Annotated in this window: 56 protein-coding genes, 2 tRNA genes, 1 pseudogene and 1 riboswitch (2 of these 60 only partly in view); of the genes and pseudogenes, 35 read left to right on the forward strand and 24 right to left on the reverse strand. The window is 67.3% G+C overall.

Features of this window, described 5'->3' with window-relative positions; translation table 11 throughout:
* Window positions 1-1,247, reverse strand: partial view of a fatty acid--CoA ligase gene (locus WFQ67_RS14685; RefSeq protein ID WP_337057307.1) — the 5' portion only. Its footprint begins 436 nt before the window's first position; 1,247 of the gene's 1,683 nt are visible here — the first part of the coding sequence; its start codon is at window positions 1,245-1,247; its stop codon lies beyond the left edge, outside the window.
* 180 nt (window positions 1,248-1,427) lie between these two features.
* Here WFQ67_RS14685 and WFQ67_RS14690 point away from each other — a divergent pair, with 180 nt between their 5' ends.
* Entirely contained in the window at window positions 1,428-2,603 is a 1,176-nt protein-coding gene (locus WFQ67_RS14690) for an acetyl-CoA C-acyltransferase (RefSeq protein ID WP_337057308.1), read from the forward strand.
* Between the two features lie 76 nt (window positions 2,604-2,679).
* On the opposite strand, the gene WFQ67_RS14695 is transcribed toward WFQ67_RS14690, so the two are convergent.
* Complete coding sequence (locus WFQ67_RS14695) at window positions 2,680-3,864, reverse strand: MFS transporter (RefSeq protein WP_337057309.1); 1,185 nt, start codon at window positions 3,862-3,864, stop codon at window positions 2,680-2,682.
* 89 nt (window positions 3,865-3,953) lie between these two features.
* On the opposite strand from WFQ67_RS14695, the gene WFQ67_RS14700 reads away from it, so the two are divergent.
* Window positions 3,954-4,736: an AraC family transcriptional regulator gene (locus WFQ67_RS14700; protein WP_337057310.1), complete on the forward strand. Its 783-nt coding sequence runs from the start codon at window positions 3,954-3,956 to the stop codon at window positions 4,734-4,736.
* Window positions 4,737-4,845: 109 nt separating this feature from the next.
* On the opposite strand, the gene WFQ67_RS14705 is transcribed toward WFQ67_RS14700, so the two are convergent.
* Window positions 4,846-5,475 (reverse strand): LysE family translocator, encoded by a 630-nt coding sequence (locus WFQ67_RS14705; protein WP_337057311.1) that lies wholly within the window; start codon window positions 5,473-5,475, stop codon window positions 4,846-4,848.
* Window positions 5,476-5,552: 77 nt separating this feature from the next.
* Between WFQ67_RS14705 and WFQ67_RS14710 the strand changes: the two genes are divergently transcribed.
* From WFQ67_RS14710 to WFQ67_RS14730, 5 genes are all read left to right on the forward strand, one after another.
* Complete coding sequence (locus WFQ67_RS14710; RefSeq protein WP_337057312.1) at window positions 5,553-6,518, forward strand: 2-hydroxyacid dehydrogenase; 966 nt, start codon at window positions 5,553-5,555, stop codon at window positions 6,516-6,518.
* A gap of 49 nt (window positions 6,519-6,567) precedes the next feature.
* A complete protein-coding gene (locus WFQ67_RS14715) occupies window positions 6,568-7,563 on the forward strand; it encodes a class I SAM-dependent methyltransferase (protein ID WP_337057313.1) in 996 nt (331 codons plus the stop codon).
* Window positions 7,564-7,651: 88 nt separating this feature from the next.
* Window positions 7,652-9,124, forward strand: coding sequence for an amino acid permease (locus WFQ67_RS14720; protein ID WP_337057315.1), 1,473 nt, complete (start codon window positions 7,652-7,654; stop codon window positions 9,122-9,124).
* A gap of 50 nt (window positions 9,125-9,174) precedes the next feature.
* Window positions 9,175-9,294: riboswitch (yybP-ykoY riboswitch) on the forward strand.
* Between the two features lie 94 nt (window positions 9,295-9,388).
* Window positions 9,389-9,967 (forward strand): TMEM165/GDT1 family protein, encoded by a 579-nt coding sequence (locus tag WFQ67_RS14725; protein ID WP_213630680.1) that lies wholly within the window; start codon window positions 9,389-9,391, stop codon window positions 9,965-9,967.
* Between the two features lie 113 nt (window positions 9,968-10,080).
* Window positions 10,081-10,527, forward strand: coding sequence for a ketosteroid isomerase-related protein (locus WFQ67_RS14730; protein WP_111260954.1), 447 nt, complete (start codon window positions 10,081-10,083; stop codon window positions 10,525-10,527).
* Between the two features lie 41 nt (window positions 10,528-10,568).
* Here WFQ67_RS14730 and WFQ67_RS14735 read toward each other — a convergent pair whose 3' ends face one another.
* Window positions 10,569-11,552: an NAD-dependent epimerase/dehydratase family protein gene (locus tag WFQ67_RS14735; protein ID WP_337057317.1), complete on the reverse strand. Its 984-nt coding sequence runs from the start codon at window positions 11,550-11,552 to the stop codon at window positions 10,569-10,571.
* Window positions 11,553-11,634: 82 nt separating this feature from the next.
* A complete protein-coding gene (locus WFQ67_RS14740) occupies window positions 11,635-12,450 on the reverse strand; it encodes a M48 family metallopeptidase (RefSeq protein ID WP_213626237.1) in 816 nt (271 codons plus the stop codon).
* Window positions 12,451-13,700: 1,250 nt separating this feature from the next.
* Between WFQ67_RS14740 and WFQ67_RS30390 the strand changes: the two are divergent.
* Together WFQ67_RS30390 and WFQ67_RS30395 are read left to right on the forward strand one after the other, a co-directional pair.
* Window positions 13,701-13,901 (forward strand): annotated as a pseudogene (locus tag WFQ67_RS30390) (HAMP domain-containing protein); the annotation flags it as partial.
* A gap of 15 nt (window positions 13,902-13,916) precedes the next feature.
* Window positions 13,917-14,759 (forward strand): methyl-accepting chemotaxis protein, encoded by an 843-nt coding sequence (locus tag WFQ67_RS30395; protein WP_371877108.1) that lies wholly within the window; start codon window positions 13,917-13,919, stop codon window positions 14,757-14,759.
* Between the two features lie 233 nt (window positions 14,760-14,992).
* Here WFQ67_RS30395 and WFQ67_RS14750 read toward each other — a convergent pair whose 3' ends face one another.
* From WFQ67_RS14750 to WFQ67_RS14760, 3 genes are read right to left on the reverse strand one after another with little or no spacing between them, the layout of a single operon-like run.
* Window positions 14,993-15,607, reverse strand: a complete 615-nt coding sequence (locus tag WFQ67_RS14750; RefSeq protein WP_213626239.1) for an SOS response-associated peptidase — start codon at window positions 15,605-15,607, stop codon at window positions 14,993-14,995.
* A gap of 22 nt (window positions 15,608-15,629) precedes the next feature.
* Window positions 15,630-15,890 (reverse strand): putative signal transducing protein, encoded by a 261-nt coding sequence (locus WFQ67_RS14755; protein ID WP_213626240.1) that lies wholly within the window; start codon window positions 15,888-15,890, stop codon window positions 15,630-15,632.
* Window positions 15,890-16,072, reverse strand: a complete 183-nt coding sequence (locus WFQ67_RS14760; RefSeq protein ID WP_184487390.1) for a CPXCG motif-containing cysteine-rich protein — start codon at window positions 16,070-16,072, stop codon at window positions 15,890-15,892. Before WFQ67_RS14760 ends, WFQ67_RS14755 begins: the two co-directional genes overlap by 1 nt.
* 104 nt (window positions 16,073-16,176) lie before the next feature.
* Here WFQ67_RS14760 and WFQ67_RS14765 point away from each other — a divergent pair, with 104 nt between their 5' ends.
* On the forward strand, window positions 16,177-17,340 hold the full coding sequence (locus WFQ67_RS14765; RefSeq protein WP_337057320.1) for a 1-acyl-sn-glycerol-3-phosphate acyltransferase: 1,164 nt from the start codon (window positions 16,177-16,179) through the stop codon (window positions 17,338-17,340).
* A 75-nt stretch (window positions 17,341-17,415) separates the two neighbouring features.
* Here the strand turns inward: WFQ67_RS14765 and WFQ67_RS14770 are convergent, their stop codons facing one another.
* Window positions 17,416-17,703, reverse strand: coding sequence for a hypothetical protein (locus tag WFQ67_RS14770; RefSeq protein ID WP_173172593.1), 288 nt, complete (start codon window positions 17,701-17,703; stop codon window positions 17,416-17,418).
* Window positions 17,704-17,882: 179 nt separating this feature from the next.
* Window positions 17,883-18,467 carry a YajG family lipoprotein gene (locus WFQ67_RS14775; protein WP_021222263.1) on the reverse strand — a complete coding sequence of 195 codons (585 nt, stop codon included), beginning with the start codon at window positions 18,465-18,467 and terminating at the stop codon, window positions 17,883-17,885.
* A 170-nt stretch (window positions 18,468-18,637) separates the two neighbouring features.
* On the opposite strand from WFQ67_RS14775, the gene WFQ67_RS14780 reads away from it, so the two are divergent.
* Together WFQ67_RS14780 and mqo are read left to right on the forward strand one after the other, a co-directional pair.
* On the forward strand, window positions 18,638-18,874 hold the full coding sequence (locus tag WFQ67_RS14780) for a hypothetical protein (RefSeq protein WP_337057322.1): 237 nt from the start codon (window positions 18,638-18,640) through the stop codon (window positions 18,872-18,874).
* Window positions 18,875-19,215: 341 nt separating this feature from the next.
* Complete coding sequence (gene mqo, locus WFQ67_RS14785; RefSeq protein WP_213626243.1) at window positions 19,216-20,739, forward strand: malate dehydrogenase (quinone); 1,524 nt, start codon at window positions 19,216-19,218, stop codon at window positions 20,737-20,739.
* Between the two features lie 140 nt (window positions 20,740-20,879).
* Here the strand turns inward: mqo and WFQ67_RS14790 are convergent, their stop codons facing one another.
* From WFQ67_RS14790 to WFQ67_RS14800, 3 genes are all read right to left on the reverse strand, one after another.
* Window positions 20,880-22,187, reverse strand: coding sequence for a WD40 repeat domain-containing protein (locus tag WFQ67_RS14790; protein ID WP_337057323.1), 1,308 nt, complete (start codon window positions 22,185-22,187; stop codon window positions 20,880-20,882).
* Window positions 22,188-22,287: 100 nt separating this feature from the next.
* Window positions 22,288-22,575, reverse strand: a complete 288-nt coding sequence (locus WFQ67_RS14795) for a PA4642 family protein (protein WP_111260964.1) — start codon at window positions 22,573-22,575, stop codon at window positions 22,288-22,290.
* 63 nt (window positions 22,576-22,638) lie between these two features.
* The gene (locus WFQ67_RS14800; RefSeq protein ID WP_213626245.1) at window positions 22,639-23,160 is read right to left on the reverse strand and encodes a hypothetical protein; all 522 of its coding nucleotides are present in this window, start codon (window positions 23,158-23,160) and stop codon (window positions 22,639-22,641) included.
* Between the two features lie 129 nt (window positions 23,161-23,289).
* Between WFQ67_RS14800 and dauA the strand changes: the two genes are divergently transcribed.
* On the forward strand, window positions 23,290-25,014 hold the full coding sequence (dauA, locus tag WFQ67_RS14805; RefSeq protein ID WP_213626246.1) for a C4-dicarboxylic acid transporter DauA: 1,725 nt from the start codon (window positions 23,290-23,292) through the stop codon (window positions 25,012-25,014).
* Here the strand turns inward: dauA and WFQ67_RS14810 are convergent.
* Both WFQ67_RS14810 and WFQ67_RS14815 read right to left on the reverse strand, forming a co-directional pair.
* Window positions 25,002-25,472 carry a WbuC family cupin fold metalloprotein gene (locus tag WFQ67_RS14810; RefSeq protein WP_213626247.1) on the reverse strand — a complete coding sequence of 157 codons (471 nt, stop codon included), beginning with the start codon at window positions 25,470-25,472 and terminating at the stop codon, window positions 25,002-25,004. The genes dauA and WFQ67_RS14810 overlap by 13 nt on opposite strands.
* Before the next feature lie 4 nt (window positions 25,473-25,476).
* Window positions 25,477-26,034 carry a hypoxanthine-guanine phosphoribosyltransferase gene (locus WFQ67_RS14815; protein WP_213626248.1) on the reverse strand — a complete coding sequence of 186 codons (558 nt, stop codon included), beginning with the start codon at window positions 26,032-26,034 and terminating at the stop codon, window positions 25,477-25,479.
* A gap of 268 nt (window positions 26,035-26,302) precedes the next feature.
* Between WFQ67_RS14815 and upp the strand changes: the two genes are divergently transcribed.
* Both upp and WFQ67_RS14825 read left to right on the forward strand, forming a co-directional pair.
* Complete coding sequence (gene upp / locus WFQ67_RS14820) at window positions 26,303-26,941, forward strand: uracil phosphoribosyltransferase (protein WP_213626249.1); 639 nt, start codon at window positions 26,303-26,305, stop codon at window positions 26,939-26,941.
* Window positions 26,942-26,944: 3 nt separating this feature from the next.
* Window positions 26,945-28,222 (forward strand): uracil-xanthine permease family protein, encoded by a 1,278-nt coding sequence (locus WFQ67_RS14825; RefSeq protein ID WP_337057327.1) that lies wholly within the window; start codon window positions 26,945-26,947, stop codon window positions 28,220-28,222.
* A gap of 53 nt (window positions 28,223-28,275) precedes the next feature.
* On the opposite strand, the gene WFQ67_RS14830 is transcribed toward WFQ67_RS14825, so the two are convergent.
* The 3 genes from WFQ67_RS14830 to WFQ67_RS14840 form a co-directional block, all read right to left on the reverse strand.
* Window positions 28,276-29,634 (reverse strand): spinster family MFS transporter, encoded by a 1,359-nt coding sequence (locus tag WFQ67_RS14830; protein ID WP_213626251.1) that lies wholly within the window; start codon window positions 29,632-29,634, stop codon window positions 28,276-28,278.
* Window positions 29,635-29,759: 125 nt separating this feature from the next.
* A complete protein-coding gene (hemH, locus tag WFQ67_RS14835) occupies window positions 29,760-30,785 on the reverse strand; it encodes a ferrochelatase (protein ID WP_337057328.1) in 1,026 nt (341 codons plus the stop codon).
* Entirely contained in the window at window positions 30,782-31,693 is a 912-nt protein-coding gene (locus tag WFQ67_RS14840; RefSeq protein ID WP_337057329.1) for a TIGR01777 family oxidoreductase, read from the reverse strand. The genes hemH and WFQ67_RS14840 overlap by 4 nt, the downstream gene beginning before the upstream one ends.
* Window positions 31,694-31,893: 200 nt before the next feature.
* On the opposite strand from WFQ67_RS14840, the gene WFQ67_RS14845 reads away from it, so the two are divergent.
* From WFQ67_RS14845 to WFQ67_RS14895, 11 genes are all read left to right on the forward strand, one after another.
* Complete coding sequence (locus WFQ67_RS14845) at window positions 31,894-32,883, forward strand: NAD(P)/FAD-dependent oxidoreductase (RefSeq protein ID WP_213626254.1); 990 nt, start codon at window positions 31,894-31,896, stop codon at window positions 32,881-32,883.
* A 194-nt stretch (window positions 32,884-33,077) separates the two neighbouring features.
* Window positions 33,078-34,043, forward strand: coding sequence for a YbgA family protein (locus tag WFQ67_RS14850; protein ID WP_337057330.1), 966 nt, complete (start codon window positions 33,078-33,080; stop codon window positions 34,041-34,043).
* Window positions 34,044-34,045: 2 nt separating this feature from the next.
* Window positions 34,046-35,005, forward strand: a complete 960-nt coding sequence (locus WFQ67_RS14855; RefSeq protein WP_337057331.1) for a MerR family transcriptional regulator — start codon at window positions 34,046-34,048, stop codon at window positions 35,003-35,005.
* The gene (phrB, locus tag WFQ67_RS14860) at window positions 34,993-36,423 is read left to right on the forward strand and encodes a deoxyribodipyrimidine photo-lyase (RefSeq protein ID WP_337057332.1); all 1,431 of its coding nucleotides are present in this window, start codon (window positions 34,993-34,995) and stop codon (window positions 36,421-36,423) included. The genes WFQ67_RS14855 and phrB overlap by 13 nt, the downstream gene beginning before the upstream one ends.
* Window positions 36,420-36,842, forward strand: coding sequence for a nuclear transport factor 2 family protein (locus WFQ67_RS14865; protein WP_213626258.1), 423 nt, complete (start codon window positions 36,420-36,422; stop codon window positions 36,840-36,842). The genes phrB and WFQ67_RS14865 overlap by 4 nt, the downstream gene beginning before the upstream one ends.
* The gene (locus WFQ67_RS14870; RefSeq protein WP_213626259.1) at window positions 36,839-37,603 is read left to right on the forward strand and encodes an SDR family NAD(P)-dependent oxidoreductase; all 765 of its coding nucleotides are present in this window, start codon (window positions 36,839-36,841) and stop codon (window positions 37,601-37,603) included. The genes WFQ67_RS14865 and WFQ67_RS14870 overlap by 4 nt, the downstream gene beginning before the upstream one ends.
* Window positions 37,600-38,847, forward strand: a complete 1,248-nt coding sequence (locus WFQ67_RS14875) for an NAD(P)/FAD-dependent oxidoreductase (RefSeq protein ID WP_337057333.1) — start codon at window positions 37,600-37,602, stop codon at window positions 38,845-38,847. The genes WFQ67_RS14870 and WFQ67_RS14875 overlap by 4 nt, the downstream gene beginning before the upstream one ends.
* Window positions 38,844-39,644, forward strand: a complete 801-nt coding sequence (locus WFQ67_RS14880) for a DUF1365 domain-containing protein (RefSeq protein WP_213626261.1) — start codon at window positions 38,844-38,846, stop codon at window positions 39,642-39,644. The genes WFQ67_RS14875 and WFQ67_RS14880 overlap by 4 nt, the downstream gene beginning before the upstream one ends.
* Complete coding sequence (locus WFQ67_RS14885; RefSeq protein ID WP_213626262.1) at window positions 39,631-40,902, forward strand: SAM-dependent methyltransferase; 1,272 nt, start codon at window positions 39,631-39,633, stop codon at window positions 40,900-40,902. Before WFQ67_RS14880 ends, WFQ67_RS14885 begins: the two co-directional genes overlap by 14 nt.
* Window positions 40,895-41,404: a DUF2878 domain-containing protein gene (locus WFQ67_RS14890; RefSeq protein WP_213626263.1), complete on the forward strand. Its 510-nt coding sequence runs from the start codon at window positions 40,895-40,897 to the stop codon at window positions 41,402-41,404. The genes WFQ67_RS14885 and WFQ67_RS14890 overlap by 8 nt, the downstream gene beginning before the upstream one ends.
* A 47-nt stretch (window positions 41,405-41,451) precedes the next feature.
* Complete coding sequence (locus WFQ67_RS14895) at window positions 41,452-41,775, forward strand: YkgJ family cysteine cluster protein (RefSeq protein WP_337057334.1); 324 nt, start codon at window positions 41,452-41,454, stop codon at window positions 41,773-41,775.
* A gap of 224 nt (window positions 41,776-41,999) precedes the next feature.
* On the opposite strand, the gene WFQ67_RS14900 is transcribed toward WFQ67_RS14895, so the two are convergent.
* The 6 genes from WFQ67_RS14900 to hemA all read right to left on the reverse strand — a co-directional run bounded on the left by WFQ67_RS14900 (window position 42,000) and on the right by hemA (window position 47,351).
* Window positions 42,000-42,515 (reverse strand): acyloxyacyl hydrolase, encoded by a 516-nt coding sequence (locus WFQ67_RS14900; protein ID WP_213626264.1) that lies wholly within the window; start codon window positions 42,513-42,515, stop codon window positions 42,000-42,002.
* A gap of 111 nt (window positions 42,516-42,626) precedes the next feature.
* Entirely contained in the window at window positions 42,627-43,424 is a 798-nt protein-coding gene (murI, locus tag WFQ67_RS14905; RefSeq protein WP_213626265.1) for a glutamate racemase, read from the reverse strand.
* Entirely contained in the window at window positions 43,417-44,172 is a 756-nt protein-coding gene (locus WFQ67_RS14910; protein ID WP_213626266.1) for a molybdopterin-synthase adenylyltransferase MoeB, read from the reverse strand. The genes murI and WFQ67_RS14910 overlap by 8 nt, the downstream gene beginning before the upstream one ends.
* Window positions 44,166-44,996 (reverse strand): peptide chain release factor N(5)-glutamine methyltransferase, encoded by an 831-nt coding sequence (prmC, locus tag WFQ67_RS14915; RefSeq protein WP_337057335.1) that lies wholly within the window; start codon window positions 44,994-44,996, stop codon window positions 44,166-44,168. Before prmC ends, WFQ67_RS14910 begins: the two co-directional genes overlap by 7 nt.
* A gap of 1 nt (window position 44,997) precedes the next feature.
* On the reverse strand, window positions 44,998-46,080 hold the full coding sequence (gene prfA, locus WFQ67_RS14920) for a peptide chain release factor 1 (protein ID WP_173172545.1): 1,083 nt from the start codon (window positions 46,078-46,080) through the stop codon (window positions 44,998-45,000).
* Window positions 46,077-47,351: a glutamyl-tRNA reductase gene (gene hemA, locus WFQ67_RS14925; protein ID WP_111260988.1), complete on the reverse strand. Its 1,275-nt coding sequence runs from the start codon at window positions 47,349-47,351 to the stop codon at window positions 46,077-46,079. Before hemA ends, prfA begins: the two co-directional genes overlap by 4 nt.
* Before the next feature lie 185 nt (window positions 47,352-47,536).
* On the opposite strand from hemA, the gene WFQ67_RS14930 reads away from it, so the two are divergent.
* The 9 genes from WFQ67_RS14930 to ychF all read left to right on the forward strand — a co-directional run.
* A complete protein-coding gene (locus tag WFQ67_RS14930) occupies window positions 47,537-49,264 on the forward strand; it encodes a tetratricopeptide repeat protein (protein WP_173172543.1) in 1,728 nt (575 codons plus the stop codon).
* Between the two features lie 3 nt (window positions 49,265-49,267).
* Window positions 49,268-49,885, forward strand: a complete 618-nt coding sequence (gene lolB / locus WFQ67_RS14935) for a lipoprotein insertase outer membrane protein LolB (protein ID WP_213626268.1) — start codon at window positions 49,268-49,270, stop codon at window positions 49,883-49,885.
* Between the two features lie 7 nt (window positions 49,886-49,892).
* Window positions 49,893-50,744, forward strand: a complete 852-nt coding sequence (ispE, locus tag WFQ67_RS14940) for a 4-(cytidine 5'-diphospho)-2-C-methyl-D-erythritol kinase (protein ID WP_337057336.1) — start codon at window positions 49,893-49,895, stop codon at window positions 50,742-50,744.
* Between the two features lie 35 nt (window positions 50,745-50,779).
* Window positions 50,780-50,854: transfer RNA gene (locus WFQ67_RS14945), tRNA-Gln, on the forward strand.
* 54 nt (window positions 50,855-50,908) lie between these two features.
* Window positions 50,909-50,983 (forward strand) — tRNA-Gln (locus tag WFQ67_RS14950).
* Between the two features lie 87 nt (window positions 50,984-51,070).
* Window positions 51,071-52,012, forward strand: a complete 942-nt coding sequence (locus tag WFQ67_RS14955) for a ribose-phosphate pyrophosphokinase (protein WP_021220434.1) — start codon at window positions 51,071-51,073, stop codon at window positions 52,010-52,012.
* 107 nt (window positions 52,013-52,119) lie between these two features.
* On the forward strand, window positions 52,120-52,728 hold the full coding sequence (locus WFQ67_RS14960; RefSeq protein WP_213626269.1) for a 50S ribosomal protein L25/general stress protein Ctc: 609 nt from the start codon (window positions 52,120-52,122) through the stop codon (window positions 52,726-52,728).
* A 34-nt stretch (window positions 52,729-52,762) separates the two neighbouring features.
* Window positions 52,763-53,347: an aminoacyl-tRNA hydrolase gene (pth, locus tag WFQ67_RS14965; protein WP_111260993.1), complete on the forward strand. Its 585-nt coding sequence runs from the start codon at window positions 52,763-52,765 to the stop codon at window positions 53,345-53,347.
* Between the two features lie 40 nt (window positions 53,348-53,387).
* Window positions 53,388-54,195 carry the 5' portion of a redox-regulated ATPase YchF gene (ychF, locus tag WFQ67_RS14970; protein WP_111260994.1) on the forward strand. The gene runs 293 nt beyond the window's last position, so 808 of the gene's 1,101 nt are visible here — the first part of the coding sequence; its start codon is at window positions 53,388-53,390; the stop codon falls past the right edge of the window.

Raw genomic sequence — 54,195 nt, forward strand, 5'->3', positions numbered from 1 at the left:
CATAGTTCCAGGCTCTTCTCCGGCTCGCGGAAATAGCCCTGGGTCAGCCAGGGCGCACGCAGCACCAGCTCGCCCTGGGATTCGCCGTCGGCGGGCAGGAAGGCGCCCTCGGCGTCGATGATCGCGGCGTCCACCAGCGGTACCGGTACGCCGGCCTTGATGCGGTAGGTGGTGCGCTCATCCTCGCTGCCGGCCAGCAACTCGTCGTTCATGTGCGCGCAGGAGATCATCGGGCAGGTCTCGGACATGCCGTAGGCGGCCGTCAGGTGGATGCCGCGTGCCTTGGCCGCGTCGTACAGCGAGCGGTTCAGCGAACTGCCGCCGATGATCAGTTTCCAGCCACCGAAGTCCACGCCCTGCGCGGCCTTGGCGTTCATCACCATCTGCAGGATGGTCGGCACGCAGTGGGAGAAGGTGACCTTCTCGCGACGCCACAACTCCACCAGCAGCTCGGGGTCGTAGCGGCCGGGGTAGACCTGCTTCACCCCCAGCATGGTCGCCACGTAGGGCACGCCCCAGGCGTGCACGTGGAACATCGGGGTGATGGGCATGTAGACGTCATCGTTGGCCATCAGACGCGGGCTGTGCACCGAGCCCATCATGCTGGCCATGGCCATGGTGTGCAGCACCAGTTGGCGGTGGGTGAAATACACGCCCTTCGGGTTGCCGGTGGTGCCGGTGGTGTAGAAGGTGGTGGCCAGGGAGTTCTCGTCGAAATCGGGGAAGTCGTAACGGGTGGAGGCCCCGGCCATCAGCGTCTCGTACTCGCCCACCAGGTTCGGCAGGTCGGCGCTCTTGTCGGCCGCGTCGGTCAGCAGGAGGGTCTTCTCGACCGTGGTCAGCTGGCCCTCAATGGCCTTGTAGATCGGCACGAACTCGCTGTTGACCAGCACGAAGCGGTCCTCGGCGTGGTTCATGGTGTAGAGGATCTGGTCCGGCGAGAGGCGGATGTTGATGGTGTGCAGCACCGCGCCGATCATCGGGATGGCGAACATGCACTCCAGGTAGCGGTGGCTGTCCCAGTCCATCACCGCCACCGTGTCACCCGCCTTCACACCCGCCTCGGTGAGCAGGTTGGCGAGCCGCGCGACGCGCTCGTTGAAGGTCGCGTAGCTGTAGCGGACCAGGTCGCGGTAGACGATTTCCCGGGTCTTCTCGTAGCGGCTGCCGGAAAGCAGCAGGCCTTTGATCAGCAAGGGGTATTGGTAGGCGTTGTCGGCCGGTTTGATGACTCGGGTCTGCACCATGGAAATGCACCTGCGCGCGAGGATGTAGTTATTGATTTCCCCGCACTCTAGGGCGCTGCGTCCAGGCATAAATCAGTCAAAAGAATGATTTGTACGTGACCCTTTGGCCACTTTCGGTCACGAGATAGAATCAGACCCATCGGCCAGTCTCGGCCCATCACCCGAAGAGGTAGGAACAAGATGTCTGAGATCGTAATCGTCAGCGGCGCCCGCACTCCGATGGGCGGCTTCCAGGGCAGCCTCGCCGGCGTATCCGCCGTCGACCTGGGCGCCCTGGCGATCCGTGAAGCCATGGCCCGCGCCGGTATCGACGCCGCCGACGTGCAGGAAGTGATCATGGGTTGCGTGCTGCCCGCCGGCCTCAAGCAGGGCCCGGCCCGCCAGGCCTCGCTGAACGCCGGCCTGCCCGCCGCCACCGGATGCACCACCATCAACAAGCTCTGCGGCTCCGGCATGAAGGCCGTGATGCTGGCCCACGACCTGCTCAAGGCCGGCACCAACAGCGTCATGGTCGCCGGCGGCATGGAGAGCATGTCCAACGCCCCCTACGTGCTGGAGAAGGCCCGCACCGGCCTGCGCATGGGCCACGGCGAGATCAAGGACCACATGTTCCTCGACGGCCTGGAAGACGCCCGCACCGGTCGCCTGATGGGCTCCTTCGCCCAGGAGACCGCCGACACGTACAACATCACCCGCGAGGAGATGGACGCCTACGCCATCGAGTCCCTCAAGCGCGCCCAGGCCGCCATCGCCGAAGGTGCCCTCGCCGCCGAGATCGTCCCGGTCACCGTCACCACCCGCAAGGGCGAGACCCTGGTGAAGGACGACGAGCAGCCGCTGACCGCCAACCTCGACAAGATCCCGACCCTGCGCCCGGCCTTCCGCAAGGACGGCACCATCACCGCCGCCAACGCCAGCTCCATCTCCGACGGCGCCAGCGCCCTGGTGCTGATGACCGCTGAACAAGCCCAGCGCCGCGGCCTCAAGCCGCTGGCGAAGATCGTCGGCCACGCCACCCAGAGCCAGGACCCGAGTGAATTCACCCTCGCCCCCATCGGCGCCATGACCAACCTGTTCAGGAAGACCGGCTGGAGCAAGGACGACGTGGACCTGTTCGAGATCAACGAAGCCTTCGCCATGGTCACCATGCTCGCCATGCGCGAACACGGCCTCGACCACGCCAAAGTCAACGTCTACGGCGGCGCCTGCGCCCAGGGCCACCCGGTGGGCTCCACCGGCTCGCGCATCATCCTCACCCTGATCAACGCCCTGCGTAACAAGGGCGGCAAGCGCGGCGTCGCCTCGCTGTGCATCGGCGGCGGCGAAGCCACTGCCGTGGCGGTGGAACTGCTGTAACCCGCCCGCGCGGCCAATGAAAAGGGGCTCCCGGACCAACGTCCGGGAGCCCCTTTTCATTCCACCCGGGCGCGCCTCAGGCGGGCACCGCCTTGGGCGCGTGGGCCGGCGTCCTCGGGAAGGCCAGCGCCGCCGCGAAGGTCAGCGCACCGAACACCGCCAGCACCAGGTACAGCCCCACCAGCCCATGGCGCGGTTCGATGAAGGCGATCATCGGGATGGCCGCCGCACTGGCGCCGAAGGACAGGAAGTAGCGCAGCGCGAAGACCCGCGCCTGCCACTGCGGCGCGACGAAGTTGGCCACCATCGCATCGTTCACCGTCACCTGGCCGAACACCGCGAACATGAAGGCGGCGCCCAGGGCGATCACCGCCCAGCCATCGGCATAGGCCATGGCCACCAGCAATGGCCCCTGGCAGAGGGTCATCACCACGAACGGCAGCTTCAGGCTGTAGCGATCCAGCACGCGGCCCATCAGCAACTGCGCCACAGCACCGAAGGCATAGGCGATGCTGACGATGATGCCGAGGCTTTCCGGCGAGGCGAACAGGTCCACCAGGCGCTCCTGGAACAGCTTCGGGTAGGTCATGGTCGAGGCATTGAAGATCACCCCGCCGGTGGCCGTCACCAGCGCCAGCACACCGAACACCAGGCGCATCGACACCTGCCCCGCCCCGCCAGCCCGATGGGTGCCGGCCGCTGCGACGGGAGACGCCTCGTCCCGCACGCAGAGGGCGAACCACACGCCAATGGCCACCGACAAAGCGCCCGGCAGGATGAACGCTGCGCGCCAGCCGAAATGAGCGGTGAGAAAGCCCGTGACCAGCGCCGAGAACGCCACGCCCAGGTTGCCCCACATGCCGTTGATGCCGATCTCGCGACCACGGTTCTGCGCATGGGCCACCAGCATCGCCGTGCCCACCGGGTGGTAGATGGCGGCGAACACGCCCATCAGCGTCAGCCCCAGCACCAGCATCGGCGTGCTGCGGCTCAGCCCGGTGAAGATCGCCGCGCCGCCGATGCCGAGGAAGAACGCCAGCATCATGTGCCGGCGGCTCCATTTATCCCCCAGCCAGCCAGCCGGTAGCGAGCAGGCCCCGAAGGCGATGAAGCCGCCGAGGGACAGGCCGATCAGTTCGGCGTAGGACAGCTCGAAGGTGGCGGTCATGCCCAGCACGGCGGCGGGGAAGATGAGCATGAACATGTGGTCGATGATGTGGGCGGCGTTGATGAAGCGGATGACGGTACGCGGTCGGTTCATGGCAGTTTCGCTGCTGTTTGGTTGTTGTGGACCGCCATGCTAGGTTGGCCGCCCAGCAACGTTCTGCCAAAAAGATCATCGGATCGGCCATGTTCATCGACCATCTCCCCCAGGGCCGGATCGGCGCCGTCGCCCTCGACTACCCCGACGGCGCCCATGTCGACCTGCACCTGCACAGCCAGGCGCAATTCCTCTACGCGGCGCAGGGGCTGATGCGCCTGGTCACCGAGGCCGGCGCCTGGGTCATCCCGCCGACCCGTGCGGTGTGGATCCCACCGGGTATCGAGCACCAGATCTTCATGTCCGGGCATGTGCAGATGCGCACCCTGTTCATCGCCGCCGAAGCCGCACCGCCGAGCCTCGATGCCTGCTGCGTGCTGGCGGTACCGCCGCTGCTGCGCGAGCTGATCCTGCGCCTGGTGGCGCTGGAGGCCGGCGATACCGATGACGAACACCGCAGCCTGGTGCAGCGCCTGATCCTCCACGAGATCGCCGCCCTGGAGCGCATGCCCCTGCACCTGCCGATGCCTCAGGATCGTCGCCTGCAAGCCATCTGCCTGGCCCTGCTGGAAGCCCCGGAGAGCACCCGCACCCTCGACGACTGGAGCCTGGAGGTGGGCGCCAGCACCCGCACCCTGAGCCGGCTGTTCGCCCAGGAGCTGGGCATGAGCTTCAACGACTGGCGCCAGCAACTGCGCCTCACCGAAGCCCTGCCACGCCTGCTCGCCGGGCATGGCGTGCAACAGGTCGCCCACGACCTGGGCTACGGCAGCGGCCGCGCCTTCAGCGCCATGTTCCGCCGCCTGCTGGGGGAAAACCCGAGGGAATACGTGGCCAGCCTGGGGTTGCTGGCCACGCTGGAGAAGGAGTGAGAAGAGTCCGGATTGAAGTCCGGGCTACGGGGTTGGACGTAGAACGGTGAAGGGCTTCGCGAGCAAAGCTCGCTCCTACGGGGAGCACCCTGCGTTGCGGTGCAGCCCGTTACTTCATCGAGGTGAATGCCAGCTTGACGCCGAGCCCCACCAGCACCGCGCCCATCAGGCGGTCGAACCAGTGGCCCAGCCGGGCGAAACCGCTACGCACACGTTCCTGGCTGAACAGCATCGCCACCAGGCAAAACCACACGGCGGTGGCACAGGCCAGGTAGAGGCCGTAACCGGCCTGGATGGCCAGCGGGGTGTGGGGGTTGATGACCACGGTGAACAACGAGAGGAAAAACAGCGTCGCCTTGGGGTTCAGCCCGTTGGTGATGAAACCGGTGACGAAGGCCCCGCGCGGGCTGCGCTCGGGGGCGGTCAGCTCGGCCTCGGTGGCGATCGGGTCGGCCGGCTTGGCCCGCAGCGCCTTGATGCCGATGTACAGCAGGTAGGCCGCTGCCAGCCATTTCAGGGCATTGAACGCCACGATGGACTGGGAAACGATCAGCCCGATCCCCAGCAGCGAATAGGCCACATGGACGAAAATGCCGGTGCCCACGCCGATCGCCGTCCAGGTGCCGGCGCGGCGGCCATGGGCGACGCTCTCGCGCACCACGATGGCGAAATCCGGGCCGGGGCTGGCCACGGCCAGCAGGTGGATCAAGGCAACGGTGAGGAATTCCGCCCAGTACATGCGACCTCCTGAGAATGGGTTGAGCTGATAGGCTGGCAACCTTACGCCTACATCTGCCTCGGAAAAAGGTACAGCTGATGACCAACAGCCTCCGCGCGGTCTTCCTCGACCACGCCTCCCTCGATCTCGGCGATCTCGACCTCACGCCGTTGCGCCAGCAGTTCGCCGAACTGGAGCTGCACGACCAGACCGGCCACCGCGATGTCGTCGAGCGCCTGCGCGGCGCCCAGGTCGCCATCAGCAACAAGGTGACCATCGATGCCGCCGCCATCGCCGAGCTGCCGGATCTGAAGCTGATCCTGGTCAGCGCCACCGGCACCAACAACATCGACCTCGCCGCCGCCCGCGCCCGTGGCATCACCGTGTGCAACTGCCAGGGCTACGGCACCCCGTCCGTGGCCCAGCACACCCTGATGCTGCTGCTCAACCTGGCCACCCGCTTCGTCGACTACCGCGAAGCCGTGCGCCATGACCACTGGCAGAAGGCGACCCAGTTCTGCCTGCTGGACTTCCCCATCGTCGAACTGGAGGGCAAGACCCTCGGCCTGCTCGGCCACGGCGAACTGGGCAGCGCCGTGGCGCGCCTGGCCGAAGCCTTCGGCATGCGTGTGCTGCTCGGCGCCCTGCCCGGCCGTCCGCCTCGCGCCGACCGCCTGCCCCTGGCGGACCTGCTGCCCCAGGTGGACGCCCTGACCCTGCACTGCCCGCTCAACGAGCACACCCGCAACCTGATCGACGCCGAGCAACTGGCGTTGATGAAGCCCGGTGCGTTCCTGGTCAACACCGCACGTGGCGGCCTGGTCAACGAACACGCCCTGGCCGACGCCCTGCGCAGCGGCCACCTGGGCGGTGCCGCCACCGACGTGCTGACCCAGGAGCCACCGAAGGACGGCAACCCACTGCTGGCCGTGGACATCCCGCGCCTGATCGTCACCCCGCACAACGCCTGGGGCAGCCGTGAGGCGCGCCAGCGCATCGTCGTACAGATGGCGGAGAACCTCGAGGCCTGGCTGAAGGGAACGCCTCGCCGCACGGTCAGCTAAGACCCACAAGATTCTGATAAAATTCGTGGCTTTTATCAGGATCTACCCCATGGACCCGCGCAGCGAAGTACTGCTTCGACAGGCCGACCTGTTCCTTGGCCCGCTGCTCCTGGCGGGCCTTCCTGCCGACGACCTGCTGGGCGAACTGCCCCAGGCCAACGGCTGGACCTGGCACGCCGGTGAGCAGACAGCCCTTGAGGCCCGCTTTCCCGGGCGTTGCGAATTCACCGTCAACGCCCCCAGCGCCCCCTTCGAAGCAGCCGTGCTGTTCCTGCCCAAATCCCGCGAGCTGACCGACTACCTACTCAGAACCCTGGCCGCGCGCCTGCCCGGCAAGCCGCTGTACCTGGTGGGCGAGAAGCGCGCCGGCATCGAGCGCGCCGCCCGCCAGCTGGAATCCTTCGGCAAGCCGCGCAAGCTCGACAGCGCCCGCCACTGCCAGCTGTGGCAGGTGCAGGTGGAGCAGGCACCGGCGACCCCGGACCTGGAGGCCCTGGCCCAGCGCTACAGCCTCGAGCTGGCCGACGGCCCGTTGCAGGTGGTGAGCCTGCCCGGCGTGTTCAGCCACGGCCGCCTGGATCGCGGCAGCGCACTGCTGCTGGACAACCTGGCCAAGCTGCCTACCGGCAAGGTGCTGGATTTCGGCTGTGGTGCCGGGGTGCTCGGCGCCGCGCTCAAGCGACGTTATCCACAGAGCCAGCTGGTGCTGCTGGATGTCGACGCGTTCGCCGTTGCCGCCAGCCGCCTGACCCTGGCCGCCAATGGCCTGGAAGCCGAAGTGATCGCCGGCGACGGCATCCACGCGGCGCCCAAGCTGCTCTCGGCCATCGTCAGCAACCCGCCCTTCCACCAGGGCGTGCACACCGACTACCAGGCGAGTGAGACGCTGCTGCGCGAAGCCGGCCGCCACCTGCTGATCGGCGGCGAACTGCGCCTGGTGGCCAACAGCTTCCTCAAGTACCAACCCCTGATCGAACAGGCGTTCGGCGGCTGCCGCATCCTGGCCGAAGGGGGTGGTTTCCGCATCTACAGCGCCCGCCGCTGAAAGGCGGATACCCGCGCACCTTCCATACTCGCGCTGCACCCGATAGCCGCAACACGCCTGGCGAAGAACCGGGCATCTGGAGTTTTTCTTGACTGACCTCGACACTGCCGCCCCCACCGCCAGCAGCGGCCTGCACCGTTCGCTGAAGCCCCGCCACCTGAACATGATCGCCATCGGCGGCTCCATCGGCACCGGCCTGTTCGTCGCCTCGGGCGCCACCGTGGCCAACGCCGGCCCGGGCGGTGCCCTGCTCGCCTACGCGTTGATCGGAGTGATGGTGTACTTCCTCATGACCAGCCTCGGCGAGATGGCCGCGCACATGCCGGTTTCCGGCTCGTTCAGTACCTATGGCAGCCGGTTCGTCGACGATGGCTTCGGTTTCGCCCTGGGCTGGAACTACTGGTACAACTGGGCGGTGACCATCGCCGCCGAGCTGGTGGCCGCGCAGCTGATCATGAGCTTCTGGTTCCCAGACACCCCGGGCATCTATTGGAGCGCGCTGTTCCTGGCGCTGATGTTCCTGCTCAACGTCATCTCGGTGAAGGGGTTCGGCGAAAGCGAGTTCTGGTTCGCGCTGATCAAGGTGGTCACGGTGGTGATCTTCATCGTCATCGGCCTGGCCACCATCTTCGGCGTGATGAGTGGTATGGAATCCCCCGGCTTCAGCAACTTCACCCAGGGCGAGGCGCCCTTCGTCGGCGGCCTGCAGGCCATGGTCGGGGTGGCGATGATCGCCGGCTTCTCGTTCCAGGGCACCGAGCTGATCGGCATCGCCGCCGGCGAGTCGGAGAACCCGCGCAAGAACATCCCCATCGCCATCCGCCAGGTGTTCTGGCGCATCCTGATGTTCTACATCCTGGCGATCTTCGTGATCGGCATGCTGATCCCCTACACCGACCCGAGCCTGCTGCAGAACGACGCCAGCGACATCAGCGTCTCGCCCTTCACCCTGCTGTTCGAGCGCGCCGGCTTCGCCGCGGCCGCCGGGGTGATGAACGCGGTGATCCTCACGGCCATCCTCTCGGCCGGCAACTCCGGGATGTACGCCTCGACGCGGATGCTCTACACCCTGGCCATGCAGGGCAAGGCACCGCGCCTGTTCGCCCGCGTCTCCGCCAGCGGCGTGCCGCGCAATGCGCTCTACGCCACCACCCTGGTCGGCGCGCTGTGCTTCTTCACCGCCGCTTTCGGCGAGTCGACCCTCTACACCTGGCTGCTCAACACCTCGGGCATGTGCGGCTTCATCGCCTGGCTGGGCATCGCCATCTCCCACTACCGCTTCCGCAAGGGCTACCTCTTGCAGGGCGGCCGCCTGGAAGACCTGCCCTACCGCGCCAAGCTGTTCCCCTTCGGCCCGCTGTTCGCCTTCGCCCTGTGCCTGGTGATCACCCTCGGGCAGAACTACGAGGCCCTGGTGGGCGAGCGCATCGACTGGGCCGGGCTGACCGCCACCTACATCAGCCTGCCGCTGTTCCTCGCCATCTGGTTCGGCTATCGCCTGAAGAACGGCAGCCGTACCGTGCGCTACGCCGAGATGGACGTGCGCGCCACGGACAGCTGACCAATAGCGCAACGGCGGGCTTGCCGGGCACGCCCGCCTTGTGCAAAATGCGCCCCGTCCTAGGGGAGTAGTCTCCCGCGAGCGCCCTGCTCGCCAGGCACGCGTCAACATACTTGGTCCACAGACCATGGCGCGTGCGACCCAAGCCTGCCTAGACAGGCCAGCGGTTTGACAAGACCTATGACACATACAACCTGACCCGGGGCGGGCAGATTGCGTGTGTCATGGTGATTAGTCGACCCGCCCCCCGTAGGAACCCTGATGCTGGAATCCCTGTTCGTCCCCACACTGATCGTCGCCCTGGCGGAAATCGGCGACAAGACGCAGCTGCTCGCCCTGCTGCTGGCCGCGCGCTTCCGCAAGCCCTGGCCGATCATCTGGGGCATCGTCGCCGCCACCCTCGCCAACCATTTCGCCGCCGGCGCCGTGGGCAACTGGGTCGCGAGCTTCTTCTCCACCGCCACCCTGAGCTGGATCCTCGCCGCCTCCTTCGTTGCCGTGGCCCTGTGGACGCTGGTTCCAGACAAGCTGGACGACGACGAAGAATCCGGCCTGAAGAAATACGGCCCCTTCCTCACCACCCTGATCGCCTTCTTCCTCGCCGAGATGGGCGACAAGACGCAGGTCGCCACGGTGATGCTGGCCGCCCAGTACCCGCACTTCATCCTCGTGGTAGCGGGCACCACCCTGGGCATGCTGCTGGCCAACGTGCCGGTGGTGCTGGCCGGCAATTTCGCCGCCGACAAGTTGCCGCTGACCCTGATCCGGCGCCTGGCGGCCGCCGCCTTCGGCGCCCTGGCCATCTACGCCGTGTACAAGGCGCTGACCCTCGGCGCGGCCTGACTCGCGTCACCGGCCTGACGCCAGTTCGCTGGCGTTTCGGCCAATGGCAGCGCCGCGCCAACTGGTAGATTTCTCCCCCTACTGCCGGCCCGGCCAGGGAGAAGGAAAAGCAGATGACGTCGACCGACGATCGCAAGCGCGTGGCGCGCCAACATATCGACCTATCGTGGAACAAGGGTCGCGTGGCACTGGCCGAGCAACTGCAGAGCAAGGATTTCCTCTACAAGAGCTCGTTCATGCCCGGCCCCCTGGACGGCGAAGGCTACCGCGAGATGGTGCTGAAGATCCGCGACGCCATGCCGGACCTGGAGGTGGTGGTAGAAGAGTGCATCGCCGAGGACAGCCACGTCTTCACCTGGTGCACCCTCATCGGCAGCATCCACAAGCCGGCCCTCGGCTACCCGCCCAGCGACCGCATCCTCAGCATTTCCGCCATGGCGTTCTGGACCTTCAACAGCCGGGGCGAGGTGCAGGAGATCTGCACCATGTTCGACATGGAAAGCTTCCGCGCCCAGCTCGGCCTGAGCAATCGCGCCTACGCGGAGAAGGCACTGCCCTGATCCGACTTCCCCCGTAGCCCGGGGCGCTCCGCCCGACACGCTCAGAGATACCCGTTCTCACCGAACCAGCGAATGGTCCGGCGCAGGGTATCGTCCAGCGCCACCTCGGCCCTGAAGCCCAGCTCCGCCTCGGCCTTGGAGCCATCGAGGAACTGCCCGCCGGCCATGACGGCGATGCTGGCCGGGTCGATTTTCGCAACCTCGCCACTCATGCGCTGACGCAGGCGCAGCAGGGCCGCCATGCCCCGTGCGACCGCCAACGGCATGGGCGTGGGTGCCGGCACTTCCAGCAGGCGTGCGATGTGCGCAGTCAGCTCGGCCATCTCGATGTCGTGGCCGGTGATCAGGTAGCGCTCGCCGGCCCTTCCCTTCTCCAGGGCCAGCAACAGTCCGCGCCCCGCCTCGGCGGCATCGACGACATTGCGCCGCCCCACCACGTAGCGGCTCATGGCGCCGCTGGCGATGGCGGTGACGATGCGCCCCGGGCCGGGGCCGGCGTCGAACTCGCCCAGCGCCATGCCGGGGATGCCGATCACCACCGGCAACCCGGCGCGGGCCTGCTCGCGGGCCTGTCGGTCCAGGGCCCACTGGCTCAGCAGGTAGGGGTTCTTCCAGCGCGGCATCTCGTCGTAGAACAACCCTTCGTGGCCCGGCGCACCATCGGGATTGCGCGGCAGCACGACCGAGGCACCGACGAGCAGGATGCGCGGCACATGGGCCGCGAGGCAGGCGGCATAGAAGTGGTTGGTTTCCTCGAGCGCGCCGGCCACGACGTCCTGCCAGCGTCGAGGCCGGGCGGGGGCATCCTGGCGGCAGAAGACCACGCCATCCACATCGGCCAGGGCCCGGGTGAGCTGTGGATGGTCGAGGGGCTCGGCCGAACGAAGCTGGGGGTGGAGATAACCCAGGCGCTCGATGCGCGACGCGGGGCGATGGATCAGCACCAGCTCGTGGCCCGCCGCGCGGATGGCGCGGGCCGTGTGGTGGCCCAGCAGGCCGGTGGCGCCAAGGACTGCGATCTTCACGGGAAACCCTCGATCCAAAGCACGCCGCCTGCATCATGCAGGCGGCGAGCAGTCTAGGACGGCCTTTGCGGGCCCGCCAGCGTCACTTGCCCCGGGCTTGCTGGTAGAACGGCATGACCTTGGGAATGGCCGCCTGGAGGGAAGCGATACGCGAGCTGGAGGACGGGTGGGTGCTCATGAACTCCGGCGGTGCGCCTTCGCTGGCCTTGCTCATCTTCTGCCACAGGCTGATGGCGGCGTTGGGGTTGTAGCCGGCGCGGGCGGACAGTTCCAGGCCGATCAGGTCCGCCTCGTTCTCGTTGGCGCGGCTGTTGGGCAGGGTCATCAGGTACTCGACGCCCTGGTTGGCCACCTGCAGGCTCTGGTCGCCGGCGCCGAGCAAGGAACCGAGCTGGGTCGCCATCTGCACGCCATAGGCCTTGGACATCGCCTCGCGGCCGTGCTCGCGCAGGGCGTGGGCGATCTCGTGGCCCATCACCGCCGCCAGTTCGTCGTCGGTGAGCTTGAGCTGATCGATCAGGCCGCTGTAGACGATGATCTTGCCGCCCGGGCCGCAGTTGGCGTTGAGCTCTTCGCTGTCGATCACGTTGGCTTCCCAGGCCCAGCTGCCGGCATCGGGACGGAACACCGTGGTCTGGGCGATCAGCCGCTTGGCGATGGCCGAGACGCGCTTGGCGTCCGCGCTGTTCTTGTCCAGCACGCCCTGCTGCGAGGCCTCGGAAAGGGTCTGCTGGTAGGACTGCGCGTACATCTGGTTGACCTGCTGCTCGGACAGCATGCTGAACATGTACTGCTTGCGCTCGACGCCGACCGCACCGCCGCTGGTGGTGTTGACCGCCTGGCATCCCGCCAGCAGCAGGGGCAGTGCAAGGCTGCCGATGATGTGAGACTTCGCCACTGTGACTCTCCTTTGAAAACTGCGCCGTACTCTATGCCTGCGCCACGACCCGGAGCAACCGCATCCCTTGCCATCCAGCGACTTGCGTTCTTTTCTTGTGAAGCAGGCTCATGCTTCGGCGACTGTCGGCCGATATGCCATGGACACAGGCTGTACCTGAGACTCCGGGAGTTCCCATGAAATTCAGATCGATCCAGTTTTCGGTCGCGACGCTGGCCGGTGCCAGCGTGCTCGCCGTGGTTGTGGCCCTCGTGCTCTATGCGCTGTTCGCCGGTGCACGGACCCAGGAGCTGGTACAGACACGCACCCAGGCACTGCTGGAGCAGATCATCAGCGAGCGCCTGCTGAGCCTGGCCGCCTCCCAGGTCGCGGACATCCAGCGCGAGCTGGCCTACCCGATGACCGTGGCCAGCAGCCTGGCGCAGACCAACGCCCTGGCCGGCGAGACCGACGAGAGCGGTGCCGTGGCGATGGACAACAGCCGCCCGGAAATGATCAACCTGCTGCACCACATCCTCGCCAACAACCCCAAGCTGCTGGACGCCTATATCGGCTGGGAACCCAACGCCTTCGGCGAGGACGCCAACTTCCTCGGGCAGACCGGGCACAACGCTGCCGGGCGCTTCATCCCGTGGTGGTACCGCGACGCCAGCGGCAAGCTGGTGATGGACGTGCTGGGCGAGACCCTGGAAAGCGTCAAGCCGCTGCCCACCGGCGTGCGTGAAGGCGAGTACTACCTATGCCCGCGGGATACCAAGCGCCCCTGCGTGATCGACCCGGCACCCTACGACATGGGCGGCAAGATGGTGATGCTGGCCTCCTTCAACGCGCCGATCATGGTCAAGGGCCAGTTCCGCGGCATCGCCGGCGCCGACCTCTCCCTCGACTTCATCCAGCAACTGCTCACCAGCGCCAACCAGAAGCTCTACGGTGGCGTCGGCGAGATGGCCCTGCTCTCCAGCAACAAGCGCCTGGTGGCCTATACGGCCGATGCCAGCAAGAACGGCGAGCCGGCCGACCGCGTGCTGGGCAGTGCGGTGGCGGAAAATCTCAGATCCCTGCAGGGCGACCAGCCGGTATACCGGATCGACCGTGACAGCGGCCGCATCCTCCTGTTGTCGCCGTTCAAGGTGGCGGGCACCGATGCCACCTGGTTCCTCAGCCTGAACATGCCGCTGGAAACCGTGATGGCCGACCTGCACAAGCTGGAGCAGGACCTGTCCGCCCAGCGTGACGAGGACATCTTCGGCATGACCCTGGTCGGCCTGCTGATCGCCGCCCTCGGCCTGGTGGTGATCTGGTTCGTCGGCTTCGGCATCGCCAGCCCGCTGCGGCAGATGGTGGCCATGCTCGACGACATCGCCCAGGGCGAAGGCGACCTCACCCGCCGCCTGCACTCCGATCGCGCAGACGAACTGGGCTCGATCGCCAGCGGCTTCAACACCTTCCTGGCCAAGCTGCAGTCGATGATCAGCCAGGTAGTGAGCTCGGTGCAGAAGGTCAGCGACTCCTCGGAACACACCGCCGACATCGCCATCCGCACCAACCAGGGCGTGCAGAAGCAACTGGCGGAGATCGAACTGGTGGCCACGGCCGTCCACGAGATGACCGCCACTGCACAGGACGTGGCGCGCAACGCCACCCTCGCCGCCGAGGCCGCCAGCCATGCCGACCAGGCCGCCAACCATGGCAAGCGCATCGTGCAGAGCACCACCGAGGCCATCACCGCCCTGGCCGGCGAGATCAGCCGCGCCGTGGGCGTGGTGCAGAACCTGGCCAAGGACAGCGAGAACATCAACGCCATCCTGGTCGCCATCAGGGGCATCGCCGAGCAGACCAACCTGCTGGCGCTCAATGCCGCGATCGAGGCCGCCCGCGCCGGCGAGCAGGGCCGCGGCTTCGCCGTGGTGGCAGACGAGGTGCGCAACCTGGCGCAGAAGACCCAGCAGGCCACCGAAGAGATCCAGACCATGATCCAGCAGCTGCAGCAGGGCACGCGGGACGTGGTCAAGGTGATGCAGGACAGCCAGGACAAGACCGACACCAGCGTGCAGTCCGCCAGCGAGGCGGCCCATGCGCTGGAATCCATCACCCAGGCGGTGTCGGTGATCAACGACATGAACACCCAGATCGCCAGCGCCGCCGAGGAACAGAGCGCGGTGGCCGAGGACATCAACCGCAACGTCACCAACATCGGCCAGGTGGCCAACGAAGTGGCCGGCGGCGCCGACGAGGCCTCCCAGGCCAGCGCCGAGCTGACCAAGCTGGCCGAGCAGCAGCGCCGGTTGATCAATCAGTTCAGGGTGTAGCGCTTCAAGCCGTGCATGGGGCGGGTTCATTCGCGAATGAATTCGCTCCCACCGGCTCTTCCCCGCCACCACGCCTGTAGGGGCGACTTCAGTCGCCAAGGGCAACGCAGTTGCCCCCTTCCATTCACCTGTCCCGCATGACTCCGATGAGCAGCCCTGCGGGCTGCCGGGCGAATGAATTCGCCCCTACCAGGCACGCCCTGTAGCCCGGGCTTCAGCCCGGGAAGATCCGATCACGCGGGCGTCAGGCACTCCGGCCCATCCAGCTTGGGGTCGTTGACCAGGGTGGCCAGCGCCCGTTCACGCAGGGGTGGCGAGGCAGCGGTGAGCATCGCGCGCAAGTCGTCGGGGGCCGTGTCGGCGGCCAGCCAGGCCTGCTGGCCGGCCTCGTCCAGCACCAGCGGCCGGCGCAGGTCGGCGGCGGGGCGGGTGATCATCGCCAGGCTGAGGTACTCGGCATCGCCCACCGGAAAGGGCTCCCAGAGCGCGGCGAAATGCACCAGCGAGGTCTCGCCGCTGACCCAGTAAGGCCGCTTGCGCACGCCACGCCATTCATAGAAGCCGTTGGCAGGGATCAGGCAGCGGCGCTGGCGGAAGGCATCGCGGAACATCGGCTGCTCGACCAGGGTTTCGGCGCGGGCGTGGGCGGGGGTCTTCGAAAGATCGGTGAGCCAGGCCGGGGTCAGGCCCCAGCGAGCCAGGTCCAGGCGGCGCTCGCCCGCCTGCTCGCGCAGCATCAGCACCCGTGCGCCGGGCGCCAGGTTCCAGTGCGGCTGCTGCTCGACGGGAAAGCCGGGCAGCGCGGCGAAAGCGGGCGACCAGCGAAACAGGGCGAAGCGTCCGGACATGGGGCGAGGGGCTCGGGCAGGTTCAGCACAGCAGGGTGCCGGGGTAGCTGTCGGGCTCGTCGCCCGGCACGGGTTGCGCGGCATTGTACGCGGCGATCAGCAGCCGTGCCCGGTCGGCGTCCTCGTCCTCCACCAGCAGGCCCAGCAGCCCCATCAGCGGCAGCTCGCCGATACCGCCCAGCAGGTGCCCGCCCGCCAGGTGGGCCTCGACGCCCTCGCTGGCGAGCATGCCCAGGAGCAGTTGCGCCTCGATCAGATCACCCGGCTCGTAGATGCGCTGCATCAGTCGTCCTCCCGGCGCACGTCCAGGCTCCAGTCCTCGCCATCGGTGGCCAGCGCGAAGACGATGGGCCGGCAGCACACCGGGCAATCCTCGATGTACTGCTGGTCGCCCGCGGAAAGGTCGAGGACCGCTTCCACCGGTTCGCCGCAATAGGGGCATTCATAGGCCTGGGTTTCCAGCATGCGAAACTCCCGTGTGACTTGGCTGTATAATCGCCGGTCTATTTCAGGCCCCGTGATTCGGGGCTCCACCCTTATCTCCAGCCGCAGCACAACAAGAGAACACGATGGGCGAATTCGAAGCCATCCGACCCTATGACGATGCCGAGGTGGCCGAGGTGCTCGCGCGCCTGTCCGCCGACCCGGCCTTTCTCGGCGCCCTCACCCGTTTTCGTTTCCCCCGCCTGGCAGGCCCGCTCGGCTGGCTGCTCAAGCCTGTTATAGCTCATCGCCTGCGCCGCGAGTTCCGTGGCATCGCCTCGGTCACCGCCCTGCAGGACAAGATCGAACCCTATGTCGACCGCACCATCGAGCGCGCCACCGACGGCGTGACCTACTCGGGCGTGGACAAGCTCACGCCCGGCAGCCCCTACCTGTTCGTCGCCAACCACCGCGACATCGTCATGGACCCGGCTTTCGTCAACTACGCCGTGTACCACGCCGGGGTGCCCACGCCGCGCATCGCCATCGGTGACAACCTGCTGCAGAAGCCCTTCGTCAGCGACCTCATGCGCCTGAACAAGAGCTTCATCGTGCACCGCAACCTGGCGGGCCGGCGTGAGAAGCTGGCGGCCTTCCAGCTGCTGTCCGCCTACATCAACCATTCGATCCGCGTGGACGGCCAGTCGATCTGGATCGCCCAGGCCGAGGGCCGCGCGAAGGACGGCGACGACCGCACCGATTCGGCGATCCTCAAGATGTTCCACATGAGCCGCAAGGATGAGCCCTTCGCTTCGGTGATCCACGACCTGCACGTGGTGCCGGTATCGATCAGCTACGAATACGACCCCTGCGACCTGGCCAAGGCTCGCGAGCTCTACATCCGCGCCACCACCGGCAGCTACGAGAAGGCGCCGGGCGAGGACGACACCAGCATCGCCCTGGGCATCACCGGCTACAAGGGCCGGGTACACATCGCCTTCAACGACGAGATCCGCGAGGAAATCGGCGACGCCAAGCTGCTGGCCGCGGAAATGGATCGCCGCATCCTCGGTGGCTACCGCCTGTTCCCCGTGCACTACCTCGCCTACGCCCTGTGGAGCGAGCGCGACCCGGCGCTGGCGGTGCCGAAACTGGAAAGCCTGTTCGGTGCCGAGGAGATCGTCCGCGCCCGCGCCCAATGGCAGAAGCGCCTCGATGCCTGCCCCGAGGAACAGCGCCCCTGGCTGGTGCTGCAGTACGCGACGCCCGTGCGCAACCAGTACCGCATCAAGGCCGGCCTGCCGCTCTGATCGTTCCGCGCAATGCAAAACGGCGACCCCAGGGTCGCCGTTTTCATGTGCATCGGGGCGCTGCCCGCGATGGCCTCAAAGCTGGGTGCTGGCCCAGGAAACGCCCAACGCCACCGCCAGGCTGAAATAGCCGAAGGCATAGAAGAAGCGGTTGAGCCGCAGGGTGGACTCGTCCGGCATCAGCGCCGGCTGCGCCACGCCCTCCAGTTCGCTGTCGGCGGCCAGGCGGCCGGCGACACGCTGTTCGCGCAGGCGGGTGGCGACCAGCAGCCAGGCGCCGACCAGGGCGAAGAACAGCGCCAGGGCGTTGACCACCTGGTGGGGATGGGCGAGGTAGGCAGACCAGAGGTCCTGCAGGGACATCTTCAACTCCGAGCAGGCACGGCCTGCGAGGTGGAAATGCGGCCGCGCGGGGAGCGGGCCATCCGGATTCGGCGGCGAGTCTACCCGAGCCCCCCGCCTCCCTGCTGCGTTTCCGACGAATCGCGCGGGCAAGAAAAAGCCCGGCGCGAGGGCCGGGCTCCTTCACAGCGGGTAGCGCCTCACTGCGCCAGCATCTGCCCGATGGTCGGGTCCTTGAAGGCGCGGGTCAGGGCATCGCTGAGCACGCCGGAAACCAGCTTGGTGTTGGTTTCCTGGTTCGGCGCGGTGCCGAACTGCTGGGCCAGCGACGCGCTGTAGCGGCCGCTGTAGCGACGGCTGGCGTTCTGCACGTCGACGCGGAAGGTGGCGCTGATGTCGGCCTTGGTCACGTAGACGCCTTCCTTGGGCGACTGGTACTTCAGGTCGGCCAGGGTCAGGGTCAGCTGCGGGGCATTGAAGGCATTGGGCGAAGGCGTGAAGCCCAGCAGGCGCACGGCGGCCTCGGCCTCGGTCTGCAGGCGCGGCAGGATGTCCTGGCCCTGGACGGTGATGTTGCTGGTGTCCGCATAGAGGCCACCACGGGTGCCGAGCACCGGGGAAGAGCGGCCATCGGCGACGCGAACCACTACCGGCTGGCCTTGGCCGACGGGGGTCAGCGGGCCGGTGAGCTTGGGTTGCGGGCTGAGTTGTTGCGGGCTGAGGGCACAGCCGACCAGGGTCAGGCTGAGGCCGGCCAGCAGGCCGAGCAACGCGCGATTCAGCATGCTTGTTTCTCCAGGTTGGACGCGGAAGGCCGGGAGTATAACCAGCCGGCACGCCTACTGACAGAGCGCTGGCAGTGGCCTGGATTGAGACCGCCGGTAAGCTCGCGCAGTTCCTGTAACGCCCCTGTCACGCGGGGGTGGGATAAAGCGGCGTACCCAAGGAGAAAGCCATGATGATGTTGCTCTGGTCCCTGTTCGCCCCCCGCGCCAAGATCCGCTGCTTCGCCCTGCTCGACGACAAGGGCGCCTGCCGTGGCTTCCACCAGAGCACCGAAGCCCCCGCCCGTGGCAACTGGGTCGAGGTCCGCGAGCCGCGCCTGTCCTGGATCGGCCAGCCCCTTCCGACCGCCGCCCCGCTCAAGCGGGTCGTCCGGCAGGCACGCGGAGCGCGAGCGTTGGCGGCCTGACCGATGGATGAATAAAAGTCACGTACAAACGCTCATTTCCCCCGATTTCTTCGCTACAATCGCCCCCCGATTATAAGGTCGTCTCCTGATCGGGCCTCGCAACACCGGCCGATGCACTCGCTCGGCACCCGCACAGCCCCACAGAGAGTCGTCCACTTTCGCGCTGCCATTGCTGGCCTGCCGCACCTTCCGCCCGAAGTGCAATTCTTTTGCATGGACGCAGCGCAACTCAGCGCTGATGGAAGCGGCCTGCCCCCGGTAGGCGATTCTTTTGAGGTTCACGTCTCCAAAAGAGCGTGAGATGACGGTTTTTCACTACTTCACGAGAGAGTGGCGAGCAAATGGCGCAAGACGATTACCAAGCAGTGGACGTGTTGCTGGTCGGGGCCGGCATCATGAGCGCCACACTGGCGGTCCTGCTGAAGGAACTCGATCCGGGCATCAAGCTGGAAATCGCGGAGCTCCGCGAATCCGGTGCCATCGAGAGCTCCAACCCCTGGAACAACGCGGGTACCGGCCACGCCGGCCTGTGCGAGCTGAACTACACCCCCCAGGCCGCCGATGGCTCCATCGACATCAAGAAAGCGGTCCTGATCAACACCCAGTTCGAAGTCTCCAAGCAGTTCTGGTCCTACCTGAGCGGCAAGCCAGGCTTCGGTTCGCCGCGTGACTTCATCAACTCCGTGCCGCACCTGTCCTTCGTGCGCGGCAAGGACATCCCCTTCCTCAAGACGCGCTTCGAGGCCATCACCAAGCACCACGCCTTCGCCCACATGGAGTACTCGGAAGACCGAGCCACCCTGGCCGAATGGATGCCGCTGATGATGCCCGGCCGCCCTGCGGACGAAGCGGTCGCCGCCACCCGTGCGGCCAATGGCACCGACGTCAACTTCGGCGCCCTGACCAACCAGCTGCTGCAGTACCTCGCCACCCAGGCCGATACCCGCGTCAGCTACTTCCAGAAGGTCACCGACCTCAAGCGCACCGACGAGGGCTGGAAGGTCAGCATCAAGAACACCCAGAGCGGCGCCAGCCGTGAAGTCTCCGCGCGCTTCGTATTCCTCGGCGCCGGCGGCGGCGCGCTGCCGCTGCTGCAATTGTCAGGCATCCCGGAAGGCAAGGGCTTCGGCGGCTTCCCGGTGAGCGGCCAGTGGCTGCGCTGCGACAACCCCGAAGTGGTCAAGCACCACCAGGCCAAGGTCTACAGCCAGGCCGAAGTGGGTGCCCCGCCGATGTCCGTGCCGCACCTGGACACCCGCGTGGTCGACGGCAAGAAGTCCCTGCTGTTTGGGCCCTACGCCGGCTTCACCACCAAGTTCCTCAAGCACGGCTCCTTCCTCGACCTGCCGCTGTCGGTCCGCCCGAGCAACCTCGGCCCGATGCTGGCCGTGGCGCGCGACAACATGGACCTGACCCGCTACCTGATCAAGGAAGTGATGCAGTCCCAGGAACAGCGCCTCGATGCCCTGCGCAAGTTCTACCCGGAGCTCGATCCGGCCGACTGGCGCCTGGAAGTGGCCGGCCAGCGCGTGCAGATCATCAAGAAGGACGCCAAGAAAGGCGGCATCCTGCAGTTCGGCACCGAGCTGGTGGCCGCCGAGGACGGCAGCATCGCCGCCCTGCTCGGCGCATCGCCGGGTGCCTCGGTGACTGTCTCGATCATGCTCAACCTGATCGAACGCTGCTTCGCCGAGCAGGCCCGCTCGGCCGAGTGGAGCGCCAAGCTGAAGGAAATCTTCCCCGCCCGCGAGAAGGAACTGGAAGCCGACGCCGAGCTCTACCACCGCGTCAGCCAGGAGTCGGACGCCCGCCTGGGCATCGCGACCGCCAAGCCGGCCGAAGCCAGCGCCGCCACCGCGGGCTAAGCTTCAGCGCCATGAAAGAACCGCCCCTCGGGGCGGTTTTTTCGTTCCGGGCCGGACCTCCAGGCCGGGTGGGAGCGGTTTCAACCGCGAAGGTCCGGGCATGGGCCTGATCGCGAATGAATTCGCCCCCACAACGCCACTCACCAGGCCAGCGGTGTTTCCTCGCCCTTCCAGAACAGCCAGCGCCGGCGTTCGCGGTGCTCACCGGTGCCGATCTGCCATTCGGGGCGGCCGGCGTCTAGGTCGATGATGGCGATGATCCCGGCGTAGCTGGAGGCCACCAGGGTGCGGCCATCGACGGAGAGGTCGATGGCGCAGAGGGTCGAGCCGAGGAAGTGCTGCCAGACGGGGTTACCCGCCGCGTCGACGCAGCGCAGGTAGCCGTAGGCATCGCCGAGGATGAAGCGATCGCCCCACGAGGCGCCGGCGTAGACCCGTGCGCCCGCCTCCACCAGCGTCACCCCGTCCACCTCCTCGTAGTGGTCCGAATCCAGTCCGGGCGCGCGGGCCAGGTCCACGGCGATGGTGCCGCCGTTGTAGAAATGACAGGCGTTGAAGGCGACGCTGCGGCCATCGCCGCTGAACAGCGCGAAGTGCGGGTACTCGCCATGGGGGCCGATGGCCGCGACCGGCTGCAGGTCGGCATCGAACAGGTGGTGACGCCCGTCCTGGGCGCCCACCGCGATCCACCGGCCATCCGCCGACACCGCGCCGTGCTCCATGCTCAGCCCCGTGGAATAGGGCGGGTCGTAGTCGGTAGCCTCGGCGTATTCCCGGAGCGATGCGTTGTCCGGGTACAGGCGGCGCGCGCCTTCCGGTTCCAGCACGAAGATGCCGGAGCCGCTCACCAGCAGCACCCGGCGGCCGTCCGGGAAGGGCTGCAGTCGCGTGGGGCGCGGCGTCTCGGCAAAGGCTTCCAGCTCCACGCCCTCGGGCGCGTCCTCATCGCCTCGCGGCCAGGGGCATCGCAGCACCACCGGGCCGTCCCAGCCGTCACGCACTTCCACACCCGCCTCCCGCGCCAGCGCGTAGAAACGGCGGTTGGGGCAGGCACCGAAGAAGGCCAGGCCCGTTACATCCTCGACCCGATCACCGACGATGCGCACCACCCGCCCCGGCTCCCAAATGGCGCCGATGCGCGCGACGATGGAGCCATCATCGAGCAGCGCCAGCAGGGGGATCGCCTGGCCCTTCTCGTCGAGCACCTCGTGCAGCGGCGCATGGGCCGGCGGCCAGGTCGCCTGCAGCCCGTCCAGGCGGCCGCTGCGGTTGGCCTCGCGCAGCGCCTCCAGCAGCGCCGGGACCAGCTTCTCGCGCCCGGCGGAGCTGGGCTCATCACCCGCGTTGTCCCAGCCTTCGCGCAGGCCCTTCTCGACATAGGCATTGATCGCGCGAGCATAGGCGATGGTCTGCCGCTGCCAGCGTTGCGATGCGTCTTCCTTGCTCATGTGCACCTCCTCGTGCGTGCGCTGGGTCACTGTTTTCGCCAGGCCCAGAAAAGCAGAAACCCGCTCGAAGGCGGGTTCCTGTGGATGGGTTCTTGCCGGATCAGCCCCGGGCGGCCTGGACCGCCTCGATGTAGGGCTCGGCCAGGCGCTGGTCCTTGATCAGGGCGATGAAGTCGTTGCCCTGGGCGTCCTTGGCCGCGAGGTCGTAGCCGGCCTCGAGGAAGAACTGCAGGAAACGTTCGAAGTCGTCGATGCGCAGGCCGCGGTAGGCCTTGACCAGCTTGTGCAGGGACGGCGGCGTGTCGTCGGCCGGCTCCACCTCGAGGAACAGCTTGATCGAGTCCTCGGTGATTTCTTCGCCGATCACCTGCTTCTTGTCTTTGCGCATCGCTCACTACTCTCTGGCCGGAACACACGGGGCCCGAAGTTTACCCCCGCAGGCCGACGCGGCTCAACGCAGGCGTACGGGCCCCTGGTGGAGATCGGCCCAGACATGGCCATTGGGGTAGGCGGCGAACTGGCAGAACACCGCACCGTTGCGCAGCAGGTCGAGCACCGCGCGGTACTGGGACTGTGGATAGTGCAGCGTCAGCTTGCGGAAGGCCTCGTCGTAGGTCGCCTTCTTCAGGCTCTTGCCGTCGACCTCGAAATAGATTTGCACGTCGACCGCCTCCGAGCCCTTGCCGACCGTCTTGCCTACGGGCGTGGCGCGCAGCTGGATCAGCATCGGCGTGGTGATCGGGATCGGCTGCTGGTTGGACTGGCGCTGGTTGCCCAGGGTGACGCGGTAGCTGGCCACCTTCAGCAGCAGCACCTGTTCGGGCTGCTCCTGGCGCAGGCCCTGCTCGTCCGGTGGCAGGAACTCGGCGTGCAATTGCGTGGCGGCGCCCTTGGGGGCCTCGCCCAGGGCGGCGGCCAGGGGCAGGTTGGCGGCGAGCAGGAGGACGGCGGCGAAACGGCTACGGCGAGGCATCGGCAACTCCCGGTACGAACGAGCGCAGCACTCTAGCACGGGCTCCCGGCCCGTAGTCATTGGACTCAGGTCAAGGTGCCTGGCGCCGTGCAGCCCTTATACTCGGTGCCTTCCGCCGAGGAGCCCGCCATGTCATTGCCCCTGCCGCCCTTGTTCGCCGCCCTGCGCCAGAGCCTGCGCAGCGGTTATTCCTGGAGATCCCTGCGCAACGACCTCGGCGCCGGGCTGACGGTGGGCATAGTCGCCATCCCGCTGGCCATGGCCCTGGCCATCGCCGTTGGGGTCGCCCCGCAGCACGGCCTCTACACGGTGCTGGTGGCCGCCCCGCTGATCGCCCTCACCGGCGGCTCGCGCTTCAACGTCTCCGGCCCCACCGCCGCCTTCGTGGTCATCCTCCTGCCGATCACCCAGCAGTTCGGCCTCGGCGGCCTGCTGCTGTGCACCATGATGGCCGGGACGATCCTCATCGCCATGGGCCTGGCGCGCTTCGGCCGGTTGATCCAGTTCATCCCCTACCCGGTGACCCTGGGCTTCACCGCCGGCATCGGCATCGTCATCGCCACCCTGCAGGTCAAGGACCTGCTGGGCCTGCAGCTGGCGCACCCGCCGCAGAACTACGTCGAGCAGATCGGCCTGCTGGCCCGGGCGCTGCCCGGTGCGCACCTGGGCGATGCGCTGGTGGCCCTGGCCTGCCTCGGCGTCCTGCTGCTGTGGCCGCGCCTGGTACCCAAGGTGCCGGGGCACCTGGTAGCCCTGGCGGTCGGCGCCCTGCTGGGCCTCGCCCTCGAACGCATGGGCCTGCCGGTGGCCACCCTGGGCGAACGCTTCACCTACGAACTGGACGGCGTGGTGCACCCGGGCATCCCGCCGTTGCTGCCGAGCTTCGCCTGGCCCTGGCAACTGCCGGGGGCCAGCGGCGCGCCGCTGGTGCTGTCCTTCGAACTGGTGCGCCAGCTGCTCGCGCCGGCCTTCGCCATCGCCATGCTCGGCGCCATCGAATCGCTGCTCTGCGCCGTGGTTTCCGACGGCATGGCCGGCACCCGCCACGACCCCAACGCCGAGCTGCTGGGCCAGGGCCTGGGCAACCTGGTCGCCCCGCTGTTCGGAGGCATCACCGCCACCGCCGCCATCGCCCGCAGCGCCGCCAACGTGCGCGCTGGTGCCGTCTCGCCCATCGCGTCGGTGATCCACGCCGGCGTGGTGCTGCTGGCGATGCTCCTGCTCGCGCCGCTGTTCAGCTACCTGCCGATGGCCGCCCTGGCGGCGTTGCTGCTGATGGTGGCGTGGAACATGAGCGAGGCACGCCACGTCGCCCACACGCTGCGCATCGCACCGCGCAACGACGTACTGGTGCTGCTCACCTGCCTGGTGCTGACGGTGCTGTTCGACATGGTGCTGGCGGTGGGCGTCGGCCTGCTGCTGGCCGCTGGGCTGTTCATCAAGCGCATGAGCGACCTGACCGATGCCCTGCCGCTGCCGCCGCGCTTCCACCAGGCGCTGGACGGCCTGCCGGAACAGGTGATGCCCTACGTGATCCGCGGCCCGCTGTTCTTCGGCGTGGCAGAGAAGGCATTGAGCGTGCTGCGCCGGCTCAATCCGCAGGTGAAGGTGGTGATCGTCGAGATCAGCGCGGTGCCGCTGCTGGACATGACCGCCCTGGCGGCCATCGAGAACCTGTTGGCCGACTACCACAGGCAGGGGATCGGCCTGGTCCTGGTGGGCACCACCTCGCGGGTGCGGCTGAAGCTGCGCCGCGCCGGTATCCTCCGCGAGGAAGGGCGCCTGGCCTATGTGCGCGACCTGGAGCAGGCGCGCGCCAAGGCCCTGCGCTGGCTGGAGCCTCAGTCGAACTGAGCGCGCATCCAGGCCAGGTAGTCGGGGGCGGCGGGCTCGCCTTCGCGTGGCGCCCAGGGCGCGAACTCAGCCTCGACGAGCGCGCGATAGGGGCCGGCCTTGCATTCGAAGAGCAGGCTGTCGGCCTCCAGCACCACCAGGGCGTGGAACTGCCCGGGCGGGAGATCGACACCGACGCATTCGCCGCCGGCGACCAGTTCACGGGTCGCCTCCAGGGCGCCGTCGTCGGCGAACAGCAGCAGGCCCAGGCGGCCCTTGAGTACCAGCAAGGTCTCGGCCTTGTCGGCAGAAAGATGGCGATGGGGCGCGATATAGGTGCCGGGCTGCAGCCCCACAGCCATTCGGTGGCAGGGCTCCTCCATCGCGTGGAAGTTGTGGTGCAGCCGCTGGCGCGGGCTGGCCGCGGCCCCTGCGGCCAGTTCGGTGAACAGAGACTGGTCGAGGAAGCGCGCGGCCACGGGCTCAGAGTCCCTTGACGGCGAAGATGCCGGCGGCGTTGCGCCAGTAGCCCTTGTAGTCCATGCCGTAGCCGAAGATGTAGCGGTCCACGCAGGGCAGGCCCACGTAGTCGGCCTTAAGGTCCGGGCGGGCCTTGCGGTCGTGGGTCTTGTCGATCAGCACGGCGGTGTGCACGTGGGCGGCGCCGGCGTGCTTGCAGAAGTCGATGATGGCGGCGAGGGTGTGCCCTTCGTCGAGGATGTCGTCGATGATCAGCACGTCGCGGTCGATGAAGGAGATCTCCGGCTTGGCCTTCCAGAACAGCTCGCCGCCGCTGGTTTCGTTGCGGTAGCGAGTGGCGTGCAGGTAGGACAGCTCCAGCGGGAAGTTCAGCTTCGGCAGCAGCTTGCCGGCGAAGATCAGGCCGCCGTTCATCACGCAGAAGACCACGGGGTTGCGCTCGGCCAGCTCGCCATTGATGGCGCCGGCGATCTGGTCGATGGCGGTTTCGACCTGGGCATCGGTGTACAGGCAGTCGGCTTCGGCCATTACCTGGCGGATGTGGGCGAGATCTGCGGGCATGGCTTTTCCTCTGTTTTTGAGCGGCGTTGGCCCTGGCTTCCCGCGGGAAGTTGATCGGGGCGTCAAGATAAAAGTCGGCAAAGGTACTCATCCGCCTGTCCGGGAGCAAGTCCCGCCGGACGAGTGTCGAGGATAGTTTGTCGCAGCCCCGCAGGCCTCGTCACGCAACGCCCTGAAGGTCGCGCGACCGGCCAGTCAGTCACGACATGGCACGGGCAATGCTTTAATCTAACGCAATTTTTTTGCCAGCCCGCCGGAGTAACACCCCATGCCTATCCGAGAGATCCGCCACCCGCTGATCCGCCACAAAATCGGCCTGATGCGCCGCGCCGACATCAGCACGAAGAACTTCCGCGAACTGGCCCAGGAAGTGGGCGCCCTGCTCACCTATGAAGCGACCAACGACCTGCCCCTGGAAAACTACGAGATCCAGGGCTGGGCGGGCCCGGTGCAGGTCGAGAAGATCGCCGGCAAGAAAATCACCGTGGTGCCCATCCTGCGTGCCGGCATCGGCATGCTCGACGGCGTGCTCAGCCTGATTCCCGGCGCCAAGGTCAGCGCGGTGGGCGTGGCCCGCAACGAGGAGACGCTCGAGGCGCACACCTACCTTGAGAAGCTGGCCCCCGAGATCGACGAGCGCCTGGCGCTGATCATCGACCCGATGCTGGCCACCGGCGGTTCCCTGGTCGCCACCATCGATCTGCTCAAGCGCGCCGGCTGCAAGGAAATCCGCGCCATGGTGCTGGTGGCGGCACCCGAAGGCATCAAGGTGGTCAACGACGCCCACCCCGACGTGATGATCTTCACCGCCTCGATCGACGAGAAGCTCAACGAACACGGCTACATCATCCCGGGCCTGGGCGATGCCGGTGACAAGATCTTCGGCACCAAGCAGAAGGACACCTGATCCATGAGCGACGACTACAACGATCCGCTCTGGCGCCAGGTGCTGTCCGGCGCGCAGATGCTCTTCGTGGCCTTCGGCGCCCTGGTGCTGATGCCGCTGATCACCGGCCTGGACCCGAATGTGGCGCTGTTCACCGCCGGTGTCGGCACCCTGCTGTTCCAGCTGGTGACCGGGCGCCAGGTGCCGGTGTTCCTGGCGTCGAGCTTCGCCTTCATCACCCCCATCATCCTCGCCAAGGGCCAGTTCGGCCTGGCGGCGACCATGGGCGGCGTGGTGGCGGCGGGCTTCGTCTACATCTTCCTGGGCCTCGCGGTGAAGATCAAAGGCACCGGCTTCATCGACCGCCTGCTGCCCCCGGTGGTGATCGGCCCGGTGATCATCTCCATCGGCCTGGCCATGGCCCCCATCGCCGCCAACATGGCCATGGGCAAGGCCGGTGACGGCACCGAGCTGATCCCCTACGCCACCGCCATGTGGATCTCCATGCCCGCCCTGCTGACCACCCTGGTGGTGGCAGTGTTCGGCAAGGGCATCTTCCGCCTGGTGCCGATCATCTCCGGCGTACTGGTGGGCTTCGCCCTGTCGTTCTGGTTCGGCGTGGTCGACACCGCCCGGATCGTCGCCGCCCCCTGGCTGGAACTGCCGGCCTTCACCGCCCCCGAGTTCAACTGGCAGGCCATCCTGTTCATCGTCCCCGTGGCCCTGGCTCCGGCCATCGAGCACATCGGCGGCGTGATCGCAGTGGGCAGCGTCACCGGCAAGAACTACCTGAAGACCCCGGGCCTGCACCGCACCCTCTTGGGCGACGGCCTGGCCACCTCGGCCGCCGGCCTGTTCGGCGGCCCGCCCAACACCACCTACGCCGAAGTCACGGGCGCGGTGATGCTGACCAAGAACTACAACCCGAAGATCATGACCTGGGCGGCGGTGTTCGCCATCGGCCTGGCCTTCATCGGCAAGTTCGGCGCCATCCTGCAGAGCATCCCGGTACCGGTGATGGGCGGCATCCTCTGCCTGCTGTTCGGCTCCATCGCCGCCGTGGGCATGAACACCATGATCCGCCACAAGGTCGACCTGGCCGAGGCGCGCAACCTGGTGATCGTCTCGGTGACCCTGGTGTTCGGCATCGGCGGCGTGCTGATCGGCACCGGCACTGGCCCGGACGACTTCGGTCTGAAGGGCATCGCCCTGTGCGCCATCGTCGCCATCGCCCTCAACCTGATCCTTCCCGGCCACGATGCCTGGAAGCACAAGGCGGCGGACGACGCGCCGGACATCTAGAGTCCTGCCCCAATGAAAAGCCCCGCGATCGCGGGGCTTTTTGTTGGAGCCGATCAGGCATCCACCAGCTTGGCGCCCGTCACCGGGCTCGGCGCCGCCCAGAGCTTCAGGCGCTCGACGCTCTCGCGGTAAGGCTTGAGGCCCATCCACAGCAGCACCACCGAACTGAACACCGCCAGCGAGGTGACGATCAGCAGCGAATAGCGCAGGGCCTTGTCGTCGGCGAACACGTAGTCGGTGACCAGCGCCACGGCGGTGGGGCCGAGGCCCAGGCCGATCAGGGTGATGACGAACAGGTAGATGGCCGAGGCCTGGCCGCGCATGGAGTTGGGCATGATTTCCTGGATCGCCGCCGGCGCCACGCCAAAGGGCATGCTGAGGAAGAACACGGTCGGCGCCATCAGCACGGTCACCCAGTTGGCGTTGTCCAGCAACGGGAACACCAGCACCAGCGGCAGCGCGCCGAGAGCGGCGATGAGCCCGACCCGCATATTGGCGTCGCAGCGCCCGCGCTTGGCCATGCGGTCCGCCAGGCGACCGCCGAAGACGATGCCGAGGCAACCGAACACCGCGACGATGCTGCCGTAGACCACGCCCACATGGCCGGCATCCCAGCCGTAGGTGCGGATGAAGAAGGTGGGGATCCACGCCGCGCTGCCGTAGCCGGCGAAGGCCAGCCCGGCGAAGCCGAAGTTGTGGCAGAGCACGGTGCGGCGGTTGGCGCGGATGTAGCGCCCCACTTCCGCGAAGGGCACCGCGACACCGGCCCCGACGCCGCGCCGGGCCGGCTCGCGCACCGCCAGCATGAGCAGGGTGAAGAGCACGCCGGCACCGCCGAGGATGAGGAAGATCAGCTGCCAGGGGCGCACGTCGCCCAGCAGCGGCAGGTGCACGTCGCCCTGGGCCGAGGCGAACTTGATCACCAGCCCGCCCAGCAGGAAGGCCAGTCCGGAGCCGAGGTAGACGCCCATGGAATAGACGCTGATGGCGGTGGCGCGACGCTCCTGGGGGAAGCTGTCGGCGATCAGCGAATAGGCCGCCGGCGACAGCGCCGCCTCGCCCACGCCCACGCCGATGCGGCAGACGAGGAACTGCCAGTACAGCTTGGCCATGCCGCAGGCGGCGGTGGCGGCGCTCCAGAACAGCACGCCGATGGCGATCAGCCCGCGGCGGCTGCGGGTATCGGCCAGGCGCCCGAGGGGGATGCCGCAGACGGTGTAGAACAGCGCGAAGGACAGGCCCATCAACAGGCTCATCTGCGTGTCGCTGATGACCAGGTCGCGGCGGATGGGCTCCACCAGCAGGTTGAGGATCTGCCGGTCGATGAATGACAGCACGTAGGCCACCATCAGGATGGCGACGGTGGTCCAGGCTCGCAGGCCCGAGGGATAGCCATTGTTGTTGTTCTGCATGGGCTCTCCTCGGCGCCGCCGGTGCGGCGCACGACGGTGGAAGGAGCGCCCAGCTTAGGTGCAGACGAGCTGGGGCAGCGGCCTTATAGGCCAGGCGAATGCCCGGGCTGTCCCCGGGCTGATGCTCAGAGCAGGCGCTGGGCCTTGCCGGAAAGGCTGGCCAGGGCCTGGGCCCATTGCGGGTGGTCGTTCATGCAGGGCACCAGCACCAGGTCCTCGCCGCCAGCGGCGATGAACTGCTCGCGCCCGCGATCGCCGATCTCCTCCAGGGTCTCGATGCAGTCGGCGACGAAGGCCGGGCACATCACCAGCAGTTTCTTCACCCCTTGGGCCGCCAGTTCGTCGAGGCGGGTTTCGGTGTAGGGCTCGATCCACTTGGCGCGCCCCAGGCGCGACTGGAAGGACACCGACCACTGCCCCGGCTGCAACCCCAGGCGCGCGGCGAAGCCTTCGCTGGTGCGGTAGCACTGGGCGCGGTAGCAGCGGGCGAGCACCTGGCCCTCGGCACGCTGGCAGCAATCCGCGCCCTTCAGGCAGTGGCTGCCACTGGTGTCGGCCTTGTGCAGGTGACGCTCGGGCAGCCCGTGGTAGCTCATCAAGAGGTGATCGAAGCCCTGCTCCAGGTGCGGGCGAGCGCTGGCCGCCAGGGCATCGAGGTACTCGGGCTGGTCGTAGAAGGGGTCGAGCACCTGCACCTGGAGCTTGAGGCCATGGGCGGCGATGACCCGGCGCGTCTCCTGTTCGACGGTGGTGGTGGTGCTGTCGGCGAACTGCGGGTAAAGCGGTGCCAGCGTCACGCGCCTGACACCCTGGCGCACGAGTTCCTGCAGGGTGTTCTCGATGGAGGGCTCGCCGTAGCGCATCGCCAGGGCCACCGGCCCGTGGGGCCAGAACGGCCGGGTTGCCTCTTGCAGGCGGCGGCTGAGGGCAACCAGCGGCGAGCCTTCGGGCCACCAGATGGAGGCGTAGGCATGGGCCGACTGCGCCGGGCGCTTGATCAGGATCAGCGAGACCAGCAGGCGGCGCAGCGGCCAGGGCAGGTCGATGACGTAGGGATCCATGAGGAACTGGTTGAGGTAGCGACGCACGTCCTCCACCGAGGTGGACGATGGCGAACCCAGGTTGGCGAGCAGCAGCGCGTGATCAGTCATGCAACGTCCTTAGGCCTCAGCACATCGGCGAGCGCCGTATCCAGATCGGTAAAACGAAAGGTGAATCCCGCCTCCAGCAAACGCGTCGGCAAGGCGCGCTGGCCACCCAGCAGGAGGATCGACATCTCCCCCAGCAACAGGCGCAGGGCGAAAGCCGGGGCCGGCAAAAAGGCCGGCCGACCGAGCGCGCGGCCCAGGCTGCGGGTGAAGTCACGATTACGCGCGGGGTGCGGAGCGCACGCATTATAGGGACCGCTGGCCCCCTCCTGATGCAAAAGAAAATCCATCGCGGCGATTTGATCCTGCAGGTGGATCCACGGCATCCACTGGCGACCGCTGCCCAGGCGCCCGCCCAGGCCGAGGCGGAAGGCCCGGAGCATGTCCCGCAGGAAGCCATCGTGCTCGGCGAGCACCAGGCCGGTGCGCAGCAGCACCACACGGATGCCCAATGCCTCGGCACGTTGCGCGGTTTCCTCCCAGGCGATGCACAGGGCGCTGGCGAAATCGCCGTTGCCGGGAGCCGAATCCTCGCGCACCTCGCGCTCGCCGGCATCGCCATACCAGCCCACCGCCGAGCCGGACAACAGCAGCGCCGGGCGTTGCTTGCGGGTCTCGAGCCAGGCCAGCAGGCGCTCGGTGAAGGCGACCCGGCTGTCGAGGATCTTCGCCTTGCGGGCGCGGGTCCAGAGCCCTCCGGCCACCGGCTCGCCGGCCATGTTGACCAGGGCGTCCAACGGGCCGTCGCCATAGTCATGGACACTGCCGATGGCCCGCACCGCGGGCCCGCAGAGCCCGGCCACCCGCTGCGGCGTGCGGCTGAGCACGGTGACCTGGTGGCCCTGCCCGCTCCACAGCCGGCAGAGCTCGCGACCGATCAGGCCAGTACCGCCGGTCAGCAATATGTGCATGGCATCCTCCTCGCATGGTGCTAAGTGGAGATATCGCCCTAGTCTGAATCAAGACAGGGCACGGGTTGAGTCCGCCATGGTCACACCTTTATGAGCGGCACTCGAATTGGAACCGATAGCCCTGTACAACGCAACAAAAGTGTATAGGTTTATCGAACACCTGATCAGCAGTCGCCACAGCACAAGGTAAAGAGGTAACCATGAGCACTCCCATCGCCATCATCGGAACCGGCCTCGCGGGCCTTTCCGCCGCCCAGGCGCTGCATGCCGCCGGGCACGCCGTGCAGCTCTTCGACAAGAGCCGCGGCAGTGGCGGTCGTATGGCTAGCAAGCGCAGCGACGCCGGTTCGCTCGACCTCGGCGCGCAGTATTTCACCGCCCGCGACCGCCGCTTCACCGAAGTCGTCCAGCAATGGCGCGACCGCGGCTGGGTCGCCGAATGGACGCCCACCCTGTACAACTTCCGCAACGGCGGCCTGACGCCCTCGCCGGACGAGCAGGTGCGCTGGGTCGGCACGCCGCGCATGAGCGCCATCACCCGCGCCCTGCTCGGCGCCTTGCCGGTCAACTTCGCCTGCCGCATCACCGAGGTCTTCCGTGGCGAGCAGCACTGGGGCCTGCAGGATGCCGAGGGGCAGAGCCACGGGCCCTTCAGCCACGTCATCATCGCCACTCCCGCGCCCCAGGCCACGGCCCTGCTGGCAGCGGCCCCCAAGCTCGCCGGCGCCGCCGCCAGCGTCGCCATGGAGCCCACCTGGGCCGTCGCGCTGGCCTTCGAGCGACCGCTGGATACCCCGGTTGAAGGCTGCTTCGTCCAGGACAGCCCGCTGGACTGGCTGGCCCGCAACCGCACCAAGCCCGGCCGCGAGACCACTCTCGACACCTGGGTGCTGCACGCCAGCAGCACGTGGAGCAAGCAGCACCTGGACCTGCCCAAGGAGGCGGTGATCGAGGAGCTGCATGGCGCGTTCGCCGAACTCATCGGCTGCGCAGTGCCGGCCCCCGTGTTCAGCCTGGCCCACCGCTGGCTCTATGCACGGCCGGCCCAGGGCCACGAATGGGGCGCACTGGCCGATGCCGACCTGGGCCTCTATGCCTGTGGCGACTGGTGCAGTTCCGGCCGTGTCGAAGGTGCCTGGCTGAGCGGGCAGGAAGCGGCCCGGCGCCTGATCGAACATCTCGGTAGGTAGCAGCACGCGCCAGGCCGACCGCCTGCGGAGCCTGGCGCACATCCCCCTTCCCAGCCCCTCCCCCGGCCATAGCTGGCTCCGATCCCTCACAAAAAACCTGTACAAGACATTTGACTTGTACAACCACATGCCTAAGATGGAATTACCTGTACAGAAATATCGTTTTGTACAAGAAAAAATCCGAGGCCATTCTCATGTCACAGGACGCCCCTGCACACCCCAAGCCCAGGCTCGGTATCAGCGCCTGCCTGCTCGGCGAGCCGGTGCGCTTCAATGGCGGCCATAAGGAGTCCCGCCTGTGCAGCCGCACCCTGGCCCGCTATTTCGACTTCGTGCCGGTCTGCCCGGAGGTCGCCATCGGCCTGGGCACCCCGCGCGAGGCCATTCGTCTGGTGGGCGATCCGACGATGCCGCGCGCCGTCAACCGCGACGGCTCCCGTGACCTGAGCGAGCCGCTGACCGCCTACGGTGAACGCATGGCCGGGGAACTGGACGACCTGTGCGGCTACATCTTCATGCAGAAGTCCCCCTCCTGCGGGCTGCACCGCGTGAAGGTGTACCAGGCCAATGGCATCCCCGCCGAGGAAGGCGGGCGCGGCCTGTTCACCGATGCGTTCTGCAAGCGCCACCCGGAGCTGCCGGTGGAAGAGGAAGGCCGCCTCTGCGACCCGGTGCTGCGGGAGAACTTCCTCACTCGCGTATTCGCCTGCGCGCGCTGGCGGGCACTCTGCGCCAGCGGCCTGACCCGTCGCGGCATCCTCGAATTCCATGCCCGCTACAAGTACCAGCTGATGGCCCACGACCCGCAGCAGTACCGCGCCCTCGGCCGCCTGCTGGGCGATATCGGCAAGCACGCGCCGGAGGAATTCGGCCCGCCCTACTTCCGCCAGCTCATGGCTGCCCTGGCCCGCTGCGCCACCCGGGGCACCCACAGCAACGTGCTGCAGCACATCAGCGGCTACCTGAAGGGCAGCCTGGGCCGGGACGAGAAGGCCGAGATGCAGCGCCTGATTGAGCAGTACCGCAACGGCATCGTGCCGCTGGTGGTGCCGCTGACCCTGCTCAAGCATCACTTCGCCCGCCATCCGGATCCCTACATCGCGCAGCAGGCCTACCTGCAGCCGCACCCCGAAGACCTCAGCCTGCGCAACGCCATCTAGCCATGGACGAACACGAAGACACCCCACTCGACGGCGATTTCCAGGAAGCCCTGGCCCGCGGCCTGCTGCCCATCCGCGACGTATCGCGACTCACCGGCGTCAACCCGGTGACCCTGCGCGCCTGGGAGCGCCGCTACGGCCTGGTGCTGCCCCAGCGCACCGCCAAGGGCCACCGCCTCTATGCGCCCGAGCACGTGGCGCGCATCCGCGCGGTGCTCACCTGGCTCGACCGCGGCGTCCCCGTGGGCCAGGTGAAAGGCCTGCTGCGTGGTGGCCAGCATGCCGCCCTGGCCCCCTCGTCACTGTGGGACGAGCAGCGCCACCAGCTGCTGGAAGCCATCGCCGCCCTGGCCGAACGGCGCCTCGACGAACGCTTCAACGCAGCGCTGTCGATCTACCCGCCGCTCACCCTCTGCCTGCAGTTGCTGCTGCCCTTGCTCGAGACGCTGGAAGAGCGCTGGCGCGATGCCTACGGCGCGCGCCTGGAGCGGGTGTTCTTCAACGCCTGGCTGCGCAGCAAGCTGGGGGCCCGCATCTACCACAACAACCGCCAGCATGGCGGTGCCCCGCTGCTGCTGCTGAACCCCTGCGAACACCCCATGGCGCCCGGCCTGTGGCTGAGCGCCTGGCTGGCGAGCAACGCCGGTTGCGCCGTGGAGGTACTGGAATGGCCGATACCACCGGCCGAGCTGCCCCTGGCCGTCGCCCGCCTCGAACCCCGCGCCCTGCTGCTCTATGCCGAGCAGGCCCTGAACGGCACCAGCCTGGCCCGCCTGCTGGCCGACCCCGGTTGCCCGCTGGTGCTGGCCGGGCCCGCCGTGCACATCCATCAGCGCGAGCTGGAGGAGCTGGCCAGCCAGGGCATCCGCCCCCATCTCGCCGACGACCCGGTCGCGGCCCTGCAAACCCTGACCAGCCTCGGACTGCTGGGCAGGCATGAGGATCTTCCATGCGCCAATTGATGTGGTTCCGTTGCGACCTTCGCGTCCAGGACAACACCGCCTTGTCCGCCGCGATGGCAGCCGGGCCGACCCTCGCTCTCTACCTGATCACGCCCGGGCAATGGCTGGAACATGACGACGCCCCCGCCAAGGTGGACTTCTGGTTGCGCAACCTCGTCGCGCTCCAGGCCGAACTGGCACGCCTGAACGTGCCGTTGCTGGTGCGCCACGCCGAGCACTGGGACCAGGCCGCAGAAGCGGTCGCCCGCCTCTGTCATGAACACCAGGTCGGCGCCGTCCACGTCAACGAGGAGTACGGCATCCACGAGAGCGCCCGCGACGCGGCGGTGAAGGCCCGGCTGCAGGCGGACGACGTGCGCCTGCGCAGCCACCTCGACCAGTTGCTGTTCAAGCCCGGCAGCGTGCTGACCAAGAGCGACGGCTACTTCCAGGTCTTCAGCCAGTTCCGCAAGGTCTGCTATGCACGGCTGCACGCCGCCCTGCCCGCCTGTGCGCCGGCGCCCGCCGTGCAGGCCCCGCTGGAGATCGAGGGCGACGCGACCCCCGCATCGGTCCAGGGCTTCGCCACCCCGGCCACCCCACTGCAGGCACTCTGGCCGGCCGGCGAGGCACATGCCCTCCAGCGCCTCGAAGCCTTCGCCGACCAGCAGATCGAGCACTACCAGGACGAACGTGACTTCCCCGCCCGCCCCGGCACCAGCCAGCTGTCGCCCTACCTCGCCGCAGGCGTGGTGTCGCCGCGCCAATGCCTGCATGCCGCGCTGCGCAGCAACCAGGGCGAGTTCGACTCGGGCAACGCCGGCGCCGTCACCTGGATCAACGAGCTGCTCTGGCGCGAGTTCTACAAGCACATCCTGGTGGGCTACCCGCGCGTCAGCCGGCATCGTGCCTTCCGCCCCGAAACCGAGGCGCTGCGCTGGCGCGACGCGCCGGAGGAGCTGCACGCCTGGCAGCAGGGGCGTACCGGCATCCCCATCGTCGACGCGGCGATGCGCCAGTTGCTCGCCACCGGCTGGATGCACAACCGCCTGCGCATGGTGGTGGCCATGTTCCTCACCAAGAACCTGCTGATCGACTGGCGCGAGGGCGAGCGCTGGTTCATGCGCCACCTGATCGACGGCGACCTGGCCGCCAACAATGGCGGCTGGCAGTGGAGCGCCTCCACCGGCACCGACGCGGCGCCCTACTTCCGCATCTTCAACCCGGTCAGCCAGTCCCAGCGCTTCGACCCGCAAGGCGTGTTCATCCGCCAATGGGTGCCGGAGCTGGCCGGCCTGGACGCCAGGGACATCCACGACCCGGCCGCCCGTGGCGGGCTGTTCCTGCCGGCAGGTTATCCACAGCCCATGGTCGACCTCTCCTCCAGCCGCGACCGTGCCATCGCCGCCTTCCGCAACCTGCCCAAGGTGGCCGCATGAGCACCTTCCTGCACCGCTTCGCCGAGGACTTCGCCCGCCTGGATCGCGACAACCTCGCGCTGCTCGACACGCTGTACAGCGAGGACGCGCAGTTCACCGACCCGCTGCACCATGTCGAAGGCCTGCCCGCCATCCGCCAGTACTTCGCCGGGCTCTACGAGAACGTCAGCGACCTGAGTTTCCGCTTCCATGGCCACGACCCGGTCGGCGAGGGCGAGGGCTACCTGCGCTGGACCATGACCTACCGCCACCCGCGCCTGGACGGAGGTCGCCCAATCACGGTCGAGGGCTGCTCGCACCTGCGCTGGGGCGAACGGGTGCATTATCACCGCGACTACTTCGATGCCGGCGCGCTGCTCTACGAGCATGTGCCGCTGCTGCGCGGAGCCATCGCACTGCTCAAGAGGCGACTGGGATGAACGGGACCCGACGCATCTGGCTGACCGGCGCCAGCAGCGGCATCGGCGCCGAGCTGGCCGAACTGCTGCTGCGCGATGGCCATCGGCTCGCCCTCAGCGCGCGTCGCAGCGGCCCGCTCGAAGCGCTACGGCAACGCTTTCCCGAGCAGGTGCTGCTGGTGCCGGGCGACCTGACCGACGCCGCCCAGGTCACCGCCATGGGCGAGCGCATCGCCCAGCACTGGGGCGCGCTGGACAGCGCCATCCTCAACGCCGGCACCTGCGAATACCTGGAAGCCGGGCAGTTCGACGCCGACCTGGTCGAGCGCGTGGTAGCGGCCAACCTGCTCGCTCCGGCACGTTGCATCGAGGCCGCCCTGCCGCTGCTGCGCAAGGGCCAGCGGCCGCATCTGGTCGGCGTGGTCAGCGCAGTCACCCACTTCGCCCTGCCTCGTGCCGAAGCCTATGGCGCCTCCAAGGCCGGCCTGCGCTATCTGCTGGAATCGCTGCGCGTGGACCTGGCCCATGAAGGCCTCGACGTCACCCTGGTCAGCCCCGGCTTCGTCGACACGCCACTGACCCAGCGCAACGACTTCCCCATGCCCATGCGCTGGTCGACGCAACGCGCCGCGCACCACATCGTCCGGCGGCTCGAGCAGCGGCCGCTGGAAATCGCCTTCCCGGGCCCCTTCATCCTCGCCCTGCGCCTGCTCGCCCGGTTGCCGGCGCGGATGCGCCTGGCCCTGGGCCGACGCCTGGCCCGTAACGGAGCTCCCCAATGAAAGTCGCCATCATCGGCAGCGGCATTTCCGGCCTCACCTGCGCCTGGTTGCTGGCCCGCCAGCACGACATCCAGCTGTTCGAAGCCAGCGACTGGATCGGCGGCCACACCCACACGGTGGACGTGCACCTGCAAGGGCGTGACTACGCCGTGGACACCGGCTTCATCGTCTTCAACGACTGGACCTACCCCAACTTCATCCGCCTGATGGAGCGCCTGGGCGTGGCCAGCCAACCCACCGAGATGAGCTTCTCGGTGCACGACCCGGCCAGCGGCCTGGAGTACAACGGCAACAACCTCAACAGCCTCTTCGCCCAGCGGCGCAACCTGCTCTCGCCGGGCTTCTGGGGCATGCTGCGGGAGATCCTGCGCTTCAACCACGACGCCCAGGCGGACCTCGACGCGGGCCGCATCAACCCCGCCATCACCCTCGGCGACTACCTGCGCCTGGGTGGTTATGGCGAGCGCTTCCGCGATCACTACCTGGTGCCGATGGGGTCGGCGATCTGGTCCATGCCGCTGGAAGACATGCTGGCCTTCCCGCTGCAGTTCTTCGTGCGCTTCTTCAAGAACCACGGCCTGCTCTCGGTCAACGACCGCCCGCAATGGCGGGTCATCAGCGGGGGCTCGCGCAGCTACGTGGCGCCACTGACGGCCAGCTTCGCCGACCGCATCCGCCTGTCCTGCCCGGTGACCTGGGTCGAGCGCGACGCCGAGGGCGTGACCCTGCACAGCGCCGCCGGCAGCGAGCGCTTCGACAAGGTGGTATTCGCCTGCCACAGCGACCAGGCACTGGCCCTGCTGGCCCAGCCGAGCGCAACCGAGGCCGAGGTGCTGGGCGCCCTGCCCTACGCCGACAACGAGGTGGTGCTGCACACCGACACGCGCCTGCTGCCGCGCCGGCCACTGGCCTGGGCCAGCTGGAACTACCGCCTGGGCGGCCCCCGCCAGCGCCCGGCGGCCGTGACCTACAACATGAACATCCTCCAGGGCATCCAGGCGCCGGAGACCTTCTGCGTCAGCCTCAACCAGGGCGAGGCCATCGACCCCGCGCGCGTCCTCGCCCGCTTCAGCTACGCCCATCCGCAGTTCAGCCTCGAGGGCGTCCGCGCCCAGGCGCGCTGGGAGGAGATCAACGCCAAGCAGCACAGCTACTTCTGCGGTGCCTACTGGGGCAACGGCTTCCACGAGGATGGCGTGGTCAGCGCCCTGCGCGTGGCCCGCGAGTTCGGGGAGTCCCTGTGAACAGCGCCCTCTACAGCGGCTGGGTCAGGCACCGGCGGCACACGCCCCGGGCCCACGCCTTCCGCTACCGCATCGGCCTGCTGTACCTGGACCTGGACGAGCAGGAACAGGTGCTCGGCCTCTCTCCGCTCGCCGGACCGGGGCGCTTCGCGCCCTTCGCCTTTCGCGAGCGCGACTTCCTGCCGCAGTTCACCCGCACCGGCATGCGCCTCGCCGAGGCCGTGCGCCAGCGGGTCGGCGAGGCCCTGGGGCGGCGCCCCGAAGGCGCCATCCGCCTGCTGGCCCAGGCGCGCAGTTGGGGGCTGGCCTTCAACCCGGCGGCCTTCTTCTACTGCCATGACGCCGAGGGGCGGCTGATGGCGATCCTCTGCGAGGTCACCAATACGCCCTGGCGCGAGCGTTACCACTACGTGGTGCCGGCGGAGGGCGAGGGGCACCAGCGGGTGCGGGTCGACAAGGCCTTCCATGTCTCGCCCTTCCTGCCCCGCGAGCTGGAGTACCGCATGGCCTTCAGCCCGGTGGGGCAGCGCCTGGCGGTGCACATGGAGGACTGGCAGGGCGACACCAGGCTGTTCGATGCGACCCTCGACCTGGAACGCTGCGAGCTCGACCGCGCCAGCCTGCACCGCTACCTCGCGACTTTTCCCTGGATGACGGCCAAGACCGTCCTGGGCATCTACTGGCAGGCCCTGCGCCTGCTGATCAAACGCCTGCCACTGTTCTCCCACCAGGCGGCGGACGGCGCCTACCGCGTCGCCACCATGCATTCGAAGGAGCGTATCCATGAAGAGCCCTAGCCTCGGCGCCAAGCCGGGCCTGTTCAGCAATACCGGCCTGGCCGGCGGTCTGTTGCGCCGACTGGTAATGGCCCAGCTGGAGCGTCTGCGCCATGGCCAGCTGACGATCCTGGAAGACGGCGAGGAGCGGGTCTACGGCGACACCCAGGCCGAACTCCGGGCGCGTATCGAGGTGCAGGACCCGGCTGTCTGGCCGCTGGTGGCGAGCAATGGCTCCATCGGCTCGGGCGAGGCGTACATCCATGGCTACTGGACGACGCCGGATCTCACCGCAGTGATCCGCGTGTTCGTCGCCAACCTCGACGTACTCGACAGCATGGAGCGCGGCCTCGCGTCGCTGGGGCGACCGCTGGTGCAGGGCCTGCACTGGCTCAACCGCAACACCCGGGCCGGCTCACGGCGCAATATCGCCGCCCACTACGACCTGGGCAACGACCTGTTCGAGCAGATGCTCGACCCGACCATGATGTATTCCGCCGCGCAGTTCGCCAGCCCCGATCAGGGCCTGGAGCAGGCCCAGCTGAACAAGCTCGCGCGCATCTGCCGCAAGCTCGAACTCAAGCCCGACGACCACCTGCTGGAGATCGGCACCGGCTGGGGCAGCATGGCGCTCTACGCCGCCACCCACCATGGCTGCCGGGTGACCACCACCACGCTGTCCCGCGAGCAGTACGAATACACTCGCCGGCGCATCGAGGAACAGGGCCTGCAGTCGCGGGTCACCGTACTGCTGCAGGACTACCGCGACCTCGACGGGCGCTTCGACAAGCTGGTCTCGATCGAGATGGTCGAAGCCGTGGGCCATCGCTTCCTGCCCACCTACTTCAGCCAGTGCGCGCGCCTGCTGGAAGACGACGGGCTGATGCTGCTGCAGGCCATCACCATGCGCGACCAGCGCTACGAGCAGGCCCGGCGCAGCGTCGACTTCATCCAGCGCTACATCTTCCCCGGCGGCGCCCTGCCCTCGGTGCAGAAGATGCTGGAGGTGATCACCCGCGACAGCGACATGAACCTGCTGCACATGGAGGACTTCGGCCTGCACTACGCGCGCACCCTGCGCCACTGGCACGACAACCTGCGCGTGGCGCGGGGCCGCCTGGAACAGCTGGGCTACGACGAGACCTTCTACCGGCTCTGGGAGTTCTACCTGTGCTACTGCGAGGGCGGCTTCCTGGAGCGCGCCATCGGCACCGCCCAGTTGCTGCTCGCCAAGCCCGGCGCCCGTCCCTCGCCGCTGCTCGGCCAATTGGATGCCTAGGCGCCTGGCCAATGCGGTGCTGTTCCAGGTGGGCTGGTTCGCCTGCCTGTTCGCTGCCGACCAGCCGCTCCTGCTGCTGGTGGCGCCGGCGCTCCTGGTGCTGCATTTCCTCTGTATAGGCAGCTGGGCTGCGGACGGCCGCTTGGTAATCGCGGTGGCGTTGCTCGGCAGCCTGCTGGACTGCCTGCTGCTCAACCTGGGGCTCTTCGACTTCGGCCATGGCGGGCGCCTGATCCCGCCCTGGCTGGCGCTGCTCTGGGCGCTGCTGGGCACCACGCTGAACCACTGCCTGGCCTGGACCGCACGCCCCTGGTGGCTCGCCGCCCTGCTGGGCGCCATCGCCGGGCCCTTGTCGTACCTGGCCGGCGCTCGCCTGGCGGGGGTCGGCCTGCCGTTCGGCACCCTGCCCAGCCTGCTGGCGCTGGCCCTGATCTGGGCGGCGCTGCTGCCGTTGTTGCACCGCCTGGCGTGGCGACTGGGGCGACCCGCGCCGGGCAACTGATCGGTCCGGCCCCCATGGCGGACGCCTTTGCCGTAGACTGCGCGCCCATGAATTCCTCGCACATCCCCCTCAGGCAATTGCCTGCCACCCCCGCCGTCACCTGCTCCACCTGCGCCGCCTGCTGCTGCCAGCTGGAAGTGATGCTGATCACCGACACCGGCGTGCCCGAACGCTTCATCGAGACCGATGAGTGGGGCGGCGACGTCATGGCGCGCCTGGACGATGGCTGGTGCGCCGCGCTGGACCGCGACAGCATGCTCTGCAGCATCTACGAGAACCGCCCGCTGATCTGCCGCGAATTCGAGATGGGCGAGGCCGATTGCCTGGAAGAACGCCGGGGCATCGACAGCGCCTACGGGCGCGCGATCTGACCGGTACCTGGCACCCGGAAGGGTCCCGGGCTGAAGCCCGGGCTACGCAAATGACGCGAAAGCGACAGGTCGTCGAGACCGCATCGCGAATGAATTCGCTCCCACAAACATCGCTCCTGGCACCGCTGGGCGAATGAATTCGCCCCTACGGAAATGCCACCCGGCGATTTATCCACAGGCATAAAAAACCGGGCGCCAGGCCCGGTTCTTCGTGTCGCTCGCGCTTAGAAGGAAACGCGGTAGTGCAGGCTGTAGGCCTCTACCCCATCGTTCGGCTGCTTGATGCCGGCGTTGGAATAGTGAATGGCACGGATGCCGACTTCCTGGTTGCTGAAACGCAGACCGGCGCCGATGCGGTCTTCGAACTGGAAGGAAGAGCCCAGCTCGTTGTTTTCCAGCTCGGTGTTGGCGAACAGAGCAACACCGATACCAGCCTCGACGTAGGGCTTCACGGTTTCGCCGGCGAACTCGTAGACGAAGACCGGAGCGAACGAAATGCTGTGGTTGCTGGAGGTCTCGTCACCATCCCAGTAGGTGTAGCCGGCATCCCAGTAACCGGTCAGGCGACCCACGTCGGTCTGGAACCAGCTGCTGGAGAAATCGAACTGGGTAGCGAGGCGATAGACCATGGTCGATTCGCCGGTCTGACCAACATCGAGAGAAACATCCGCCGCCTGCGCCGCAACACCTTGCCCCACGCAAATGGCCGCGATCGCGGCCATAGAGAACAGTTTCTTCATGGAAACTTCCTTATTCAGACTTAATCGACAGGTTCAAAACGTACGATTTGTAGCGATTATAGATACGTTTGGACTAAGAGAAAGATGGCTGCCGGCAAGTTCAAGGTTTTTTTACAAGCCGAGATTTGCCACGCAAACAGCCTCTTCACCCCACAGTTTCGGCAGCACATTCTGCAGCGCCGAAGGCTCGCCACTGCTCCAGAAACGGCAAGGTTGCACCGGTCCGCAAGCCAGCAGGTCACGGGCTTCGAGCAGCCGTTGCAGCTGCCTCGCCACGGCCGCGCCGGTGTCCACCAGGCGCACCGACTCGGGGACCATCCCGACCAGCAACGGGCGCAGGAAGGGGTAATGGGTACAGCCGAGGATCAGCGTATCGCACCCTTCCGCCAGCAGCGGCTGCACGTAGCTCCAGAGCAGCGCGCGGGTCGCCTCTCCATCCAGTTCACCCGCCTCGATGCGCTCCACCAGGCCCGGGCAGGGCTGGGTGACCACGCGCACGTCATTGGCGAAGCGATCGAGCAGGGCGGCGAACTTGGCGCTCTTGAGGGTGCCGGTGGTGGCCAGCACGCCGACCACGCCGGAACGGGTCGCGGCGGCGGCGGGCTTCACCGCCGGCTCCATGCCGACGATGGGCAGCTGTGGATAACGCTCCCGCAGGTCCGCGACCGCTGCCACGGTGGCGGTGTTGCACGCCAGCACCAGGGCCTTGGCGCCCTGCTCCAGCAGGAAGCGGGTGATCGCCAGGCTGCGCTCGCGGATGAACTCCTGGCTCTTCTCGCCGTAGGGGATATGGCCACTGTCGGCCACGTACATCAGGGATTCGCTCGGCAGCAGCGCGCGGATTTCGCGCAGCACCGACAGGCCGCCGACGCCGGAGTCGAAGACGCCGACGGGAGCCTGGTCAGGCATGCGCGTTCCCGCAGACGCTGCAGCCCGGGTCGCGCTTGACCCGCAGTTCGCGGAAGCGGCCACCGAGGGCGTCCACCAGCAGCAGGCGGCCGACCAGGGGCTCACCGAAACCGGCCAGCAGCTTGAGCGCTTCGAGGGCCTGCAGGCTGCCGACCAGCCCCACCAGCGGGCCGACCACACCGGCTTCGCTGCAGGTCAGCTCGGCTTCGCTGCCATGGCCGTAGAGGCAGTGGTAGCAGGGGCTGTCGTCGCGGCGCGGGTCGAACACCGAGAGCTGGCCTTCGAGGCGGATCGCAGCGCCGGACACCAGCGGCTTGCGCGCGGCCACGCAGGCGGCGTTGACCGCCTCGCGAGTGCCGAAGTTGTCGGTGCAGTCGAGCACCAGGTCCACGGCCGCGACGGCCTTGGCCAGGGAGTCGACGTCCAGCGCGGCGCGGTGCGGCACCAGGCGCACCTCGGGGTTGAGCGCGGCGAGGCGGGCCATGGCCGAGTCGACCTTGGGCAGCCCGACGCCGTGGCTGTCGTGGATGATCTGGCGCTGCAGGTTGGTCAGGTCGACGCTGTCGAAATCCGCCAGGTGCAGTTCGCCGACGCCAGCGGCAGCCAGGTAGAGGGCGACGGGCGAGCCGAGGCCGCCGACGCCGACTATCAGTACGCGAGCCGCCTTCAGGCGCAGCTGGCCGTCGACGTCGATCTGCGGCAGGAGGATCTGCCGGCTGTAACGCAGGAGTTCTTCGTCGCTCAGCATGGCAGCCGCCCCAGGCTGATGCGCTCGTGGCCGCCGAGGTCGCGGCGGCTTTCAACGGCCTCGAAGCCCTGGCGGGCCAGCAGTTCGCGCACGGCGGCGGCCTGGTCGTAGCCGTGCTCCAGCAGCAGCCAGCCACCGGCATTCAGGTGAGCGGGGGCCTCGCTGACGATCAGGCGGATGTCGTCCAGCCCGTCGGCGCCGGAGACCAGGGCGCTGGAGGGTTCGAAGCGCACATCGCCCTCGTCCAGGTGCGGGTCGCGAGCGGCGATGTAGGGCGGGTTGCTGACGATGAGGTCGAAGCGCTCGGCGCCCAGGGTGGAGAACCAGTGGCTCTCGCGGAATTCGACGTTGTCCAGCTGGAGCCGCACGCGGTTGCGTTCGGCCAGGGCCACCGCGTCGTCGATGCGGTCGACGCCGATCAGGCGCCAGAGCGGGCGCTCGCAGGCCAGCGCCAGGACGATGGCACCGCTGCCGGTGCCGAGGTCGAGTACGCGGGCGGGAGCAGCCGGCACCAGGGCCAGGGCGGTTTCCACCAGCAGCTCGGTATCGGGACGGGGGATCAGGGTGTGCGGGGCGACTTCCAGGTCCAGGCTCCAGAAGCCCTGGCGACCGAGGATGTAGGCGACCGGCTCGCCGTTGCGGCGGCGCGCAAGGTAGCTCGCGTAGAGCTCGGCAGCCTCACCGCTGACCACGCGCTCGGGCCAGGTGTGGAGGAAGCTGCGCGGCTTGCCCAGGGCGGCGGCGAGCAGCAGCTCGGCGTCCAGGCGGGCGCTTGGCGAGTCCGGCAGGCGGGCCTCGCTGAGCAGGCTGGCGATGATGGTCACGTCAGTCCCCCAGGGCGGCCAACTGGTCGGCCTGGTATTCGGCGAGCAGCGGTTCGATGACCGACTCGACACTGCCGGCGAGTACGTCGTCCAGCGCGTAGAGGGTCAGGTTGATGCGGTGATCGGTGACCCGGCCCTGTGGATAGTTGTAGGTGCGGATGCGCTCGGAACGATCCCCGGAGCCCACCAGCAGCTTGCGGGTCTCGGAGATTTCCTTGTGGGCGGCGGCTTCCTGCTGGTCGTTCAGCTTGGCCGCGAGCCAGGCCATGGCCTTGGCGCGGTTCTTGTGCTGGGAGCGCTCTTCCTGGCACTCGACCACGATCCCGCTGGGGATGTGGGTGATGCGCACGGCGGAGTCGGTCTTGTTCACGTGCTGGCCGCCGGCGCCGGAGGAGCGGTAGGTGTCGATGCGCAGGTCCGCCGGGTTGATCTCGATGGCGGCCTGTTCGTCCGGCTCGGGGAGCACGGCGACGGTGCAGGCGGAGGTGTGGATGCGGCCCTGGGATTCGGTTTCCGGCACCCGCTGCACGCGGTGCGCACCGGACTCGAACTTGAGCTTGGCGTAGACGTTGTCACCCTCGACGCGGGCGATCACCTCTTTATAGCCGCCGTGCTCGCCCTCGTTCTCGGAGAGGATCTCCACCCGCCAGCCCTGGCGCTCGGCGTAGCGCGAGTACATGCGGAACAGGTCGCCGGAGAAGATCGCCGCCTCGTCGCCACCGGTGCCGGCGCGGATCTCGAGGAACACGTTGCGGCCGTCGTTGGGGTCCTTGGGCAGCAGCATGCGCTGCAGGCGGGCCTCCAGTTCGACCAGTTGCTCACGGGCCTGGGCGACTTCTTCTTCGGCCATCTCGCGCAGGTCCGGGTCGCTGTCCTTGAGCAGCGCCTGGGCGCCTTCGAGATCGGACTGCACCTTGCGGAACTCGCGGAAGGCGAGGATGACCGGCTCGACCTCGGCGTATTCCTTGGAATAGGCGCGGAACTTGGCCTGGTCGCTGATGACTTCGCCATCGCCGAGCAGGGCCGTGAGTTCCTCGAAACGGTCCTGGAGGATGTCGAGCTTCTTGAGCAGTGACGCTTTCATTGGGCTTGCTTGTCCGTGCCCTCGTCGAGGGCGAAGAGTTCCTGGGCCACGGCGAGCGCATCGAAGCGGCCGTCGGCAGAGAGTTTTTTCAGCTGCACGCTGGGCGCGTGCAGCAGCTTGTTGGTGAGGCCACGGGCGAGCTGGGCCATGACGTCCTCGGCGGAGCTGCCGTTGGCCAGCATGCGCTGCGCCTTGGCCAGCTCCTCGTCGCGGGTGCGCTCGGCCTGCTGGCGGTAGGCGCGCAGCACGTCCACCGCAGCCAGCTCGCGCAGGCGCTGCATGAACTCCTGCACGCCGCTGCCGACCAGCTCCTCGGCGGCCTGGGCGGCGCCCTGGCGGCTCTTGAGGTTCTCGGCGACCACTTCGTGGAGGTCGTCGACGGTATAGAGGTAGACGTCGTCCAGTTCGCCGACCTCGGGCTCGATGTCGCGGGGGACGGCGATGTCGACCATGAAGATCGGCTTGTGCTTGCGCTGCTTCAGCGCGCGCTCGACCGCACCCTTGCCGAGGATCGGCAGCTGGCTGGCGGTGGAGCTGATGACGATGTCGCTGTTGACCAGCTCGTCGGGGATATCGGCCAGCAACACCGCGTGGGCACCGAACTGCTCGGCGAGCATGCTGGCGCGCTCCAGGGTGCGGTTGGCGACGACGATGCGCTTCACGCCCTGCTCGTGCAGGTGGCGGGCGACCAGGGTGATGGTCTCGCCGGCGCCGATCAGCAGCGCCTGGCTGCGGTGCATGTCGGTGAAGATCTGCTTGGCCAGGCTGACCGCGGCGAACGCCACGGAGACCGGGTTCTCGCCGATCGCGGTATCGGTGCGCACGGTCTTGGCGGTGCTGAAGGTGGCCTGGAACAGGCGCCCCAGCAGCGGGCCGACGGTGCCGGCCTCACGCGCCACGGCGTAGGCGGATTTCATCTGGCCGAGGATCTGCGGCTCGCCGAGGACCATGGAATCGAGCCCCGAGGCGACGCGCATCATGTGGCGGACGGCGGAGTCGTCCTGGTGCACGTAGGCGCAGGCGCGCAGTTCTTCGAGGCTGAGGTTGTGGTAGCCGGCGAGCCAGGCGAGGACCTCGTCGGCGGAAACCTGGTCCTGCTCCAGGTAAAGCTCGCTGCGGTTGCAGGTGGAGAGGATCGCCGCTTCGCGACTGGGGGTGAGGCGACACAGCTGCTGCAGGGCCTCGACCAGTTGCTCGGGGGTAAAAGCCACGCGCTCACGCACATCCACGGACGCGGTTTTGTGGTTGATACCGAGGGCAAGAAAGGCCATGCAGGGTCGCTAACGAAATCAGGAGGCGCGCAATTGTCCTCCTTCGACAGATTGAGAACAACCACCGCTCGCTATTGTCACAATCACCATGAACCCGCCCGACAATGTATCGGCCCTTGCCCCATGGGCTTGCCCAGCCGCTTGTGTCATGATGCTCCGACCGCAGGTTAGTCGCCTTTTCCCCTATGAATAAATCCTTCGCGTTGCTGACCGCCCTCCTGCTTGTCGGCGGTTGCCAGACCCTGGCCCCTTCCTCCCCGGACGGTACGCCGCCGGTGGAAGACACCAGCCAGGCGCCCGAATCCAAGCCGGAAGTCTATGGCTCCTTCAGCCGCGACACCCTGTTCGCCCTGCTCTCGGCCGAAGTGGCCGGGCAGCGCAATCGCTTCGATATCGCTCTCGGCAACTATGTCCAGCAGGCCAATGCGACCCAGGACGCCGGCGTAGCCGAACGCGCCTTCCGCATCGCCGAGTACCTGGGTGCCGACCAGGCCGCGCTGGACACCGCGCTGATCTGGGCGAAGAACGCCCCGGACAACCTCGACGCCCAGCGCGCCGCCGCCGTACAGCTGGCCCGAGGCGGCCGCTACGACGAATCCATGACCTACATGGAGAAGGTGCTACAGGGCCAGGGCGACACCCATTTCGACTTCCTCGCCCTCTCCGCCGCCGAGACCGACCCGGACACCCGCGCCGGCCTGCTGCAGAGCTTCGACCGCCTGCTCGCCAAGTACCCGGACAACAGCCAGCTGGTGTTCGGCAAGGCCGTGCTGCTGCAACAGGACGGCCGCACCGAAGAAGCCCTCGCGCTGCTGGAGGACATCCCTTCCGACGACCAGCAGATCCCGCCGATCCTGCTGCGCGCGCGCCTGCTGCAGAGCCTCGACCGCACCGACGAAGCCCTGCCTCTGCTGCAGAAGGGCATCAAGCAGCACCCGGACGACAAGCGCCTGCGCCTGACCTACGCCCGCCTGCTGGTGGAAGAGAACCGCCTGGACGAGGCCAAGTCCGAGTTCGCCGGCCTGGTGCAGCAGTTCCCCGATGACGACGACCTGCGCTTCTCCCTGGCGCTGGTGTGCATGGAGGGCGAGGCCTGGGACGAAGCCCAGGTCTACCTCGAGGAACTGGTCGACCGGGGCAGCCATGTGGACTCCGCCCACTTCAACCTCGGCCAGGTCTACGAGAAGCGTGGCGACAAGGAAAGTGCGCTGATCGAGTACGGCCTGGTCGGTGCCGGCAACGACTACCTGCCGGCCCAGCTGCGCCAGACCGAGATCCTGCTCGACGCCAACCGTCCCGACGAGGCCGCCGCGCACCTGGACAAGGCTCGCGAGGCCCAGCCCGACTACGCCATCCAGCTGTACCTGATCGAGGCCGAAAGCTTCGCCGAACGCCAGCAGCCTGACCGCTCCTGGAAAGTCATCCACCAGGGCCTGCAGCAATTCCCGGACGACCTCAACCTTCTCTATACGCGCGCGATGCTCGCGGAGAAGCGCGGCGACCTGGCGCAACTGGAGCGCGACCTGCGCTTCATCCTCGAACGCGAGCCGGAAAATGCCATGGCGCTCAATGCCCTCGGCTACACCCTCGCCGATCGCACCACGCGCTACGAAGAAGCACGCCAGTTGGTGGAGCAGGCTCACCAGCTCAAGCCGGATGACCCCGCCATCCTCGACAGCCTCGGCTGGATCAACTTCCGCCTGGGCAACATGGACGAGGCCGAGCGCCTGCTGCGCCAGGCCCTGAAGGAATTCCCCGATCACGAAGTGGCGGCCCACCTGGGCGAAGTGCTCTGGACCCGCGGCAAGCAGAGCGAAGCGCGCGAAGTCTGGTCCGAAGCCCTCAAGACCCAACCCGACAGCCCGATCCTGCGCGGCACCCTGCAGCGCCTGACCGGCTCCGAGACCCTCTGATCCATGCGTCTACGTTCACTGCTAGCCGCCGGCGCGCTGCTCCTGCTCACGGGCTGCGCCGGCCTCACCTCCCACGAGACCGTTGAAGGCCAGGGCGACCCGGCCCAGTGGAAAGCCCACAAGGAACAGGTCGCCGCCCTCGACGGCTGGCAGATCGCCGGCAAGGTCGGCATCCGCGCCCCGCGTGATTCCGGCAGCGGCACGCTGTTCTGGCTGCAACGCCGCGACTACTACGACATCCGCCTCTCCGGCCCGCTGGGTCGTGGCGCCGCCCGTCTCACCGGGCACCCGGGCGCCATCACCCTAGAAGTGGCCAACCAGGGGCGCTACGAAGCCGAATCCCCCGAGGCCCTGCTGGAAGAACAGCTGGGCTGGCGCCTGCCGGTTTCCCACCTGCAATGGTGGGTGCGCGGCCTGCCCGCCCCGGACAGCAAGAGCCGGCTGACCCTGGACGGCAAGAGCCACCTGGCGCGCCTGGAGCAGGACGGCTGGCAGGTCCAGTACCTCAGCTACGTGGAGCAGAACGGCTTCACCCTGCCCGAGCGCATCAAGCTCAAGGGCGCCGATCTCGACGTCACCCTGGTGATCAAGGACTGGCAACCGCGCCAGCTCGGCCAGTAGGCACGCCATGCAGGACGCACAGCTGATCCTCCCGGCTCCGGCCAAGCTCAACCTCATGCTGCATATCCTCGGCCGCCGCGCCGATGGCTATCACGAGCTGCAGACCCTGTTCCAGTTCCTCGAACACGGCGACGAACTCGGCTTCGCCCTGCGCCAGGATGGCGAGATCCACCTGCGCACCGAGGTGCCCGGCGTGCCCCATGACAGCAACCTGATCGTCCGCGCCGCCAGGCGCCTGCAGCAGGAATCCGGCACCTCCCTCGGCGCCGACATCTGGCTCGACAAGCGCCTGCCCATGGGCGGCGGCATCGGTGGCGGCAGCTCGGACGCCGCGACTACCCTCCTCGGCCTCGACCACCTGTGGCAGACCCACTTGGGCGAGGATCGCCTCGCCGAACTGGGCCTGGCCCTGGGCGCCGATGTACCGGTATTCGTACGCGGGCGCGCCGCCTTCGCCGAGGGCGTCGGCGAGCGCCTGCAGCCGGTCACCCTGCCCGAACCCTGGTTCCTCGTCGCCGTACCGCAAGTCTTTGTCAGCACAGCAGAAGTTTTCACCGATCCCGAGTTGACACGGAATACGCCGCCCATTAATCTTCGCAGCCTTCTTGAGGGGGGCGGTCGTAATGACTGTCAGCCGGTGGTCGAGAAGCGTTACCCGGATGTTCGTAACGCGCTGATCCTGTTGAATAATTTCACAGCAGCTAGACTGACCGGCACTGGAGCTTGTGTGTTTGGGAGCTTCCCAAACAAGGACGATGCTGATAAAGTCGCCCGCCAACTTCCAGCCACTCTGCCGAATTTCGTCGCGCGAGGAAGCAACGTCTCGATGTTGCACCGCAAGCTCGGAATCCTGGCTTGAAAGAAGTGTTGCAAGTCCTCCGGTTATACCGATACAGGGGCGTCGCCAAGCGGTAAGGCAGCAGGTTTTGATCCTGCCATGCGTTGGTTCGAATCCAGCCGCCCCTGCCATAACCCTCCAAGGGTTCGGTACGACAAGGTCTTGCAAAGAAAGTTGAAACAGATAGGGGCGTCGCCAAGCGGTAAGGCAGCAGGTTTTGATCCTGCCATGCGTTGGTTCGAATCCAGCCGCCCCTGCCATACACGAGAAAGCTGTTCAAAAAGCACCCGTGCATTTTGAACAGCTTTTTATTCATCAGGTCCACCCTCAGCCGGCAGGTACTGCGCGTGTCCAAGATGATGGTCTTCACGGGGAACGCCAACCCCGATCTGGCGCGTCGCGTCGTACGTCAATTGCACATCCCCCTCGGTGATGCCTCCGTAGGCAAGTTCTCCGACGGCGAGATCAGCGCTGAAATCAATGAAAACGTTCGCGGTAAGGACGTCTTCCTGATTCAGCCCACGTGCGCGCCCACCAACGACAACCTGATGGAACTGGTGGTGATGGCTGACGCCTTCCGCCGTTCCTCGGCGTCCCGTATCACTGCAGTGATCCCCTACTTCGGCTATGCCCGCCAGGACCGCCGCCCGCGTTCCGCTCGCGTGGCGATCAGCGCGAAGGTAGTGGCCGACATGCTCACCGTGGTCGGCGTCGACCGCGTGCTGACCGTCGACCTGCACGCCGATCAGATCCAGGGCTTCTTCGATATCCCGGTAGATAACATCTACGGCTCCCCCGTTCTGGTGGATGACATCGAAGACCAACGCTTCGACAACCTCATGATCGTCTCCCCGGACATCGGTGGCGTCGTGCGCGCTCGCGCCGTAGCCAAGTCCCTGGGCGTCGACCTGGCGATCATCGACAAGCGTCGTCCCAAGGCCAACCAGTCCGAAGTCATGCACATCATCGGTGATGTGGATGGCCGTACCTGCGTCCTGGTCGACGACATGGTCGATACCGCCGGCACCCTCGGCCACGCCGCCAAGGCCCTGAAGGACCACGGCGCCGCCAAGGTCTACGCCTACTGCACCCACCCGGTGCTGTCGGGCCGTGCCATCGAGAACATTGAAAACTCCGTGCTGGACGAGCTGGTGGTAACCAACACCATCCCCCTGTCCGCCGCGGCACAGGCCTGCTCGCGTATCCGCCAACTGGATATCGCGCCGGTCGTGGCTGAAGCGGTCCGCCGCATCAGCAATGAGGAATCGATCAGCGCGATGTTCCGCTAAGGACATCCCTGACGAAAACGCCCCGCTCCGGCGGGGCTTTTTTGCCTAACCGCCCAAGATGCTGGTCGCAAGCACTCGGGGCGGTTTGGCTATTTTGGAGAAACGTAATGACTGATTTTGCCCTGAATGCCGAAGCGCGTTCCGACCTGGGGAAAGGTGCGAGCCGCCGCCTGCGTCGTAATGCCAACCTGGTTCCCGCCGTGATCTACGGTGGCGAGAAAGCCCCGCAATCCGTAAGCCTGCTGGCCAAAGACCTGGCCAAGCTGCTGGAAAACGAAGCTGCCTTCAGCCACGTGCTGTCCCTGAACGTTTCCGGCAAGACCGAAACCGTTCTGATCAAGGCCCTGCAGCGTCACCCGGCCAAAGGCTTCGTACTGCACGCTGACTTCCAGCGCGTCGTCGCCGGCCAGAAACTGACCGCCCACGTGCCCCTGCACTTCCTGAACGAATCGACCGCCGTTGGCGTGAAGACCGGTGGTGGCGAGATCTCCCACACCATCTCCGAAGTCGAAGTCTCCTGCCTGCCGAAAGACCTGCCGGAGTTCATCGAAGTCGACCTGGCCAAAGTCGAACTGGGCCAGATCGTTCACCTGTCCGACCTCAAACTGCCGAAAGGCGTTGAGCTGGTCGCACTGGCGCACGGCAACGACCTGGCAGTGGCCAACATCCACGCCTCCCGCGTTGTGAAAGACGAAGAAGAAGGCAAAGCCGAGTAATCACTACTCGCCAGCCTGAGGAAGGGCCCCTGTCGTGACTGCCGTACAACTGATCGTCGGCCTGGGTAATCCAGGCCCTGAATACGACCAGACCCGGCATAACGCAGGGGCCCTTTTCGTTGAGCGCGTGGCGGACAGCCAGCGTGTCAACCTCTCCCTCGACAAGAAATACTTCGGCCTCGTTGGCAAGTTCAGCCACCAGGGTCGCGACGTTCGCCTGCTCATCCCCACCACCTACATGAACCGCAGCGGCCAGTCCGTGGCGGCGCTCGCCGGCTTCTTCCGCATCCCGGTCGACGCGATCCTGGTGGCCCACGACGAACTCGACATGCCTCCCGGCGTCGCCAAGCTCAAGCAAGGTGGCGGGCACGGCGGGCACAACGGGCTGCGCGACATCATCGCCCAGCTTGGCAACCAGAACGGTTTCCACCGCCTCCGGCTCGGCATCGGCCACCCGGGGCACAGCAGCCTGGTCTCCGGCTTCGTCCTCGGCCGCGCACCGCGCAGCGAACAGGAAAAGCTCGACTCCAGCATCGACTTCGCCCTCGGCGTGCTGCCGGAAATGCTCGCAGGTGACTGGACCCGCGCGATGCAGAAGCTGCACAGCCAGAAGGCCTGATCACACCTCTTTCATCGCCAATCGGCCCGAGGGACATAGCATGGGATTCAACTGCGGCATCGTCGGCCTGCCCAACGTCGGCAAGTCCACCCTGTTCAACGCCCTGACCAAATCCGGCATCGCGGCGGAAAACTTCCCCTTCTGCACCATCGAGCCGAACAGCGGCATCGTGCCGATGCCCGACCTGCGCCTCAACGCGCTGGCCGAGATCGTCAAGCCCGAGCGCGTGATCCCCACCACCATGGAATTCGTCGACATCGCCGGCCTGGTTGCGGGTGCCTCCAAGGGTGAAGGCCTGGGCAACAAATTCCTCGCCAACATCCGCGAGACCGACGCCATCGCCCACGTCGTGCGCTGCTTCGAAGACGAGAACGTCATCCACGTCTCCAACAGCGTCGACCCCAAGCGCGACATCGAGATCATCGACCTCGAACTGATCTTCGCCGACCTCGACAGCTGCGAAAAGCAACTGCAGAAGGTCGCGCGCAACGCCAAGGGTGGCGACAAGGACGCCCTGGCGCAGAAAGCCCTGCTGGAAAAACTCATCCCCCACTTCAGCGAAGGCAAGCCCGCGCGCTCCCTGCTGAAGAACCTGGGTGACGACGAGAAGCGCCTCGTCCGCGGCTTCCACCTGCTCACCAGCAAGCCGGTGATGTACATCGCCAACGTCGCCGAGGACGGCTTCGAGAACAACCCGCACCTCGACGTGGTCCGCGCCATCGCAGAAGAAGAAGGCGCCATCGTGGTACCGGTCTGCAACAAGATCGAAGCCGAGATCGCCGAGCTCGACGACGGCGAAGAGAAGGACATGTTCCTCGAAGCCCTGGGCCTCGAAGAACCAGGCCTGA

The organism is Pseudomonas sp. USHLN015 (genome assembly GCF_037153275.1).
Lineage (GTDB): Bacteria > Pseudomonadota > Gammaproteobacteria > Pseudomonadales > Pseudomonadaceae > Metapseudomonas > Metapseudomonas tohonis.

What these genes read in the sequence shown, in the direction of transcription:
- WFQ67_RS14730 (WP_111260954.1), top strand. Translation starts at nt 10,081, where the DNA reads ATGACGTCGACCGACGATCGCAAGCGCGTGGCGCGCCAACATATCGAC.
- WFQ67_RS14890 (WP_213626263.1), top strand. Translation starts at nt 40,895, where the DNA reads ATGCCTAGGCGCCTGGCCAATGCGGTGCTGTTCCAGGTGGGCTGGTTC.
- WFQ67_RS14760 (WP_184487390.1), bottom strand. Translation starts at nt 16,072, where the DNA reads ATGCTGGAAACCCAGGCCTATGAATGCCCCTATTGCGGCGAACCGGTG.
- WFQ67_RS14710 (WP_337057312.1), top strand. Translation starts at nt 5,553, where the DNA reads ATGACCAACAGCCTCCGCGCGGTCTTCCTCGACCACGCCTCCCTCGAT.
- WFQ67_RS14830 (WP_213626251.1), bottom strand. Translation starts at nt 29,634, where the DNA reads ATGCAGAACAACAACAATGGCTATCCCTCGGGCCTGCGAGCCTGGACC.
- ispE (WP_337057336.1), top strand. Translation starts at nt 49,893, where the DNA reads ATGCAGGACGCACAGCTGATCCTCCCGGCTCCGGCCAAGCTCAACCTC.
- WFQ67_RS14795 (WP_111260964.1), bottom strand. Translation starts at nt 22,575, where the DNA reads ATGCGCAAAGACAAGAAGCAGGTGATCGGCGAAGAAATCACCGAGGAC.
- WFQ67_RS14780 (WP_337057322.1), top strand. Translation starts at nt 18,638, where the DNA reads ATGATGATGTTGCTCTGGTCCCTGTTCGCCCCCCGCGCCAAGATCCGC.
- hemH (WP_337057328.1), bottom strand. Translation starts at nt 30,785, where the DNA reads ATGACTGATCACGCGCTGCTGCTCGCCAACCTGGGTTCGCCATCGTCC.
- upp (WP_213626249.1), top strand. Translation starts at nt 26,303, where the DNA reads ATGCCTATCCGAGAGATCCGCCACCCGCTGATCCGCCACAAAATCGGC.
- WFQ67_RS14865 (WP_213626258.1), top strand. Translation starts at nt 36,420, where the DNA reads ATGAGCACCTTCCTGCACCGCTTCGCCGAGGACTTCGCCCGCCTGGAT.
- WFQ67_RS14885 (WP_213626262.1), top strand. Translation starts at nt 39,631, where the DNA reads ATGAAGAGCCCTAGCCTCGGCGCCAAGCCGGGCCTGTTCAGCAATACC.
- WFQ67_RS14895 (WP_337057334.1), top strand. Translation starts at nt 41,452, where the DNA reads ATGAATTCCTCGCACATCCCCCTCAGGCAATTGCCTGCCACCCCCGCC.
- WFQ67_RS14765 (WP_337057320.1), top strand. Translation starts at nt 16,177, where the DNA reads ATGGGCGAATTCGAAGCCATCCGACCCTATGACGATGCCGAGGTGGCC.
- WFQ67_RS14840 (WP_337057329.1), bottom strand. Translation starts at nt 31,693, where the DNA reads ATGCACATATTGCTGACCGGCGGTACTGGCCTGATCGGTCGCGAGCTC.
- WFQ67_RS14690 (WP_337057308.1), top strand. Translation starts at nt 1,428, where the DNA reads ATGTCTGAGATCGTAATCGTCAGCGGCGCCCGCACTCCGATGGGCGGC.
- WFQ67_RS14960 (WP_213626269.1), top strand. Translation starts at nt 52,120, where the DNA reads ATGACTGATTTTGCCCTGAATGCCGAAGCGCGTTCCGACCTGGGGAAA.
- WFQ67_RS14845 (WP_213626254.1), top strand. Translation starts at nt 31,894, where the DNA reads ATGAGCACTCCCATCGCCATCATCGGAACCGGCCTCGCGGGCCTTTCC.
- WFQ67_RS14790 (WP_337057323.1), bottom strand. Translation starts at nt 22,187, where the DNA reads ATGAGCAAGGAAGACGCATCGCAACGCTGGCAGCGGCAGACCATCGCC.
- phrB (WP_337057332.1), top strand. Translation starts at nt 34,993, where the DNA reads ATGCGCCAATTGATGTGGTTCCGTTGCGACCTTCGCGTCCAGGACAAC.
- WFQ67_RS14900 (WP_213626264.1), bottom strand. Translation starts at nt 42,515, where the DNA reads ATGAAGAAACTGTTCTCTATGGCCGCGATCGCGGCCATTTGCGTGGGG.
- WFQ67_RS14855 (WP_337057331.1), top strand. Translation starts at nt 34,046, where the DNA reads ATGGACGAACACGAAGACACCCCACTCGACGGCGATTTCCAGGAAGCC.
- WFQ67_RS14815 (WP_213626248.1), bottom strand. Translation starts at nt 26,034, where the DNA reads ATGCCCGCAGATCTCGCCCACATCCGCCAGGTAATGGCCGAAGCCGAC.
- WFQ67_RS14825 (WP_337057327.1), top strand. Translation starts at nt 26,945, where the DNA reads ATGAGCGACGACTACAACGATCCGCTCTGGCGCCAGGTGCTGTCCGGC.
- lolB (WP_213626268.1), top strand. Translation starts at nt 49,268, where the DNA reads ATGCGTCTACGTTCACTGCTAGCCGCCGGCGCGCTGCTCCTGCTCACG.
- WFQ67_RS14705 (WP_337057311.1), bottom strand. Translation starts at nt 5,475, where the DNA reads ATGTACTGGGCGGAATTCCTCACCGTTGCCTTGATCCACCTGCTGGCC.
- WFQ67_RS14870 (WP_213626259.1), top strand. Translation starts at nt 36,839, where the DNA reads ATGAACGGGACCCGACGCATCTGGCTGACCGGCGCCAGCAGCGGCATC.
- WFQ67_RS14930 (WP_173172543.1), top strand. Translation starts at nt 47,537, where the DNA reads ATGAATAAATCCTTCGCGTTGCTGACCGCCCTCCTGCTTGTCGGCGGT.
- hemA (WP_111260988.1), bottom strand. Translation starts at nt 47,351, where the DNA reads ATGGCCTTTCTTGCCCTCGGTATCAACCACAAAACCGCGTCCGTGGAT.
- WFQ67_RS14755 (WP_213626240.1), bottom strand. Translation starts at nt 15,890, where the DNA reads ATGCAGCGCATCTACGAGCCGGGTGATCTGATCGAGGCGCAACTGCTC.
- WFQ67_RS14700 (WP_337057310.1), top strand. Translation starts at nt 3,954, where the DNA reads ATGTTCATCGACCATCTCCCCCAGGGCCGGATCGGCGCCGTCGCCCTC.
- WFQ67_RS14770 (WP_173172593.1), bottom strand. Translation starts at nt 17,703, where the DNA reads ATGTCCCTGCAGGACCTCTGGTCTGCCTACCTCGCCCATCCCCACCAG.
- WFQ67_RS14750 (WP_213626239.1), bottom strand. Translation starts at nt 15,607, where the DNA reads ATGTCCGGACGCTTCGCCCTGTTTCGCTGGTCGCCCGCTTTCGCCGCG.
- dauA (WP_213626246.1), top strand. Translation starts at nt 23,290, where the DNA reads ATGTCATTGCCCCTGCCGCCCTTGTTCGCCGCCCTGCGCCAGAGCCTG.
- prfA (WP_173172545.1), bottom strand. Translation starts at nt 46,080, where the DNA reads ATGAAAGCGTCACTGCTCAAGAAGCTCGACATCCTCCAGGACCGTTTC.
- mqo (WP_213626243.1), top strand. Translation starts at nt 19,216, where the DNA reads ATGGCGCAAGACGATTACCAAGCAGTGGACGTGTTGCTGGTCGGGGCC.
- WFQ67_RS14910 (WP_213626266.1), bottom strand. Translation starts at nt 44,172, where the DNA reads ATGCTGAGCGACGAAGAACTCCTGCGTTACAGCCGGCAGATCCTCCTG.
- WFQ67_RS30395 (WP_371877108.1), top strand. Translation starts at nt 13,917, where the DNA reads ATGATCAGCCAGGTAGTGAGCTCGGTGCAGAAGGTCAGCGACTCCTCG.
- WFQ67_RS14875 (WP_337057333.1), top strand. Translation starts at nt 37,600, where the DNA reads ATGAAAGTCGCCATCATCGGCAGCGGCATTTCCGGCCTCACCTGCGCC.
- WFQ67_RS14715 (WP_337057313.1), top strand. Translation starts at nt 6,568, where the DNA reads ATGGACCCGCGCAGCGAAGTACTGCTTCGACAGGCCGACCTGTTCCTT.
- murI (WP_213626265.1), bottom strand. Translation starts at nt 43,424, where the DNA reads ATGCCTGACCAGGCTCCCGTCGGCGTCTTCGACTCCGGCGTCGGCGGC.
- WFQ67_RS14775 (WP_021222263.1), bottom strand. Translation starts at nt 18,467, where the DNA reads ATGCTGAATCGCGCGTTGCTCGGCCTGCTGGCCGGCCTCAGCCTGACC.
- WFQ67_RS14695 (WP_337057309.1), bottom strand. Translation starts at nt 3,864, where the DNA reads ATGAACCGACCGCGTACCGTCATCCGCTTCATCAACGCCGCCCACATC.
- WFQ67_RS14850 (WP_337057330.1), top strand. Translation starts at nt 33,078, where the DNA reads ATGTCACAGGACGCCCCTGCACACCCCAAGCCCAGGCTCGGTATCAGC.
- WFQ67_RS14800 (WP_213626245.1), bottom strand. Translation starts at nt 23,160, where the DNA reads ATGCCTCGCCGTAGCCGTTTCGCCGCCGTCCTCCTGCTCGCCGCCAAC.